The following is a 56,093-nucleotide window of genomic DNA, read 5'->3' as shown; positions in this document are numbered from 1 at the left end:
GGGGTCATATCCTCCAGCGGGTGGCCGGACAGGTAGAAGCCGACCGCCGCCAGTTCCTGGTCCAGCTTCTCGGGCCCGACCCAGGGCTCGCGGATCTTCAGCCGCGGCCGCCCGGCCCCGACCTGGTCGCCGCCGAACAGATTGACCTGGGACGAGGCCCGCTCGGCCGCCACGCTCTGGCAGTAGGCCATCAGCACATCGGCCTGGTCGAACAGCTGGCCACGGTTGGGATGGATGCTGTCAAAGGCCCCGGCCTTGGCCAGACCCTCCAGCGCCCGCTTGTTGACCGCCCGCGGATCGACCCGCTCGAGGAAGTCGAAGATGTCGGTGAACCGGCCGCCGGTCTCGCGCACCTCGACCACATGCTTCATCGCCTCGAGGCCGACGTTGCGGATGGCCCCCAGCGCATAGAGAACCGACCCGGCCCCCTCTTCATAGGCCACGTCGAAATCGGCCGAAGAGCGGTTTACGTCCGGAGCCAGGACCGGCACCTCGAATTTGCGCGCGTCCTGGTAGAAGACCGCCAGCTTGTCGGTGTTCGACAGGTCCAGGCTCATCGAGGCGGCGAAGAACTCGACCGGGTGGTTGGCCTTCAGCCAGCCGGTTTGGTAGCTGATCATCGCATAGGCGGCGGCGTGCGACTTGTTGAAGCCGTAGCCGGCGAATTTGGCCACCAGTTCGAAGATGAAGTCGGCCTGGGCCTCGTCGACCCCCTTCTCGGCCGCCCCCTTGAGGAAGCGGGCCTTCTGGAAGTCCATCTCCTCCTTCTTCTTCTTGCCCATGGCCCGACGCAGCAGGTCGGCCTCGCCGAGGCTGTAGCCGGCCAGGATCTGGGCGATCTGCATCACCTGTTCCTGGTAGATGATGACCCCGTAGGTCTCCTGCAGGATGCCCGCCAGCGACGGGTGCAGGGTGTCGACCTCGGCCCGGCCGAATTTGCGGTCGATATAGACGTCGATATTCTCCATCGGCCCGGGCCGGTAGAGGGAGATCAGGGCGGTGATCTCCTCGATCGCGCCACAGCGCATCTTGCGCAGCGTGTCGCGCATACCCTGGGATTCCAGCTGGAACACCCCGACCGTCTGACCCGAGGCCATCAGCTCATAGGTGCGCTCGTCGTCCAGCGGCAGCAGGTTGAAGTCGCGGTCGGCCCCGCGCCGATTCAGATAGCCCGAGGCCCGGTCCAGCACCGTCAGCGTCTTCAGGCCCAGGAAGTCAAACTTCACCAGACCGGCCGGTTCGACCCATTTCATGTTGAACTGGGTCGCCGGAATGTCCGAGCGCGGGTCCTGATACAGCGGCGTCAGCTCGACCAGCGGCCGGTCGCCGATGACGATGCCGGCGGCGTGGGTCGAGGCGTTGCGGTACAGCCCCTCCAGCTCCAGCGCCGTCTCCAGCAGGGTCGCCACCGCCTTGTCGTCGTCCCGCGCCTCGCGCAGGCGCGGCTCCAGCGCGATGGCCTGGGCCAGGGTCACCGGATTGGCCGGATTGGCCGGGATCATCTTGGCCAGACGATCGACCTGGCCCAGCGGCATCTGCAGCACCCGGCCGACATCGCGCAGCACAGCCCGCGCCTGCAGGGTACCGAAGGTGATGATCTGGGCCACCCGGTCGCGGCCATAGCGCTGCTGCACGTATTCGATGACCTCTTCCCGCCGCTCCTGGCAGAAGTCGATGTCGAAGTCGGGCATGGAGACCCGCTCGGGATTCAGGAAGCGCTCGAACAGCAGGCCGAAGCGCAGCGGATCCAGATCGGTGATGGTCAGCACCCAGGCGACCAGCGACCCGGCCCCGGAGCCCCGCCCCGGCCCGACCGGAATCCCGTGCGACTTGGCCCATTTGATGAAGTCGGACACGATCAGGAAATAGCCGGGGAAGCCCATCTGCTGGATGATGGACACCTCCCACTCCAGCCGGGTCCAGTAGTCCTCTTCCGGGAAGGCCGGGGTCACCGTCTTCAGTCGCGCCTTCAGCCCCTCACGGGCCTGATACGCCAGCTCATCGGCCTCGCTGCGGCCGTCGCCGGTGTCGAAACTGGGCAGGATCGGGGCCCGGGTCTGGACCATGAAGGCACAGCGGCGGGCGATATCGATGGTGTTGTCGCAGGCCTCGGGCAGGTCGGCGAACAGGGTGCGCATGTCCGGCGCGCCCTTGAACCAGTGCTGCCCCGTCACGCGCCGCCGGTCCTCCTGGCCGGTGAAGGCCCCGTCGGCGATACACATCAGGGCGTCATGCGACTTGGCCTGTTCGGCCCGGGCGTAATGGACGTCGTTGGTGGCGACCAGCGGCACCTCGGCCCGGTAAGCCCAGTCGACCAGACCGCGCTCGGCCGCCCCCTCGGTGGGCAGGCCGTGGCGCTGCAGTTCGACATAGAAGCGGTCGCCGAAGGCCGCCTGCATCTCGGCCAGGGCGGCCTCGGCCTCGGGCCCCTTGCCCTGGACGAACAGCGGATTGACCGGTCCGTCCGGCCCGCCTGACAGCAGGATCAGGCCTTCGGCCTTCTCCGCCACCATCGCCCATGGCACGCCCGGCTCGGGCAGTTCGGCCGACTCGAGAAACGCCGCCGAGGACAGGGCGCACAGGTTCAGCCAGCCCTGTTCGTTCTGACAGATCAGCACCACGGTCGGGGTCTTGGCCCAGCGGTCGCTGATCTTGCCACCGATACCCAGCACCGGCAGGGCGCAGGCGATCAGCGGCTGGACCCCGGCGTCGCGCGCCGCCTGGCTGAACTCCAGCGCCCCGAACAGATTGGCCCGGTCGGCCACGGCCACCGCGGGCATGCCGTGGTCGGCGGCCATCGTTCCGACCTTGTTGGCCTTGATCGCACCTTCCAGCAGCGAATAGGCCGACCGCACCCGCAGATGAACGAAGCCGTCAGCCCGCATCGGCCCCTCGACGGCGGCATCGCCATCGACAGCGGTGGCATCGGCGCGGTCAGGACTCATCACTTCGGCCAATTCAAACTCCACTCGTCCCGCCCGGCAGGCCCCTGCCCCGGGCCTGGCCCGGCAGCCGAATCGACTATGCAGGGATTCTGGCCGTCGCCCGCGCGCCCCCGATCAAATCGATCGCTTCGCGCCCGCCGAACCGGGCCTGGGACCGGTCAGGCGACCAGCAGGGCCGCGTGCCAGACCATCCAGACAAAGCCGCCACACGATGCAAGCGACAGCATATCCCGAACCCAACGCGCCATGACCTTATCCCCTGTTCTGGTGTGTTCCCTGTATGTTCTATGTTGCGGCTTTGTTCCCGTCAAGGACTCGACTAAATGTCCGCCCCGTCGCCGCAAATGCTGTATCCTGAAGAGCGACGCCACTCCCCCGCCCTTCCGGCGGGCGGCGTCCGGAGAGCGGCCATGGCCAAGGGTCAAGTCAAGAGCAACAAGGAAGTCCGCAAGCCCAAGGCCGAAAAGCCCAAGCCGGCCGTTGCCGCCGGGGCCTCGCCCTTCACCACCCCGCCCGGAAAGAAATAGGCCCTAACCGGCCGGGTCGCCCAGCCGCCCCTCGCATTCAGCCACGGCGGCCGTGTCCCCCGCCGCCTGGAACAGGTCCCGCGCCTGGTTCCAGCGCAGGGCCGCCTCACTGTCGTGACGCAGTTCGTCCAGCGCCCGCGCCGCCAGCCGCAGCACCCGGGCCAGGTCCAGGGCCGTCCAGCCGTCGTGGGCCCGGTACAGGGCCGCGGCCTGGTCCGCATGGGCCAGGGCGGCGTCGGGACGGCGCGCCCCCAGATCGATCTCGGCCAGATGCGCCAGGGCGCGGGCCTGTAGCAGATGCGCGCCGGCCTCGCGGCTCAGGGCGGACGCGCGGGCATAGGCGTTGCGCGCCTCCATGACCCGGCCGTCAGCCAGGGCCTGGTGCGCCGTATCCAGTTGGGCGTGGATGGCCTCGGTCATGGGCATGCCTCCGGTGGAGGCCCTTTCGGGGACGACGGTCCCTAGTAGGCGTGGCTCTCGGCCGGGCGCGCTTCCAGATGGCCGTCCTTCAGGGCGAAGACCCGGTCCATATGGCCGGCCAGCTCCATATTGTGGGTGGCGATCAGGGCTGCCACCCCGGTCTCGCGGACCATCTCGCGCAGGGCCTCGAACACCGCCTGGCTGGTGGCCGGATCCAGATTGCCGGTCGGCTCGTCGGCCAGCAGCAGGCGCGGCTTGTTGGCCAGGGCCCGGGCCAGGGCCACGCGCTGGCGTTCGCCGCCGGACAGTTGCCCCGGCTGATGGGTGGTCCGCTCGGCCAGACCCAGGGCCGCCAGGGCGACCTCCGCCCGGCTGCGCGCCTCGGCATTGGAATAGCCGGCAATCCGCATCGGCAGGGCGACGTTGTCGCGGGCGTCGAACTCGGCCAGCAGATGGTGGAACTGATAGACGAAGCCGATGCGCGACAGGCGCAGACGGGTGCGGGCCCCCTCGTCCAGATCGCCGACGTCCTCTCCGTCGATCCGGATATGGCCGGCGGTCGGCCGTTCCAGCAGGCCGGCCGCGTGCAGCAGGCTGGACTTGCCCGAACCCGACGGTCCGATCAGGCCGACAATCTCGCCGGGCATCACGTCCAGATTGACCCCCTTCAGCACCGTCAGCCCGCCGGCGGCGGTGTCATAGGTGCGGGTCACGTCGCGGATCGACAGGACGGGGGTCGCGTCGGCCTGGGGATAAGCCTGTGGATCGATCTGGGGGCTATTCAAAACGCAGGGCCTCCACAGGATCGAGCCTGGCCGCCTGCCAGGACGGCAGCAGCGAGGCGACACAGGACATGAACAGCGACCAGATCGCGACCCAGAAGACGTCGACCGGATCGACCAGGGCCGGGATCGCATCCAGCATATAGACCTCCTGGTTGAACAGCTGCACGCCCAGCAGGGCCTCGAGGAAATGCTGGATCGCGCCGATGTTCAGGCAGAAGACCAGACCGAGCACCAGACCGCTGATGGTGCCGGCGACGCCGATGGCCGCCCCGGCCACGAAGAAGACGCGCATCATCGCCGCCTGGCTGGCCCCGACCGTGCGCAGGATGGCGATGTCGCGCGTCTTGTTCTTCACCAGCATCACGATGCCCGAGATGATGTTCAGGGCGGCGATGGCCACGACCAGGCCCAGGATGATGCTCATGGCCACCCGCTCGACCTTCAGCGCGCCCCAGAAGGCGGCCAGACGGTCGCGCCAGTCGCTGACGATCGCGCCGGGACCGGCAGCCTGCCGGGCAGGTTCCAGATAGGCGGCGACATTGTCGGGATCGGCGACCTTCATCTCGATCACATCCCAGAGCCCCTCCTTGCCGAAGAACAGCTGGGCCTGTTCCAGCGGCATGAAGACGAACAGCCGGTCGAAATCGGCGGTACCCGAGCTGAACACGCCCCCGACCGTATAGGTCTTCTCCAGCCCGCCCAGATTGCCGAAGGCCGAGCCCGCGCCGTCCGGCGAATAGAGGGTGACCGGATCGCCGACACCGACGCCCAGGGAATCCGCCAGCGCCTTGCCGATCAGCACCCGGTCGCCGCCCCAGTCGCCCTGGCCGAATCCGGCCCGGGCCTCGGGCGTCAGGCTCTCATAGACATAGGCCATGGAATCCAGGTCTTCGGCGCGAAGGCCGCGCACCATGGCACCGGTCGTCTGGCCCGCCGCGCGCAGCAGGCTCTGCGACTCGGTCAGGGGGGTGACGCTGACCACGCCGGGGATGGCCTTCAGCCGGGCCACGGCCGCATCGCGTTCCGGCGAGACCAGCACCTGGCCCTGGACATACATATGGCCGTTGAACGACAGCATCCGGCTCAGCAGTTCACTGCGGAACCCGGCCATGATGCTCATCACGGTGATCAGGGCCAGCACCGCCAGGGTGATGGCGACGTAGCTGATGATGGCGATCAGGGCGATGCCGCCGTCCTTGCGCCGGGCCCGCAGATAGCGAAGCGCGAGACCGATCTCCCACGAGGAGAAGGGCCCGGCGGGCTTGGGCGGCCGCGCCGCCGGGATCGTATCCGTCATCGTCCGATCCGCTCCATGGCTTCGGCCAGCGGCAGGGTCTGTTTCTCACCGGTGGCGCGGCGCTTCAGCTCGACCACGCCCTCGGCCACGCCCTTGGGTCCGATGGTCAGCTGCCACGGGATGCCGATCAGGTCGGCCGTGGCGAACTTGCCGCCGGGGCGTTCGTCGGTGTCGTCGTACAGCACGTCGCGACCGGCGGCCTCCAGGGCAGCCACGGCCTCCTCGCAGGCGGCCGAGACGGCGGCGTCACTGACCCGCAGATTGATGACCACCACGTCGAACGGGGCCACGGCGTCGGGCCAGATGATGCCGCCGGCATCATGGCTGGCCTCGATGATGGCCCCCATCAGCCGCGACACGCCGACGCCATAGCTGCCCATATGGACCGGCCGGTCGACGCCGTCGGGCCCCTGGACAGAGGCCTTCATCGGGGCCGAATATTTGGTGCCGAAATAGAAGATGTGGCCGACCTCGATGCCGCGGGCGGTCAGACGGTCGGCCTCGGGCGTCTCACCCTCGAACCGGGCCGCGTCGTGCATTTCCTCGGTCGCGGCGTACAGGGCCGTGCGCTGGTCAACCGTCGCCTGCAGGTCGTCCCAGTCGACGTCGGGCCCGGGCACCGGCATCTCGACCAGTTTGCGGTCGCAGAAGACCTGGCTTTCGCCGGTCTCGGCCAGGACGATGAACTCATGGCTCAGGTCGCCGCCGATCGGGCCGGTGTCGGCGCGCATCGGCACCGCCTTCAGACCCAGGCGGGCGAAGGTGTTCAGATAGGCCACGAACATCCGGTTGTAGGCCTTGCGGGCCGAGGCTTCGTCGATGTCGAACGAATAGGCGTCCTTCATCAGGAATTCTCGGCCGCGCATCACGCCGAAGCGCGGGCGGCGCTCGTCGCGGAATTTCCACTGGATGTGAAACAGGTTCAGCGGCAGCGCCTTGTAGGATTTGACGTAGGCCCGGAAGATGTCGGTGACCATCTCCTCATTGGTGGGGCCGTACAGCAGCTCGCGCTCGTGCCGGTCGGTGATGCGCAGCATCTCCGGCCCGTAGGCGTCATAGCGGCCGCTTTCGCGCCACAGGTCCGCCAGCTGCAGCGTCGGCATCAGCAGTTCGACCGCCCCGGCCCGCTCCTGTTCCTCGCGCACGATCTGCTCGATCTTCTTCAGCACCCGCAGCCCCAGCGGCAGCCAGGCATAGATGCCGGCCGCCTCCTGCCGCACCAGACCCGCGCGCAGCATCAGTTGGTGCGAGATAATCTGCGCTTCGGACGGCGTGTCTTTCAGCGTGGGCAGGAAATAGCGCGACAGGCGCATGGGCAAATATCCGGCAAGAGGTCAGTCGACCTGTGCTTTAGCCGGGTCGGCGGGGCAAAAGCTAGGCGTGCCTCAGACTGTCGGCGGGGCCAGGTCCGGCAACGGCATCCAGCCGACCCAGATCATCACCATGATCCCGGCCCAGACGATCAGGGAAACCCAGGTCGTGGTCAGGAATTTGCGCTTCAGATTGGGCGTGTCGGGCGCGCCCCACTGGCCCCCGTCGGTCGGCGGGGCGTGGACTTCCTTCGACGTCCCCAGCGGCAGGATGGCGAACAGCACCACCCACCAGACCACCACATAGATGGCGAACATCGTCATCGGACCAATCGGCATGATCAGTGCGCCTCCTTCGGCGTTTCCATCAGTTCAACGAGCATACCACCCATGTCGCGCGGGTGGACGAAGATGATCGGGGTACCGTGGGCCCCGATGCGCGGCTCACCGGTGCCGAGAATGGTCGCCCCCCTGGCCCGCAGGGCGTCACGGGCGGCGAGGATGTCCTCGACCTCGAAACAGATGTGATGCTGGCCGCCGCGCGGGTTCTTGGCCAGGAAGCCATGGATCGGCGACTCCTCGCCCAGCGGCTCGATCAGTTCGATCTGGGCATTGGGCAGGTCGACGAAACAGACCCGGACCCCCTGGGACGGCAGGTCGAAGGGGGTGCCGATGGCCGTCACGCCCAGCATGTCGCGGTACAGGGCGATACTGTCCGCAATGGACGGGGTCGCGACCCCGACGTGGTTCAGCTTGCCGATCATCACCGGTCCTCAGGGATGGGGCCGGCCCACGCCGTAGCGGGCCGCCAGATAGGGCAGGATCGCCTCGTCCTGCAGGAAGCGATGGCCGGTGGCGGCGCTGGTCTCCGCCTCCGGCCAGTCGAACTCACCGTCCAGCACCAGCAGCGGACAGCTCTGGTGCGCCTCCCCCACCAGGGCGATGACCGGCGGGCGGGGACGCGGATGGTCCAGATAGCGGATCTCGAGATGATCACGCAGGGCCGGATAGAAGCCCAGCACCCCCTCGACGACCGAGCCGGCCGGGCAGAACCACGGCCCGCCCTGGTCATCGTGCCAGCCCGGATTGATCAGGAACAGCCGGTCGGTCACCCCGTGGTCTCCTACAGGCGCAGCACTATGGTCTCGACGATCGGTCGACGATCCCAGATCTGCTGGCTGGCCTTCTTCAATACGCGGGCGACAGCCTGTTCGACAGCGTCGTCATCGTCGCGGGCCTGGGGCTTGAGGCCGTTGACCACCTGTTCGACCCGTTCGGCCAGACCGTCGAGGGCGTCACCCAGCGGACGCTCGTCGCCACTGGGCAGGCCGATGGCCCGCATGTCGATGTCGCTGACGATCTTGCCACCGGAATCGAGGGCGAAGGACACGACCAGAATGCCGTTGGTCGAGGCGTGGCGGCGCTCGCGCAGGGCTTCGCCCTGTTCGGTCACCAGCATGCCGCCGTCGACGTACAGACGGCCGGACGGCACTTCATCGATGATCGCCGCCGGACCGGGGGCCAGGCGCACCATGTCGCCGTTGCGCGGCGTCACCTGCTCCTTGATTCCCAGATCGCGGGCCAGGTTGGCGTGTTCCATCAGGTGGCGACGCATGCCGTGGGTCGGCACCGAGATCTGCGGCCGGGCCCAGGCGTACATCTGCTTCAGCTCGTCACGGCACGGGTGACCCGAGACGTGGATGCCGGGATGGTCCTTCTCGGTGTAGAGGCGGACGCCCTTGTCGGCGAGCTTGTCCTGCAGGCGACCGATCGACAGTTCGTTGCCGGGGATCACCCGCGACGAGAAGATGCAGTGATCGCCACGCCCCAGCCGGATTACCGGATGGGTGCCCTCGGCGACGCGCGACAGGGCCGCGCGGCTTTCGCCCTGGCTGCCGGTGCAGAGATACAGGATCTCGTCCTCGGGCCAGACGCGGGCTTCCTCGTCGGTCAGGAAGGGCTTGATGTCGCTGAGCATACCGACGTGTTTGGCGGCGGCGGTGATGCGGTGCATCGACCGGCCCGCCAGCGAGACGCGACGACCCGATGCCTCGGCGGCGCGGATGACGCTGTCCATACGGGCGACGTTGGAGGCGAAACAGCCGACGGCGATCCGGCCCTTGAGGCCGCTGATGAGCTTGGTCATGGCCCGGGCGACGCCGCCCTCGGAGCCGGCCACGCCGTCAACGAAGACATTGGTCGAGTCACAGACCATGGCCAGGACGCCCTCGTCGCCCAGCGCCGAAATGGCCCCGCCGTCAGTGAGCTCGCCGACGACCGGTTCATCATCGATCTTCCAGTCGCCGGTGTGGAATACCGTGCCGAGCGGCGTCTTGATGGCCAGGCCGTTCGGCTCGGCGATCGAATGGGTCATGGTGATCATGGTCACCTGGAACGGGCCCAGGTCGACACTGCCGCCCAGCGGCACCTCGATCAGCTTGACCTGATCCAGAATGCCGGCCTCGCGCAGCTTGTCGCGGATCAGATAGGCGGTAAAGGGCGTCGCATACAGCGGGGCCTTCATCCTGGCCCAGAGCCAGCCCAGGGCCCCGATATGGTCCTCATGGGCGTGGGTCAGCACGATGCCGAGGATCTTCTCGCCCTCGAGGAAGGCGGGATCGGGCACGATGACATCGACGCCGGGCGTCGACAGGTCACCGAAGGTCACCCCCACGTCGACCACCATCCACTGGCGATTGGACTCCGGGCCGTAGCCGTAGAGATTGAGATTCATACCGATCTCGTTCGAGCCGCCGAGCGGCAGGAATACGAGTTCGTCGCTGGTTTGTTTTTTCATGTGTCCGTCAGATGGGTATTGCGGCGCCAGATTTCGAGTAGGCCGCGTATGGTCAGGTCCGGATCGAACCGGTCGATGCTGTCTGTGGCCCCCTCGAACAGCGAGGCGACCCCGCCGGTGCCGATGACGGTCATGGGTTTTTCCCACTCCGCCTTGATGCGCGTGACCAGGCCTTCGATCAGGGCGACATAGCCCCAGAAGACGCCGGACTGCATATTGGAGACCGTATCCTTGCCGATAACACGTTCCGGCCGCTGAATGGCGATCCGCGGCAACATGGCCGCCGCCTCATGCAGGGCCTGGAGCGAGAGATTGATGCCGGGAGCGATCAGGCCGCCCTCGAAGGCCCCGTCGGCGGCGACCACATCGAAGGTGGTGGCGGTACCGCTGTCGATGACGATCAGGTCGCCGGGATAGACCAGATGGGCCCCCAGGGCGTTGACCAGCCGGTCGGCCCCCGCCTCGCTGGGCTTGGTGATCCGCACCGGAATGCCGAGCTCGACATTCTCGCCGATCACCAGGGGTTCAACCGACAGATAGCGCCGCGACAGGTTGCGCAGGTTGAAGATCGACTGCGGCACGACGCTGGAGATGATGCAGCCGTCCAGCGCCTCCAGCTTCAGCCCGCGCATCGACAGCAGCTGGGTCAGCCAGACCGCGTATTCGTCGGCGGTGCGACTGGCCGCCGTGGCGGTGCGCCACTGGGCGATCCAGTCGTTGCCGTCGTGGACGGCGAAAAGGGTGTTGGTATTGCCCTGTTCGATCGCGAGCAGCATCAGACGGCCTCCCCGAAGAACACATCGCCCGCCGAGATCAGGCGCAGACTGCCGTCGGTCAGGCGCAGGCGCAGGGCCCCGTCGGGGTCCACGCCCTCGGCCCGGCCGCTGACGGTTTCATGGCCCAGTCGCGCGACGGCCGGTCCGTCCAGCCCCGCGGCCCGGGCGGTCCAGGCGTCGAGCACCGGCTGGAAGCCCAGGGTCTCCCAACGGTCCATCCAGACAGCGAAGGTCCCGGCCAGGGTGGCGGCGGCGACCTCGACGGTCGGCACGGCGGTGATCTCGCCGCGCAGGTGGTCGGCCAGGGCGGTGGCCGGGCGGTCGGTGCCGGACGGGGCGCGGGCCAGGTTGACGCCGATCCCGACGGCCAGCCACAGGCTGCCGTTGGCGTGGGCCCCGGACTCGATCAGGATTCCCGACACCTTGTCCCCGGCCAGCATCACGTCATTGGGCCATTTGATCGTGACCAGGGACGGCGGGGCGAAGACATCGATCAGGTCGGCGACGGCCAGGGCCGCGACAAAGGTCAGCTGGGCCGCCTCGGCCGGGGGCCGACGCAGCGTGGTCAGCAGGGTGGCCGACAGATTGCCGGTCCCATCCAGCCATTCACGCCCGCGGCGACCACGGCCGGCGCTCTGGCGACGGGCCACGATCCACAGCGGTCCGCTCTCGCCGGCCTCGGCCAGGCGGCGGGCCTCGGCGTTGGTGGAGTCGGTTTGCTCGAGCAGGCGGACGGGCGCGGGCGTCACCGCCCTACCCGGCTCCGAAGCCCGAGGCGGCGGCGCGGGTCAGCGGCTCCAGCCAGGTCAGGCCGACGATCACCAGCGGGAAGGCGAAGGCCGCGCAGGCCCAGCCGATCCACTGCGGTGCGACCGGGGCCTTGTCCGTCGGGGTCTCGTCCAGCGGCGCGTCAAACCACATCAGCTTGATGATGCGCAGATAGTAGAAGGCGGCCACGACCGAGGCGACCAGACCGACGGCGGCGGCCATCCAGTAGCCGGCACCGGCAGCGGCCCCGAACACATAGTATTTGGCCCAGAAGCCCGAGAATGGCGGCATGCCCAGCACCGACAGCGACAGCACCGTCAGGGCAATGGCCGTCAGCGGCCGGTCGCGCTTCAGCCCGGCCAGGTCGGCGATGCGCCGGATCGGCCTGCCGCCCTTCGACAGGCTGAGCAGGATGGCGAAGAAGCCCAGCTGGTCCACCACATACAGGGTCATGAACATCAGCATCGCCTGCAGACCCGCCTGGGTCCCGGCGGCGATGGCCAGCAGGGCATAGCCGATGTTGGCGATCGACGAATAGGCCAGCAGGCGCTGGATATCCTTCTGGGCCAGACCGCCGAAGGCCCCGACCGCGAAGCTGATCAGCGAGATCAGGATGATGACCTGGGCCCACTGGTCGTGCGCGCCGCCGAAGCCTTCCGACAGGGCCCGGGCGATCAGCACCATGGCGGCCATCTTGGGGGCGGTGGCGAACAGGGCCACGACCGGGGTCGGCGCGCCCTCATAGACGTCGGGCGTCCACATATGGAACGGCGCGGCCGAGACCTTGAAGGCCAGGCCGCAGATCAGGAAGACCAGGCCGAAGATCAGGCCGGTGCCGGCCTCGCCAGAGGCGGCGACGACGGCAATGTCCTCGAACCGCATCGAGCCGGTGAAGCCGTAGATCAGGCTGGAGCCATACAGCAGCAGACCCGAGGACAGGGCCCCGAGGACGAAATATTTCAGGCCCGCCTCGGACGCCTTCAGGTCGTCGCGATGGAAGGCGGCCAGCACATACAGGGCCAGCGAATGCAGCTCGATGCCGACATAGAGGGAGATCAGGTCGCCGGAGGACGCCATCATGCTCATCCCGACCGAGGCCAGCACGATCAGGACCGGATATTCGAAGCGCGCGATCCGCGTCCGCTCCATCCAGCCGGTGCCGAGGACGATGGCCACGGCACTGGACAGATAGATGACGATCTTGCCGTAGACGGCCAGCGGATCGGCGACATAGGCCCCGTTGAAGGCCGAGCCCAGCGGTCCCGTCGCGGCCACGGCCGAGGCGGCGACCAACAGGCCGACGGCGAGGAAGGAGACCAGCCGGGTCGATTTCTCGCCGGCGAAGGCCCCCAGCATCAGCAGCACGAGGCCCCCGATGGCGAGCGTCAGCTCCGGTGCGGTCAGATGGAGTGCAGGGATCAGATCAGGCATCAGGGTCTCACCCGCCGATCGCGGCGTGATAGGTGGTCGTCAGGGCCTCGACCGAGGCGGCGGTGTAGTCCAGCACGAGCCCCGGGTGGACCCCCAGCCAGATGGTGCCGACGATCAGCGGCACGAAAATCAGCAGCTCGCGACGATCGATGTCGGTGATGGCCTTGAGTGCCGGGTTGGTGATCTCGCCGAACATGACGTTGCGGTACAGGGTCAGGGCATAGACGGCCGACAGGATCACGCCCGAGGCGGCGATGAAGGCGGTCCAGGTCGAGGCCTGGTAGACGCCGGTCAGGGTCAGGATCTCGCCGATGAAGCCCGAGGTGCCCGGCAGGCCGACATTGGCCATGGTGAACATCAGGAAGATGGCGGCGAACCACGGCATCTTGCTGGTCAGGCCGCCGTAGAAGGCGATCTCGCGGGTGTGCATCCGGTCATAGACGACGCCGACGCAGAGGAAGAGCGCGCCCGAGATCAGGCCGTGGCTCAGCATCTGGAACACCGCGCCCTGCATGCCGATGGCATTGCCGGCGAAGATGCCCATGGTGACGAAGCCCATGTGGGCCACCGACGAATAGGCGATCAGCTTCTTCATGTCGGTCTGCCGGAAGGCGACCAGCGAGGTATAGACGATGGCGATGGCCGACAGGGCGAACACCAGCGGCGCGAACATCTGCGACGCCAGCGGGAACATCGGCACATTGAACAGGATGAAGCCGTACCCGCCCAGCTTCAGCAGGATGCCGGCCAGGATGACCGAGCCCGCCGTCGGGGCCTGGACGTGGGCGTCCGGCAGCCAGGTGTGCACCGGCCACATCGGCATCTTCACCGCGAAGCTGGCGAAGAAGGCCAGCCACAACAGCGGCTGGGCCGCCGGGCTGAAGGCGAAGGTCTTGAGTTCGGGGATGCTGGTGGTGCCGGCCGTATAGGCCATCCACAGCATGGCCAGCAGCATCAGGACGGATCCCAGCAGGGTGTAGAGGAAGAATTTGTAGGCGGCGTAGATCCGGTTGGTCCCGCCCCACACGCCGATGATGATGAACATCGGCACCAGGGTGCCTTCGAAAAAGATGTAGAACAGGAACAGGTCCAGCGCCGTGAACACGCCGACGACGAGGGTCTGCAGCACCAGGAAGGCGACCATATAGTCGACCACACGGTCGGTGATGGTCTTCCAGCTGGCCAGGATGCAGATCGGCATCAGGAAGGCGGTCAGCAGCACAAACAGGATCGAGATGCCGTCGACGCCCAGATGATACTGGGCCCCGGCGAACCAGACGTAACGTTCGATGAACTGGTAGCCGGCGTTGGCCGGGTCGAACTGCAGCACCAGAACGGTCGCGACCGCCAGGGTAGCCAGGGTCGTGCCGAGCGCGATCCAGCGCGCGGCCGAGTCGGCCCCGCCCTTCATGGCGAAACGGGCCAGCAGGATCAGCCCCGCCCCGATCAGGGGCAGGAAGGTGACGAGACTCAGGATGTGAGGAATTTCAGCGGGCACTTGGGCTCAGGCTCCCCACGTATAGATGGCGAAGGCGAGGAAGCCGGCGAGGCCGAGCAGCATCACGAACGCATAGAAATAGACGTAGCCGCTCTGGAACCGCGACAGGCCGCCGGCGAATTTACGGGACAGCCAGGCCATGCCGTTCGGTCCGCCGCCGTCGATGATCGTCACATCGCCGACCTTCCAGAACAGGTCGCCCAGGGCGCGCGCGCCCTTGACGAAGACGAAGTCGTACAGCTCGTCGAAATACCATTTGTTGTAGAGGAAGGCGTGAACCACCCCGCCCCGGTCGGCCATGCGGCGGGCCATGCCTTCGTTGCGGACATAGATCCACCAGGCGGCAAAGGTCCCGGTCAGCGTCAGCACCAGCGGCGACCATTTCACCCAGGTCGGCACGCCGTGACTGTCGTGCAGCACATGGTTGGCCGGGCCGGTGAAGACCGCGCCGTTCCAGAAATTGGCCGCGTGATCGCCGATGAAATACGGGGCGAAGACAAAGCCGGCGGCGACCGCCCCGACCGACAGCAGCAGCAGCGGCACCAGCATGACCCACGGGCTCTCGTGGGGCTGCAGCGGCCCGTGATGGCCATGGTCGTCGTGAGCGTGCGCGTCGTCGGCGATCGGCTCGGAATGGGTTTCCAGCTGGGCGTGCGAGGCATGGTCGTCATGTCCATGATCCGCGTGCGCCTCATCCTTCCACGCGGGCTTGTTGTGGAAGGTCATGAACACCAGACGCCATGAGTAATAGGCGGTCAGGCCGGCGGCGATGATGCCGACAAAGAAGGCGAACAGCCCCATGGCCGAATGGCCGCTCGAGAAGGAGGCGAAGGCGCTCTCGATGATCGAGTCCTTGGAATAGAAGCCGGCGAAGCCGCCGATGCCGGGGATGCCCAGACCGGTGATGGCGATGGTGCCGATGGTCATCACGCCATAGGTGACCGGCAGCAGCTTCCACAGCCCGCCCATCTTCCGCATGTCCTGCTCGTGGTGCATGCCGTTGATCACCGAGCCGGCCCCGAGGAACAGCAGGGCCTTGAAGAAGGCGTGGGTGAACAGGTGGAACATCGCGGCCTGGTAGGCCCCGACGCCGGCGGCGAAGAACATGTAGCCCAGTTGCGAACAGGTCGAATAGGCGATGACCCGTTTGATGTCGTTCTGGGCCAGGCCGACGGTCGCCGCGAACAGGGCCGTGATCGCGCCGGTGATGGCGATGACCGCGGCCGCGATCGGCGCATATTCATAGATCGGCGACAGCAGGCAGACCATGTAGACGCCGGCGGTGACCATGGTCGCCGCGTGGATCAGGGCCGAGACCGGGGTCGGGCCTTCCATCGCGTCCGGCAGCCAGGTGTGCAGGAAGAACTGGGCCGACTTGCCCATCGCGCCGATGAACAGCAGCAGACCAGCCAGATCGAGCGCCGACCAGGTGTAGCCGAGGAATTCCCAGCCGGTGCCGGCCTTGCCGGCGATCATCGGGAACAGTTCGGCGAACTGGATCGTGCCGAACATCCAGAACACGGTGACGATGCCCAGGGCGAAGCCGAAGTCGCCGACGCGGTTGACCACGAAGGCCTTGATGGCAGCGGCGCTGGCGGTGGCCTTCTTGTACCAGAAGCCGATCAGCAGATAGGAGGCCAGGCCCACCCCTTCCCAGCCGAAGAACAGCTGCATGAAGTCGGCGGCGGTCACCAGGGCCAGCATGGCGAAGGTGAACAGGGACAGATAGGCGAAGAACCGCGGCTTGTCGGGGTCTGCGGCCATATAGCCCCAGGAATACAGGTGCACGAGCGACGACACCGAGGTCACCACCACCAGCATCACCGCCGACAGGGCGTCGATGCGGATCGACCAGGCCGACTGGAAATCACCGACGTTGATGAAGGGAAACAGCTCGAGGGTGAAGGCTTCCAGCCCGCCCCAGGTGTGGGCCGAAAACACGGTCCAGGCCACGGCGCAGGAGAAGAACAGCAGCCCCGTGGTCACGGACTGGGACACAAGGTCGCCGAGACGGCGGCCGAAGAAGCCGACGATGGCCGCCCCCAGCAGGGGGGCGAAAACGCCGAGGGTGACGAGAAGCTGAAGGGTCACGGCCGGCTCAACCCTTCATCACGGAGGCGTCGTCCACGGCGATGTCGCCGCGGTTACGGAAGAAGGTCACCAGAATGGCCAGACCGACGGCGGCCTCGGCCGCGGCGACGGTCAGAACGAACATGGCCATGATCTGCCCGGAGATGTCGTGCAGATAGGCCGAAAAGGCGACGAAATTGATGTTCACGGCCAGCAGGATCAGCTCGACCGACATCAGGATGATGATCACGTTCTTGCGGTTCACGAAAATGCCGAAGACACCGATGGTGAACAGCATGGCCCCGACGGCCAGATAGTGCTGCAGGGTCACGTCCATCAGAGAAGCTCCTCGGGGGTCACGCCCGCGCCGGACTGGACGCTCTTGACCTCCATGGCGGTCTTGCGATCGCGCCCGACCTGGGTGTGGATGTCCTGGCGACGCACGCCCGGCTTGTGGCGCAGGGTCAGGACGATGGCCCCGATCATCGCGATCAGCAGCACGATCCCGGCAGCCTGGAAGAAATAGACATAGTCGGTGTAGAGCACCCGGCCGATGGCCTCGACATTGGACATTTCGGGGGTGGCCACGGCCGGCCCGGTCGAGTTCGCGGCGGCCCCGCCGTTCACGGTCACCAGGGCGATCATGATCATCTCGACCAGCAGCACCCCGGCCACGATCGCGGCCAGCGGCAGATAGCGGGCATAGCCCTCGCGCAGGCGGACGAAGTCGACGTCCAGCATCATCACGACGAACAGGAACAGCACCGCAACCGCGCCGACGTAGACCACGACCAGCAGCATCGCCAGGAACTCGGCCCCCAGCAGCACGAACAGGCCCGCCGACGAGAAGAAGGCGAGGATCAGCCACAGCACGGAGTGCACGGGGTTGCGCGCGGTGACGACCAGCAGGGCCGAGACCACGGCCACGGCCGCCATAATGTAGAACGCTATGCCTTGCAGCATGGGTGGGACCGAGCCCCCTTCACAGTCTTGAGCCGCGATCCCGTTCGGAATCGCGCGCTCCGTTTATCGGTATGGTGCGTCGAGTTCCAGATTCTTCGCGATCTGCCGTTCCCAGCGGTCGCCGTTCGCGAGCAGGCGCTCCTTGTCGTAGAGCAGCTCCTCGCGGGTTTCGGTGGTGAATTCGGAGTTCGGCCCCTCGACGATGGCGTCGACCGGGCAGGCCTCCTGACACAGGCCGCAATAGATGCATTTGACCATGTCGATGTCGTAGCGGGTCGTGCGGCGGCTGCCGTCCGAGCGCGGCTCGGACTCGATGGTGATGGCCTGGGCCGGGCAGATGGCTTCGCACAGCTTGCAGGCGATGCAGCGTTCCTCGCCGTTGGCGTAGCGGCGCAGCACATGCTCGCCCCGGAAGCGCGGCGACTGCGGATTGCGCTCGAACGGATAGTTCACCGTGGCCTTGGGCCGCGCCATATATTTCAGGGACAGGCCGACCGCACCGACGAGGTCCAGCAGCAGGGCCCCCTTTGCGGCCTGGGCAATACGCTTGAACATCAGGGTCGGTCTTTCGGCAGGCTGTTGCACAGCTGGTCGTGACGCGGGTCTTCGGGTCGGGTGATGGCGCACAGCCGGTCCCGTTCGGCGGTTTCGCGGGCGATGCGATCCTGGCGCTCCTGCCACTGCTGCGGCGTGACCGGCTCGGGATCATAGACCGCCATCGCGCAGGCGGCGGTGCCGAGGACCAGCGACACAAGCATCACGGTGCGGATCATGATCCCACCCCGAACACCCGCCAGGCGGAGACCACGACCACGGCCACGACCGAGGTCGGCAGGAAGATCTTCCAGCCCAGCCGCATCAGCTGGTCATAGCGGTACCGGGGCACGAAGGCCTTCACCAGGGCGATCATGAAGAACCAGAAGACGATCTTGGCGAAGAACACCAGGAACAGCAGGAAATTGACGAGGAAGGGCGGCCAGGCGGCGGTAAAATCGATCGGGAAGCCCGGGTTCCAGCCGCCGAAGAACAGCAGGCTGATCATCGCGCACATGAAGACGATGTTGGCGTATTCGCCGATCATGAACAGCAGATAGGGGGTCGAGGAATATTCGACCTGATAGCCGGCCACCAGTTCGGACTCGGCCTCGGGCAGGTCGAACGGCGGGCGGTTGGTCTCGGCCAGGGCCGAGATGAAGAAGATGATCGACATCGGGAACATGACGAAGATGGTCGGCCAGGTCGCCGCCCCGCCCCCGAAGGCGAACCAGTTCCAGATCCAGCCCTCCTGCTGGGTCACGATCGAACTCAGGTTCATCGTCCCGGCCAGCAGGATCACATTGATGATCACCAGGCCGATGGAGACCTCATAGGAGACCATCTGCGCGGCGGACCGCAGCGAGCCGAGGAAGGGGTATTTCGAGTTGGAGGCCCAGCCCCCCATGATGATGCCGTACACGCCCAGCGAACTGATCGCGAAGATGTAGAGGATGCCGACGTTCAGGTCCGAGATGACCCAGCCCGGGGCGAACGGAATGGCGGCCCAGGCGATGAAGGCCAGCACGAAACTGATCAGCGGGGCCAGCAGGAAGACCACCTTGTCGGCCCCGGCCGGGACGACGATTTCCTTCAGCACGAATTTGAAGAAGTCGGCGAACGACTGCAGCAGGCCGAACGGCCCGACCACATTCGGTCCCTTGCGCATCTGCACCGCCGCCCAGATCTTGCGGTCGGCCAGCAGCAGGAAGGCCAGCGAGATCAGGATGCCGACGGTGACCAGCAGGATGCCGCCCGCGGTGATCAGGGTCCAGCCGAGGGGGGTGGTCCAGAAGGTGTTTGCGGATTCCATCGGTTACTCTGCCGCCATCGCGGCCGGGGCGATCCGCAGGGCGGACAGCTCGGCCATGGTCGCGCTGGCGCGCGCGATCGGATTGTTGAGATAGGGGTCGGTGACGATCGAGCCGAAGGCCACGTCGCCCAGGTCGCCCTTCTGGCCCAGACCCGCGACATCGAACGCCGCCGACGGGGCCAGATAGTCGATACGGCCGAAGGTCGGATGATCGCGCATCAGCACGGTGCGCAGCTGGTCCAGGGTGTCGTACGGCAGGGTCTGGCCGACGCGCTCCGACAGGGCGCGCAGCACGGCCCAGTCTTCCTTGGCCTCACCCTTGGGGAAGACGACCCGTTCGGCCATCTGCACCCGGCCCTCGGTATTGACGTACAGGCCGCCCTTTTCCGTATAGGCCGCGCCCGGCATGACCACATCGGCCCCGTGCGCCCCCGCGTCACCGTGGCTGCCCAGATAGACCTTGAAGGCCTTGGACTTCGACGTGTCGATCTCGTCGGCCCCCAGCAGGAACAGCAGGTCCAGCGCGCCCTTGCCGGCCATCTGCGTCGCCGTCAGCCCGCCCTCGCCGGGCAGGAAACCCATGTCGAGGCCGCCGACCCGCGCCGCTGCGTGGTGCAGGACATTGAAGCCGTTCCAGCCGTCGGTGACGACGCCGGTCTTCTTGGCCAGCGCTCCCAGCGCATTGAGCACAGCCGCCCCGCCCTCGCCCGCCAGGGCCCCGCCACCGACGATGATCGCCGGCCGCTCGGCCTGGGTCAGCAGGTCCAGCGCCGCCTTGGGCAGTTTTGACAGGGTCTTCGATCCCGCGCCCAGCCAGTTGTAATCATAGGTCAGGTCGGCCTGTTCGCCGATCAGCATGATCTCGGTCTTGCCGGCGATCCAGCTCTTGCGCAGCCGGGTGTTCAGCAGCGGGGCCTCGGTACGGGGATTGACCCCGACCAGCAGCACGGCATCAGCGTTTTCGATCCCGGCCAGGCTTGAGTTGAACAGCCAGCCCTCGCGCGGACCGGTGCCCAGGGGCGATCCGTCCTGGCGGCAGTCGGTATTGGCCGAGCCCAGGGCGCGGAACAGGTCCAGCGCCGCCTTCATCGATTCCGCGTCCTGCAGGTCACCGGCGATGACGCCGATCTTGCCGGGTTTGGCGGCCTTCAGCCGGGTGGCGACGGTCGACAGGGCCTCGTCCCAGGTGGCGGCGCGCAGGCGGCCGTTCTCGCGCACGAAGGGCCGGTCCAGACGCTGACGCGTCAGGCCGTCGACGGCATAGCGGCTCTTGTCCGACAGCCATTCCTCGTTGATGCCCTCGTTCACCCGCGGCAGCACGCGCATGACCTCGGCCCCGCGCGAGTCGGCGCGGATGTTCGAGCCGAGGGCGTCCATCACGTCGATGGTCTCGGTCTTCTTCAGTTCCCACGGGCGGTAGTGATACTGCCACGGGCGGTGGGTCAGGGCTCCGACCGGGCACAGGTCATTGACGTTGCCCGACAGTTCCGAGGCGACCGACTTCTCGAGATAGGTGGTGATCTCGGCATCCTCGCCGCGGCTGATCATGCCGATGTCCGGCACGCCGGCGACCTCGGTGATGAAGCGGACGCAGCGGGTGCACTGGATGCAGCGGGTCATGAAGGTCTTGATGGTCGGACCCATCGCCTTCTCTTCGACCGCGCGCTTGTTCTCGGCATAGCGCGAGCCGTCGCGGCCATAGCCCATGGCCTGGTCCTGCAGGTCGCACTCGCCGCCCTGGTCACAGATCGGGCAGTCCAGCGGGTGGTTGATAAGCAGGAACTCCATCACCCCTTCGCGGGCCTTGCGGACCATCGGCGTGTCGGTGAAGATCTCCTGGCCCTCGGCGGCCGGCAGGGCACAGCTGGCCTGCGGCTTCGGCGGTCCGGGCTTCACCTCGACCAGGCACATGCGGCAGTTGCCGGCGATCGACAGCCGCTCGTGATAGCAGAAGCGTGGAATCTCCTCGCCCGCGCGCTCGGCGACCTGAAGCACGGTCATGCCGGCCTCGAACTCGACCTCTACGCCGTTGACCTTGGCTACGGGCATTATTCGCGGACTCCGCCAAAGGGCTGATCGACCAGATCGAGACGCTTCTCGATCCGTTCGACACGCTCATCAATTCTGTCCAGCCGGCGGTTCACGCCCGCCAGGCCTTCTTCAACATGGGTCGTGCGGACCTTCAGGCCGTGAAGGTCCTCGCCGATGCGGTCGACCTTGGTTTCGACCGCATTGACGCGTGTCTCGATCCGCCGAAGGATCTGCAGCACCAGATTGTCCGGTTCCTCGGCCATGCCGCCCTACTCCGCCGCGATCGCATGGCCGGCGAAATTCGCGCGGCGGCTGCGGTACTGGGAGATGCGATCCTCGATCTCGTGACGGAAGTGACGGATCAGCCCCTGGACCGGCCAGGCGGCCGCGTCGCCCAGGGCGCAGATGGTGTGGCCCTCGACCTGTTTGCTGACGTCCAGCAGCAGGTCGATCTCGGACGGATCGGCCTCGCCCACCGACATCCGCTCCAGCACGCGCCACATCCAGCCGGTGCCCTCGCGGCACGGGGTGCACTGGCCGCAGCTCTCATGCTTGTAGAAATAGCTGATGCGGGCGATCGCCTTCACCAGGTCGGTCGACTCGTCCATCACGATGACGGCGGCGGTGCCGAGGCCCGACTGCATCTCGCGCAGGGAATCGAAATCCATCAGCGCCGTCTCGGCCATGTCGCGGGTGATCATCGGCACCGACGACCCGCCCGGGATCACGGCCTTCAGATTGCCCCAGCCGCCGCGCACGCCGCCGCAATGTTCTTCCAGCAGCTGACGCAGCGGGATCGACATCGCCTCCTCGACATTGCACGGCCGGTTCACGTGGCCGCTGATCGACATGATCTTGGTGCCGGTGTTGTTGGCGCGGCCGAAGCCCGCGAACCATTCGGCTCCGCGACGCAGGATGGTGCCGACCACCGCGATCGACTCGACATTGTTGACCGTGGTCGGGCAGCCGTACAGGCCGGCCCCGGCCGGGAACGGCGGCTTCAGGCGCGGCTGACCCTTCTTGCCCTCCAGGCTCTCCAGCAGGGCGGTTTCCTCGCCGCAGATGTAAGCGCCCGCACCGTGGTGGATGTAGACGTCGAAATCCCAGCCATGGATGTTGTTCTGGCCGATCAGCTTCGCGTCATAGGCCTGCTTGACCGCGGCCTCCATACGCTCGCGTTCCAGCACATATTCGCCGCGCAGATAAATGTAACAGGCGTGGGCCTGCATCGCGAAGCTGGCGATCAGACACCCTTCGATCAGCAGGTGGGGATCATGGCGCATGATCTCCCGGTCCTTGCAGGTGCCGGGCTCGGACTCATCGGCATTGACCACCAGATAGTGAGGACGGTCCTTCACCTCCTTGGGCATGAAGGACCATTTCAGACCGGTCGGGAAGCCGGCGCCGCCGCGTCCGCGCAGGCCCGAATTCTTGACGTTGGTGATGACCCAGTCGCGCCCGAGGTCGAGCATGTCCTTCGTGGCGTTCCAGCAGCCGCGGTTCCTCGCCCCGTCCAGCGTCCAGTCATGGAAGCCGTACAGATTGGTGAAGATGCGGTCCTTGTCTTCGAGGAGTCCGACCATGGTTCAGTCCAGTTCCGCCATACGACGGCGATGATAACGGGTGCGCAGGAAGATGGCCGCGAGCATCAGCACCCAGCCGACTGCCAGCAGGCCGTAGCCGGCCATCTGAAGGGCGGGGCCGGCCGCGCCGGCCTGGCCGACGGACCAGACCATGATCGCGCCCAGCACGACACAGGCCAGGCCCGCGAAGCGTTGCTTGCGGCCGACGGCCCGCATCTCGGCCTTGTAGGCAGCGATGGCTTCGTCGGAGCTGAGGTCGGGACGGCTCATGCCGGCACCGGCTTGCTGTTGGGCAGGGCCTTGATCGGCCTGGCGGCCGAGCCGTCGTACAGTTTCGGATCGGTCAGGGTCAGGGCCGGGCCCTCGGGCTCCGAGCTGTGGCGACCGACGCGCGAGCCGGGTTTGGGTTTCTTGCCGGCGGCGAAATCGTCGATGATCTGGGCCAGGGTCTCGGGCGTCAGGTCTTCGAAATAGTAGTCGTTGATCATGGCCATCGGCGCATTGGCGCAGGCCCCCAGGCATTCGACCTCTTCCCAGGTGAAGCGGCCGTCGGCGCTGAGCACCTGTTTCGGACCGATCTTGTCCTTGCAGACCTTCATCAGGTCATTGGCCCCGCGCAGGGCGCACGGCGTGGTGCCGCACACCTGGATCAGGGCCGCCGAACCGACCGGCTCCAGCATGAACATCGTATAGAAGGTGACGACCTCAAGCACCCGGATATAGGGCATCTCCAGCAGCTCGGCGATCGCGCGCAGCGCCGGCTCGGGGCACCAGCCCTCCTGCTTCTGCACCAGCCAGAGGATCGGGATCACCGCCGACTGTTTGCGGTCAGCCGGGTATTTCTTGATCCACCAGTCGACCTTGGCCTTCGTCGCCTTCGAGAAGGCGAAGCTGGCGGGTTGAATCTTGGCGAGGCGACGAACGCTCATGCGACAGACTTTCTTTCGAACTCGCGTGCCTTGCGCGAGGGCTCGCGGAGCCAGCGGCGCACGGGCGCAATCGATCCAATAATCACCCAAGCCAGCGCCGACGCAGCCACTCCCCAGCCGGCCTGGGTCCAGATCGACACGCGACTGTCCAGATCAGCGGCGTCAGCGCGGGAGATTGCACTCCAAACGATCCAGAATGGCAGAAAGGTAATTGCATGCACCACAAGCATACGGAGATACCAGCCCGCCGCAGTTGCCTTGATTTTCGCGGTTCCAAAGGACTGCGCGCCTTCAAACCCGGCGAGGATCAGGATCACAATAACCGGTCCGATCAGGTCGACGAATGAGAACTGCATGGGCGGAGGCGTCACCGGTCCACCTCGCCGAACACGATATCCAGCGAGCCGAGGATGGCGGACACATCGGCCAGCATGTGGCCGCGGTTCATCCAGTCCATGGCCTGCAGGTGGCGGAAGCCCGGGGCCGAGATCTTGACCCGGTACGGCTTGTTGCTGCCGTCGCTGACCAGATAGATGCCGAACTCGCCCTTGGGGGCCTCGACCGAGGCATAGACCTCGCCCTCGGGCGTGCGGAAGCCCTCGGTGTACAGTTTGAAATGGTGGATCAGCGCCTCCATCGAGCGCTTCATCTCACCGCGTTTGGGCGGGACGATCTTGTTGTCCTCGACCATCACCGGCTCGCCGGGACGGTTGCGCAGTTCGTGGATGCACTGCTCCATGATCCGCACCGACTGCTTCATCTCCTCGATGCGGCACAGGTAGCGGTCCCAGCAGTCGCCGTTCTTGCCGACGACGATATCGAACTCCAGATCGGCATAGCATTCGTAAGGCTGCGACTTGCGCAGGTCCCAGGCGATGTCCGAGCCGCGCAGCATCACGCCGGTGAAGCCCCAGTCCAGCGCCTGCTGTTTCGACACCACGCCGATGTCGACGTTGCGCTGTTTGAAGATGCGGTTCTCGGTGACCAGGGACTCGATGTCCTTCAGCGCCGCCGGGAATTCATGGCACCAGCGCCCGATGTCGTCGATCAGGGCCATCGGCAGGTCCTGGTGGACGCCACCAGGACGGAAATAGTTGGCGTGCAGACGCGCGCCCGAGGCGCGCTCGTAGAACACCATCAGCTTCTCGCGTTCCTCGAACCCCCACAGCGGCGGGGTCAGGGCCCCGACGTCCATGGCCTGGGTCGTCACGTTCAGCAGGTGCGACAGGATGCGGCCGATTTCCGAATACAGCACGCGGATCAGCTGGGCCCGGTACGGCACCTCGATGCCCAGCAGCCGCTCGATGGCCAGGCAGAAGGCGTGCTCCTGGTTCATCGGCGCGACATAGTCGAGGCGGTCCAGATAGGGCACGTTCTGCAGATAGGTGCGGGCCTCCATCAGCTTCTCGGTGCCGCGATGCAGCAGGCCGATGTGCGGATCGACGCGTTCGACCACCTCGCCGTCCAGCTCCAGCACCAGACGCAGCACACCGTGCGCGGCCGGGTGTTGCGGGCCGAAATTGATCGTGAATTTGCGGTCGTCCAGCGCCCGCGCCGCGGCCGTCCGGCCGTCCTCGGTCGTGTCGAACACGTCGGTCGCCAGCTCGGACCCGAGGGCCGGCTTCTTGGCAGGGGTGTGGCCGTCAGCCATCAGACAGTTCCTCGTCCAGAGACTTGGGCCGTCGGGCCAGGGCGACGACCCAGCCCAGCACCAGCGTCAACAAACCCATGCTCGACACGGCCGCCGTCGAGAGCTGCCAGTCGCCGGTCAGCACCGCGATGGCCAGCGGCGTCGACAGCAATATGGCCGAAGCCCCCAGCAGGGCGCTCTGCAACTCGCCCGCCGACAGCCGCCGGATACCGGCCCCGACCGCCAGACAGACGACGGCGATCATGATCGAAATGCCCAGGGCCTGGGTCTGCTCGGCCGGAATCACCGGCGCGCGCGTGAACCAGCCGGTCATCCGCGCGCCCAGGGTGAACAGAAAGGCGGTCGAGAAGGTCACCAGAAAGAAGGAAGAGGCCGAGCGAAACGCTGCCTTGTTCATGGTCGATCATCCCGCCTTCTCGTCGCCGGGCAGGACCGGGGCCGGATAGTCGGCCCCCTCCCACGGCGACAGGAAATCAAAGTTCCGGAACTCTTGAGTCAGTTTGACGGGCTCATACACAACCCGCTTCTGTTCCTCGTCGTAACGCACTTCGACATACCCGGTCATCGGGAAGTCCTTGCGGAGCGGATGCCCCTGGAAGCCATAGTCGGTCAGCAGCCGGCGCATGTCCGGATGACCCGAGAACAGCACCCCATACATGTCGAACGCCTCGCGCTCGAACCAGCCGGCCGACGGATAGACGGCGATGACACTGGGCACGGGGGCCTGTTCGTCGGTCGCCACCTTGACCCGCACCCGCACGTTCCGGGTCATCGACAGCAGATGATAGACGATCTCGAACCGCTCGACCCGGTCCGGATAGTCGGCCCCACACACGTCCAGCAGCTGCTGGAAGCCGAAGCGGTCGCGCAGCGCGGTCAGCACCTCGACGATCCGGTCACGGTGGGCGACCAGGTTCAGCTCACCGAAGGCCACCTGGGCGTCGACGCCCAGCTCGCCGACCATCTCGGCCCCCAGCGGGGTCAGGACGGCCTCACGAACCGCGATATTGGCTTCGGTGCTCATCGGTCGATGGTCCCCGTGCGACGGATCTTCTTCTGCAGCTGCAGCAGGCCGTAAAGCAGGGCCTCCGCCGTCGGCGGACAGCCGGGAACATAGACGTCTACAGGTACAATACGGTCGCAACCACGAACTACACTGTAACTATAGTGGTAATATCCGCCACCGTTGGCGCAACTGCCCATCGAAAGCACGTAACGCGGATCCGGCATCTGATCGTAGACTTTGCGAAGCGCCGGAGCCATCTTGTTGGTCAGGGTCCCGGCCACGATCATCAGGTCGGACTGGCGCGGGCTGGCGCGCGGGGCCATGCCGAACCGCTCCATGTCGAAGCGCGGCATCGACGCCTGCATCATCTCCACGGCGCAGCAGGCCAGGCCGAAGGTCATCCACATCAGGCTGCCGGTCCGGGCCCAGGTGATCACGTCGTCCAGCGAGGTGGTCAGGAAGCCCTGCTCGCCCAGTTGGGTGTTGACCTGCTCGAAGAATTTGTCGTGCAGCTTGGGGTCATAGCCCTCGACCGTGGCGCGCGCGCCCTGGCCGAAGCCCATCGGGGACGCGCCCTGGTTGCCGACCCCGATCAGCGGCGTGGTGTTGGTCACTATTCCCATTCCAGCGCCCCCTTCTTCCATTCGTAGATGAAGCCGACCGTCAGCACACCCAGGAAGACCATCATCGACCAGAAGGCGAACACCATGCCGCCCTTGGACAGGTCGAACATCGACACGGCCCAGGGGAACAGGAAGGCGACTTCCAGATCGAAGATGATGAACAGGATCGACACCAGATAGAACCGCACGTCGAATTTCATCCGTGCATCGTCAAAGGCGTTGAAGCCGCATTCATAGGCGGACAGCTTTTCGGAGTCGGGATTGCTGGGCGCAAGCACCCAGGCCGCCAGCATGAAGCCGAGGCCCAGCGCCGTCGCTATCCCGAGAAAGATAACGATCGGCAGATATTCCAGAAGAAATGCGTTCATTCGAGAAGACCTCGGCCGCCAGGGAGGCAGCGGATTCGGCGCTTTCTAGCCCCAACCCCGCCGGGGTTCAAACCCATGACGACAAAGGATTTTGTTGAGAATGGTTCGCAGGGCGCTGTGACCTGGATGTCAGGCCCCGACAGGCTGGAAAAATCGCTGACAGCGCGCTTGACAGTGCAAGTCCCACCCGCCTAAACGACGCCCCTCGCCGCGACGCAACCAGCGCCGCGCCGGGAATACGCGGGTGTAGCTCAGTTGGTTAGAGTGCCGGCCTGTCACGCCGGAGGTCGCGGGTTCGAGTCCCGTCACTCGCGCCATTCCCTCTCGATTGTTCGAGGGAATGGCGCGCCCCGCCCCTGACCCGGTCGACACCCCTCCCCCTCATCTCTGCATCGTCACAGCGGCATCGCTGAACCTGTCGGCGATTTCATTCGCCCGCCCCAATCGCGCCTTATTCTGCTACATATGTAACAGGCTACAAATGTAGCGGAGGCCCCGATGATCGAATCCCTGCCCAGACGCGAACGCGAGGTGTTCGAGATTCTGTGTCAGCTCGAGGAGGGCACAGCCGGGGCTGTTCGCAACGCCATGTCCGGCTCCCCCAGCGATTCGGCGGTCCGCACATTGCTGTCACGACTGAAGGCCAAGGGACTGATCGCCCACCGCACCGATAACCAGGCCTATGTCTATGCGCCTGTGCTCCGGCCCGAGGCCGTGGCTGACGGAGCCCTGCGCCGTCTGGTCAACACCTTCTTCAACGGCTCCCCCGCCAGCGCCGCCACCGCCCTGCTGGGCCTGGCCTCGCAGCTGGACCCGGAAGAACTGGCGGCCCTGCGCCGGGCCATCGACGACGCCGGGGAGCGGCAGTCATGATCGCCCTGCTCATCAGCCTCGCGCTCAAGTCCGGCCTCGTCGCCGGGGCCGGCCTGCTGCTGGCCGAACTGTTTGCCGGACGCCCGGCGGCCGAGCGGGCCGATCTGCTCCGCGCCACCGTCGGCCTGATGCTGGCCCTGCCGGTCATCGCCCTGGCCGGACCCGACCTGGCCCTGGCCGTCCTGCCCGCCGTGGCCGCCGCGCCGGTCCCGACGGTGGACCCGGTCGCCTGGGCCGGCGAGGTGGGGCCGGTCGCCGGGGTTTCGGTCAGCGGCTCGGTCGGGGCTCCGCCGGCCTGGGCCCTGCTGGCGATTGCCTGGACCCTGGGGGCCACCCTCGTGCTGGGCCGCTTCCTGGCCGGGGTCTGGACCCTGTCGCGCTGGAGCCGCAGCGGCCGCCCGGTCGTCGACGGTGCCTGGACCGCCGCCCTGGAGCGTCAGTGGGACGGCCGGGCCCGGCGCCCGCGCCTGCTGGCCGCTTCGCGGGTCGACGGACCGCTCAGCTGGGGCCTGCCGCCCGGGACCGTCCTGATCCATCCCGACAGCCTGGCCCGTTCGGCCGACGCCGATGCGGTCCTGGCCCATGAGATCGCCCATATCCGCCGCCTCGACTGGCCCTTCCTGGCCCTGTCACGCCTGGCCCTGGCCCTGTTCTGGTTCAATCCGCTGATGTGGCGGCTGCACGCCGCCCTGATCGACCGGTCCGAAGAGGCCGCCGATGCCCTGGCCATCGTTCGCGTCGATCCCCGCCAGTACGCCCACACCCTGGTCAATCTGGCCGCCCGAACCACCCCCGTGGCCGCGACCGGCATGACCGGTCCCGCCCGCTCGCTCAGTCAAAGGATCAACGCCATCATGACTTCTCCGCGCAAACCCCACGCCCGCTCGCTGGCCATGACCCTGGCGGTCGGCGGCATGGTCGCGGTCGCTACCCCCCTGGCCGCCCTGGAACTGGCGGCCCGCACAGCGGACGTCAGCCCGGCCGAAGTCGCCGCGTCGGCGGCCGTGGCCCAGCCAGCGCCCGTCGCGCCCGTCGCCACGGTCGCTACGGTCGCCACGGTCGGATCGGTGGCACCGGTCGCCCCGGCCGACAACGCCAGCTTCAGCTATTCCCGTGACGGCTACACGGCCTCCCTGGTCTCGCAGGCCGATGGCAGCACCAGCCGCCAGACCTACACCTACAGCTACTCCGGCGACGGCCCGCCCCCCCTGCCCCCCGTGCCCCCCGCACCGCCGGCACCGCCTGCCCCCCCGGCACCTCCCCCGGCACCTCACGCTCCCCCGGCCCCGCCCGCGCCGCCCGCGCCGCCAGCACCGCCGCGGCTGGTCAGCCATCGGGCACCGGTCGACGCCGTGACCCGGGTCCGCGCGGTTCAGGATCAGGCCCGTGTCGCCCAGGACCGCGCCCGCGCTGAGGCCGACCGCGTCGCCGCCCTGCGCGACCGGGAACAGACCCGCGCCGACGCCCGCGCCGCTGTCGCCGACACCCAGGCCGCCCGGGACGATGCCCGCCGGGCCATGGCCGACGCCCGTATCCAGATGCGCTCGGGGGCCGATGAGATGGAGCGCGGTGCCGCGACCATGCGGGAAGAGGCACGCAAGCTGCAGAATGCCGCCTATCGCGCCGAGCGGATCGCCGAAGCCCGCGCCCAGGGGCGCACTTTGACCGATGCCGAACTCCAGGCCCTGTCGCCCCGACTGGAATCCCAGGCTGATGCGCTCGCCGTCGGGGCCCGACAGCTTCGCCAGCGCGGTGAGGCCACGTCAGCCCTCTAGGGTGTCCTGGCTTCAGCGCCGCTACCCTCCTCCGGGCACGCCCGGAGGAGGGTAGCGCGGGCCTGTTCGCTGTGATCCGGCAGAGATTGGCTCGTCCCGGCGGGTCCTGTCCTCAGCAGGGCGGGTTGGCGGCCCCGTAGTGACCGGTCACCGCATGGGCCCCGGTCGGCGTCAGGGTCAGGACCGTCAGCCGGTCGTATTCGCACTCGTCCATCGCCGCCGCTTCAGTCGCGCCCAGGGCCCGGGCGATGTCGGGCACCGTATTGCTGTGCCCGACCACCAGCACCACCGCCTCGGGCGACAACTGGCGGACCTGACCGACCAGTCGGGCTACATGGGCCGCGGCCCCACCCTCCAGCGACACGGCGACCACCTCGGGATGGGCGGCGGCGGCACTGGGCGCGGCGGTCAGGGCCGTGCGTTGCAGGGGGCTGACGAACACATGGGTCACGCCCGCCCCGGCCAGGGTCTCGGCCAGGGCGGCGGCCCGGGCCTCACCCAGATCGGACAGCACCGGGTCGGCGCTCTGTTCGGCCTTTTCGGCGTGACGAACGACAATCACGGTCTGGGCCACCGCAGGGGCGGCCAGCATCGCGGTCATGGCCGCCGCGAGCAGCAGTCTCTTCATCGGGATCATCCTCTTGCTGCCCGAACCGTGGCCCGGTCGGGGCCGGGTGTCCAGCGGGCCTAGGGCGTGACCTGCGCCTCGGCCGCCGTCACGAAGGCGGCCTCGCCACTGACGTCGGCATAGACGGTGCAGAGGTCCTCGAACACGCGGTTCCAGGCGAAGCGTTCGACGGTCCGGGCCCGGGCCGCCTGGCCAATGGCCTCGATATCGCGCCGGAACAGGGCCTCGACCGCCTCGGCGTAATGACCGGGGTCGGCGCTCTGCGCCAGCTGTCCGACGGTGTCGTCCACGGTCTCGGCCACGCCGCCGGCATTGACCCCGACCACCGGCCGGCCGCAGGCCATGGCCTCCAGCACGATCAGGCCGAACGGCTCCTTGTCATTGGCGTGCACGAAGGCGTCGCAGCTGGCGATAATCTTGGCCACCACCCTGGGGTTGGCCTCATACGGCAGGGAGATGACCCGATCCTCGGCCGGCATCCCGGCCCCGGCCCCGACCAGCACCAGATGATAGGGCGCGCCCAGTTTCTGCACGGCCTCGATCAGCACGCCGATGTTCTTCTCGCGCGCCGGTCGCCCGGCGAAGCACAACAGCCGCGCCGAGTCCGGCAGGTCCAGCTTCTTCAGCAGCCAGTCGCGATCGCGCCGGTCCGGGTGGAAGGTCTCGATCTCGACCCCCAGCGGCCGGATGACGATGTCACGCACCCCGGCCTCTTCCAGACGGCGGGCGATGAACCGGCTGGGCGAGACCACCCGGTCGAATTGCGAAAACAGCTGGGCCCATCGTTTCTCGACCGGCTTCTTGGCCCATTCGCCGAAATGCAGGGCCGCCAGCCCGGCCGGGTCGGAGTGGCAGAAGCCGACCACCGGACAGCCGGCCCTCTGGCCCGCCTCCAGCGCCCCCTGCCCCGGCGTATAGGGATCCCCGGCCTCGATCACCGACGGCTCCAGCGCCGCCACCCAGGCCCCCCAGCGCCGCACCGAGGACGGCCAGCGATAGCCGTCGCCGAACGGCAGCTTGGTCGCGTGCAGCTTGATGACGTCGTCGTCCCCGGCCTCGTGCCGGGGGCCCGGGACGACCAGGCTGTGGGCCACGCCCGGCCGATGACTTGCCAGCCAGGCCTTCTTGGACAGCAGATAGCGTTTCACCCCGCCCGAGCGCGGCGCATACAGCATGGTGGTGTCGACCAGCCGGGGCCGGGCGTCCGCCGTCGACGCCCGCAGCCGGCGCAGGGTCTCCGAGACCTCCTCGTCCAGTCCGGGAATCAGGCGGAGCTCGCTCTCCTCGACCTTGACCCCGACCATGCTGAGCAATTCGCTCTCGGTCGGGGGCCGGCTGCCCGTGCGAATGGAGCGCTGCTGGATGCGACGAACGCGGCGGACGGTAGCCAGTCGGGACTTCACCATGGTGCCGCCCTAGCCTTGGAACCGGCCGAGCTCAAGTGTCCTCAGCCGGCGGAGGAAGATCGGTCACCTTGATGCCCCGCCGCGACAGGGCTTCACGCAGCAGGGTCTCGACCTGGGCATTGACCGAACGCAGCTCGGCGGCGGCCAATCGCTCGACCGCCGCCATCACCCCGGGGGTGGCCCGCATCAGAAACGGCTTCCGGGCCCGGGCCATCTCAGCTGTACAGGGTCCCCGCGTTGACGACCGGCTGGGCGTCGCGATCGGCACACAGCACGACCAGCAGATTCGAGACCATCGCCGCCTTGCGGTCCTCGTCCAGATCCACCACGCCGCGCTCGCCCAGATCAGTCAGGGCGTTCTCGACCATGCCGACCGCACCGCGGACGATCAGGCGTCGCGCGGCCAGAACCGCCTCGGCCTGCTGGCGACGCAGCATGGCCCCGGCGATTTCCGGCGCATAGGCCAGATGGGCCAGCCGCGCCTCGTCGATGGCCACCCCGGCGACCCGGACCCGGCCGACCAGTTCGTCCCGCAACCGGGCCGCCACATCCTCGGCGTCGGCCCGCAGGGTCATTTCCGGAGCCGCGTCCTCGTCGCCATGGTCATAGGCATAGTGGGAGGCGATATCGCGCAGGGCGGTGTCGACCTGGATGTTGACGAAGGCCTGGTAGTCCTCGACGTCGAACAGGGCCTGGGCCGAATCCTCGACGCGCCAGACCACATTGGCGGCGATCTCGATCGGGCTGCCGCGCTTGTCGTTCACCTTCAGCTTGTCGCTGGTCAGGTTGCGAACCCGCACCGAGACCTTCTTGCGGGTGTACCAGGGCAGGACCCAGCGCAGGCCGGTGGTGCGATCGGTCCCGCGATAGGCCCCGAACAGCATGATCGCCATCGCCTCATTGGGCTGCAGCGAATACAGGCCCGTCAGCAACAGCAGACCCGCCATCGACACGGCCACGCCGCCCAGGACGGCGGGCTTGTCACCGAGGTTCATGCCGATGATCACCGGCCCCGCGACAATGATCGCCAGCCCGACCAGCAGCATGGATATCCCGGCCATGACCGCCGCCGGCCGTTCGACCGATTTGAAATGTTCGTTGCCCATTAAACCCTCCTGTTTCGACAAAAGTGATATCACTTTGATCGCAGCTTTGGCAAGATGAATACGCAGGGCCCGATCATCGAAACTGCCTTAGGCCTTGCATTCGCCTCAAATTCGCGAAACTTGGGACATGCTTGCGCAGTCCCTGTTAGAGGTGACCTGCGTCCTTGCGCGTCTGTCCACCAGGGGTTTTTTTCGAATGCGTAAACTGCTTGCGACCGCAGTGGCGATCGCCCCCCTGATGGTAGCGGCCGGTGCCCACGCCGAAATCGTGATTTCGACGACCCGGACGACGCCGATCCTGACGTCCAATGCCACAGGCAGCGGGGCCGATTCCATCCGCATCGCCAGCGGCGGCGCGATGAACGTCCTGACGGGCAATATCGTCACCCTCGATTCCAGCCACAGCATCACGCTTGATTCGGGCGGCAGCATCGGCGGGGGCAGCACAGCCAACGGTACGACCGGCATCCTGGCCAACGGCGGCAATACCGGATCGATTACGATCAGCGGCACCGTCACTGTCGGTGACGACATCACCACCTATCCTGACACCGACGGCGACGGCGACACCGACGGCCCCTGGGCCAACGGCAGCGACCGCTACGGTATCCGCGTGGTCGGTGCCTCGCCCCTGACGGGCAACATCCTTCTGAACAATGCCAGCGCCCTGCTGGTCGACGGCGTCAATGCGGTCGGCATCTCGATCGAATCCGGCCTGACCGGCCGGCTGACGACCCTCGGCGGCATCCGCATGGCGGGTGACAACGCCATCGCCGTCCGCTCGACCTCGACGATCACCGGCGATGTGATGCTCAGCGGCACCATGGCTACCTTCGGGGCCAATACCTCGGCGGTCGTGCTCGAGGGCGACGTCGCGGGCCGGGTCAGCATCCAGGGCGACCTGATGTCCAGCGGCTATCGCTACACCACCCGGCCGCCCGCCACCTTCCTGGAGCATCTCGACCCCGAGGACCTGCTGCAGAACAATTCGCCGGTCATCATCGCCGGCAACGTCAGCGGCGGCGTGGTCCTCGACCGTCCACCGCTCGATGCCGACGCCAACAATGCCGATGAAGACGGCGACGGCGTGCCGGACGCGACCGAAACGACCGGCTTTGTCACCAGCTTCGGCGCGGCTCCGGCGGTCCGGGTCGGTTCGACGACCCGCGCCATCACCCTCGGCGTGGTCGGGACCGGCGATTCGGCCTTCGGCTTCATCAACCGCGGCACCGTCACCGGCCAGGGCATCTACGATAACGTCCAGGGCAATGGCCTGGTCATTGGCGGCACCGGCAATACGGTCACCGTCGACGGTGGCGTTCGCAACGAGGGCACGATCTCGGGCCTGTCGTTCCAGGCCAATGCCACGGCCCTGCGCCTCGCCGACGGCACGATCACGCCGCGGATCAGCAACACCGGCAGCATCTCGGTCGGCGGCTCCTCCGATGTGGCCAGCCAGGTTACAGCGGTGCAGATTGACGCCGGGGCCTCGGTGTCCAGCCTGTCGAACGACGCCGTGATCCTTGCGACGGCGATCGGTTCAACCGTGAACACGACCGCCATCCGCGACTTCAGCGGCACGCTGAATGCGATTTCCAACACCCGTCTGATCCAGGCGACCCTGACACCCAATGCCGCCGGAGACCCGACGACCGGGACTGCCACGGCCATCGACGTCAGCGCCAACACCACCGGTGTGACCCTGATCCAGACCGGGGCTGTCGGTGCCGGCACCTCGGCGGACCTCGACACCGACAACGACGGCGTTCCCGATCTCTACGAACCCGCCATCACCGGCGCGATCCGGCTCGGCACGGGCAATGACGTGGTCGATATCCGCAACGGTGCCGTCCAGGGCGACATCGCCTTCGGGACCGGGGCCGACCAGCTGCTGATCAGCGGCGGTGCCGTCGTGCGCGGGGCCCTGTCGGACGCGGACGGCCTGCTGGACATCACCGTCAGCGACGGCACCCTGGCCGCCGGCCAGCTGACTCCGCTGAACATCACCAATCTGAATGTCGGTGCCGACGGCAATCTGCTGGTCACCCTCGACCCGGTGAACGGCACCAATTCCGGCTTCGTGGTCTCGGGCACGGCGACCCTGGCCGACGGCGCGGGTCTGGGGGTGCAGTTCAACTCCCTGATCAACACGCCCGAACGCTTCACCATCATCCAGGCGGGGACGCTGAACTACGGAGCCATCGACCTGTCGTCGGTGACCGATAATTCGCCCTTCCTGTTCGTCATCGACGCCGGGGCCGACGTCCCGGCCGGTGAGGTCTATGTCGACGCCCGTCGCCGCACCGCCGCCGAAGCCGGTCTGGGCACCGTCGAGGGCGCGATGTACGACGCCTTCTACAACGCCCTCGGCACCGACACGACGCTGCGCAACGCCTTCCTGGCCCAGACGCAGCAGCCGGGCTTCATCAACCTGTACGAACAGGTCCTGCCCGACCATTCCGGCGGCCCCCTGCTGTCCCTGGCCAGCGGCGTCGACGCCGTGACCCGGGCCCTGACGGGGCGCAACGCCTCGGCCGCCCCCGGCGAGGTCAGCGCCTGGGTGCAGGAAATCAATTTCTACGCCGACAAGGACAAGACCGACACCTACGGCTTCCGTTCGGAAGGCTTCGGCGTCGCCGGCGGCGTCGAGCGCGGCAGTGGCCTGGGGGCGGTCGGCGTCTCGCTGGCCTTCACCTCGTCAGATCTCAAGGATCCCGAGGCCGAGGCCGAGGAAATCCTGTCCGCCAGCCTGGTGGAACTGGGCCTCTACTGGCGCGCCCAGGGCCAGAACTGGACGACCTGGGCCCGTGCGGCGGCCGGTTATGCCACCTTCGACGCGACCCGCCAGTTCGTCGGCGGCGGTCTGAACCTGCGCAACGAATCCACCTGGAACGGCTTCACCCTGGCCGCGGCCGGCGGGGCCTCCTACGAGCGCAGCTTCGGTCGCTTCAGCCTGCGCCCCGAAGTCTACGCCGAATATTTCTCGCTCAGCGAGGATGCCCGCAGCGAGACCGGCGGCGGCAATGGCTTCGACCTGAACATCGACGCGCGCGACGGTCATATGTTCTCCACCGTGGCTGCCCTCAACATCGGCATGGGCATGGGCGAGGACAGCTGGCTGCGTCCCGAGGTCCGGGTCGGCTGGCGTCAGAACATCTCGGTCGATCCGGGCGAAACCGTCGGCCGTTTCGCCGGTGGCGGCCCCGATTTCCGCCTGACCCCCGATTCCATCGAGGGCGGCGGTCCAATCGTCGGCTTCCGCCTGAACGTCGGCAACGACCTGGGCATGCTGTCGATCACCGCCGATGCGGAAATGATTGAGAACTACGTGCGTTACATGCTGCTGCTGCGCGCCAGCTTCCGCTTCTAGGTCCCCCTCCGGGCCCGAAACACGAAAGGCCGCCGGATCGCTCCGGCGGCCTTTTTCGCGGGGTGATGCGCTGTGGTAGGCGGCGACGGGTTCGAACCGCCGACCCTCTCGGTGTAAACGAGATGCTCTGACCAGCTGAGCTAGCCGCCCGTCCAGCAACGCCCGTCTGTCATGCCCGTCCGGGCCCGGCCGTTCAAGACGCTTTTCGACAGGAGGCCGATCCGGGGCAGAAACGAAAAACGCGGCCCGGGTTGCCCCGGACCGCGTCCCTGTCGATCGATGTCCGCCGGATCAGTGGCTGACAGCCGTGCCTCCGCTGGACAGGGGGGCGGTGGGCATCGGCAGCGGATCGGCCACCTCGTCCCACTCGGTCGGCGTCAGGGTGCCGGTCAGGGCCCATTTCAACGCCTCGTCCGCGGTCGAGATCGGAATGATCTCCAGACCCGACTTCACATTGTCGGGCACCTCGGCCAGGTCCTTCTCGTTCTCCTGCGGGATCAGCACCGTCTTGACCCCCGAGCGCAGGGCCGCCAGCAGCTTCTCCTTCAGCCCGCCGATGGCGGTGACCCGGCCGCGCAGGGTGATCTCGCCGGTCATGGCGATATCCTTGCGGATCGGCACCCCGGTCAGGACCGAGACCATGGCCACGGTCATGGCCACACCGGCCGAGGGACCGTCCTTGGGCGTCGCGCCATCGGGCACGTGCACATGGATGTCGGTCTTCTCGAACACCGGCGGCTTGACCCCGAAGGTCAGGGCCCGGGCCCGCACATAGGAGGCGGCGGCGGAGATCGACTCCTTCATCACCTCCTTGAGGTTCCCCGTCACGGTCATCCGGCCGCGCCCCGGCATCTTGATCGCCTCAATGGTCAGGATGTCGCCACCGAACTCGGTCCAGGCCAGACCGGTGACGATGCCGACCTGATCCTCCTCGTCCATCTCGCCATAGCGGTATTTCTTGACCCCGGCGTATTCGGCCAGCTTGGCCTCGTCGACCGTGATGGTGGTCGCCTTGGTCTTGGCCATCTCGCGCACGGCCTTGCGCGCCAGACTGCCCAGGGCCCGCTCCAGCGACCGCACCCCGGCTTCCCGGGTGTAGTAGCGGATCAGGGTGCGGATGGCGTCGTCCGGCACCACCAGCTCCCCGGCGCTCAGGCCGTGGTCGGTCAGCAGTTTCGGCAGCACGTGGCGCTTGGCGATCTCGACCTTCTCGTCCTCGGTGTAGCCACTGACCCGGATGATCTCCATCCGGTCCATCAGGGGCTGGGGCATGTTCAGGCTGTTGGCCGTGGTCACGAACATGACGTTGGACAGGTCGTAATCGACCTCCAGATAGTGGTCGCCGAAATTGGCGTTCTGGGCCGGGTCCAGCACCTCGAGCAGGGCCGAGGACGGATCCCCGCGCCAGTCCGAACCCAGCTTGTCGATCTCGTCCAGCAGGATGAAGGCGTTGGTGGTCTTGGCCTTCTTCATCGACTGGATGATCTTGCCGGGCATCGAGCCGATATAGGTCCGGCGGTGACCGCGGATCTCGGCCTCATCGCGCATGCCGCCCAGCGACATCCGCACATATTCGCGGCCGGTCGCCTTGGCGATCGACTTGGCCAGCGAGGTCTTGCCGACGCCCGGAGGGCCGACGAGGCACAGGATCGGGCCCTTCAGCGCGCCGGTGCGCGCCTGGACGGCCAGATATTCGATGATCCGTTCCTTGACCTTCTCGAGGCCGTAGTGGTCCTCCTCGAGGATGTCCTCGGCCTTCTGCAGGTCGATCGGCTTGGCCTTGGCCTTGCCCCACGGGATCGACAGCAGCCAGTCGAGGTAGTTCCGTACCACCGTCGACTCCGCCGACATCGGGCTCATGTTGCGCAGCTTCTTGACCTCGGCGTCGGCCTTGATCCGCGCCTCCTTGGACAGCCGGGTACGGCGGATGCGCTTCTCCAGCTCCATGATTTCGTCGCGCTGGTCGTCGGTCTCGCCCAGCTCGCGCTGGATCGCCTTCATCTGCTCGTTCAGATAATATTCGCGCTGGGTCTTCTCCATCTGGCGCTTGACGCGCGAGCGGATCTTCTTCTCGACCTGCAGGACGCTGATCTCGCCCTCCATCAGGCCATAGACCCGCTCCAGACGCTTGGGCACGTCCGTGGTTTCCAGCAGCGCCTGCTTGTCGGCGATCTTGATCGACAGATGGGCGGCGACCGAGTCGGCCAGCTTGGACGGCTCGACGATCTGCGGAATCGAACTCAGGGCCTCGGGCGGGACCTTCTTGTTCAGCTTCACATAGTTTTCGAACTGCTCGACCACGGCGCGCAGCAAGGCTTCCGACTGGGACGGATCACCGGCCTCCTCGGGAATCTCGACGGCCTCGGCCTCGAAGAATTCGGTGCGGTCGGTGAATTTCACCAGGCGCGCGCGGCTCTTGCCCTCAACCAATACCTTGACGGTACCGTCCGGCAATTTGAGCAGCTGCAGCACGGTGGCCAGCACGCCGACCGGATAGATGGCGTCCGACGCCGGATCGTCGTCGACGGAATTCTTCTGGGTGGCGAGCAGGATCTGCTTGTCGCCCGCCATGATCTCGTCCAGCGCCCGCACGGATTTCTCGCGCCCGACGAACAGCGGCACGACCATATGCGGGAAGACGACAATGTCCCGAAGCGGCAGGACGGGCAGGGTTTTGGTCTCGGTCATGATGCATACTTTCCCGGGCCATTGGTGATCTCCGGCCCGTCACCCAGCGGCCCCCGGCGCTATGCCGGACCCCGTCAGGGCGACCCGTCGATTCCGACGGCGTTCGTTAGAGTATGTGGGTCGCGGGCGGCCCGGTTCAAGCATAACCACAAATCGCCGCCCTGCCCGCCCGGCTTCATCCCCAGACAACCGTACCTGCCGGGCACGAAAAAGGCCCCGGACGCGACGCCCGGGGCCTGATTGTCGGTGTCAGGAGGACGGGGGCGGTCAGGCCGCCCCGTCAGCCTTCTTCTTCTCGGCATAGATCAGCAGCGGCTGGGCATTGCCCTCGATCACCTCGGCATTGACCACGACCTCCTCGACCCCCTCGAAGGTCGGCAGCTCGAACATGGTCTCCAGCAGGATGCCTTCCAGGATCGAGCGCAGGCCGCGCGCGCCGGTCTTGCGGGTGATAGCCTTCTTGGCGACGGCGTTGAGCGCGTCGTCGGTGAAGGACAGCTCGACATTCTCCATCTCGAACAGACGCTTGTACTGCTTGACCAGGGCGTTCTTCGGCTCGGTCAGGATCATCACCAGGGCTTCCTCGTCGAGGTCCTCCAGCGTGGCCAGGACCGGCAGACGGCCGATGAATTCCGGGATCAGGCCGAACCGCATCAGATCGTCGGGCTCGACGCCCTTGAGGATGTCGCCGGTGCGACGCTCGTCGACGTCCTTGACCTTGGCCCCGAAGCCGATCGAGGCCCCGGCACCGCGCGCGGCGATCACCTTCTCAAGGCCGGCGAAGGCCCCGCCGACGATGAACAGGATGTTGGCGGTGTCGACCTGCAGGAACTCCTGCTGCGGGTGTTTGCGGCCGCCCTGGGGGGGCACGGAGGCGACGGTGCCTTCCATGATCTTCAGCAGGGCCTGCTGCACGCCCTCTCCCGAGACGTCACGGGTGATCGACGGATTGTCCGACTTGCGCGAAATCTTGTCGATTTCATCGATGTAGACGATGCCGCGCTGGGCCCGCTCGACATTGTAGTCAGAGGCCTGGAGCAGCTTCAGGATGATGTTCTCGACGTCCTCACCCACATAACCGGCCTCGGTCAGGGTGGTGGCGTCCGCCATGGTGAAGGGCACGTCGATGATGCGGGCCAGGGTCTGGGCCAGCAGCGTCTTGCCGGAACCGGTCGGCCCGATCAGCATGATGTTCGACTTGGCCAGTTCAACATCGTTGTTCTTGGCCGCGTGGTTCAGCCGCTTGTAGTGGTTGTGAACGGCGACGCTCAGAACCTTCTTGGCGTGCTTCTGCCCGATCACATAGTCGTCAAGGACGTCCCGGATCTCCTTCGGAGTCGGTACGCCGTCCTTGGTCGTCTTGAAGGCAATCTTGTGCTCTTCGCGGATGATATCCATGCACAGTTCGACGCATTCATCACAGATGAACACCGTCGGACCGGCGATAAGCTTGCGCACTTCGTGCTGGCTCTTCCCGCAGAACGAGCAGTACAGAGTGCTTTTAGCGTCGCCGCTGGCTGCTTTGGTCATAGACCCATCTCACTCCGACGAACGGCCGCGACATGCAGCCGAGCGCGTATCCAACGCGTTGATTCCTGAACTCTAGGCGCGAAGGTCTTCAAAAATTGACAATCACCCATCATTGCCGCGGCCACAAGCCCACCGCGTGCCGGCAGGGCAGGAAGGACGGACCATGTTCACAGTCGACGGGGATCACGGCGAATGCGTGACATGGGCACCGGAGCGGTGATTCGCCAGACCCTTGAGGCCGCGCCGGCCCCGGGCGTGCCGATTGTCGCCTTCGATTTTGACGGCACACTGACCATCCGCGACAGTTTCACCGCCTTTCTGCGCTGGCGCGCCGGCCCGGCCCGCTGGGCCCTGGGCCTCGCCAAACTGACGCCGGCGGTGGTGACCTATGCCCATGACCGCGACCGCGGACGGATCAAGGCAGCCTCGGTACGGGAATTCCTCGGCGGCGTGGACCGCGCCACGCTCGAGGCCGAGGCCGAACGGTTCGCCGAATTCATCTGGCCCCGCTTCATCCGTCCCGATGCCCTCGCCTGCTGGCAGGACTGGGGCCGCCGGGGCGCACATCGCGTGATCGTGACCGCCTCGCCCGGGATCACCGTCGCCCCGTTTGCGCGTCGCCTCGGGGCCGAGGCCCTGCTGGGGACCCATATGGCCTTCGATGCCGACGACCGGGTCACCGGTGCCTTCACCGGGCCCAACTGCCGGGGTGAGGAGAAGGTGCGCCGCCTGCGCGCCGCCTATGGCGACGATCTGAAGCTGGCCGCTGCCTATGGGGACACCAGTGGCGACACAGAAATGCTGGCCTTTGCCGCCGAGGCGGGCTTCCGGGTGTTCACAGGCCACCCCTGACGCCGACCGGCACTAGCGGCCGTCGGCATCCACGTCGAAGACAACCGGCTTGCCGCGTGAGGTCGGATTCCAGCCGGCCTCGATGGCAGCGGTCACGGAATTGCGCACGGCCTCGATATTGACGCGCTGCTTCTCCAGGTCCGGACGGCCGTTCGGGCGCATCGGCATCGGAAACTGGACGATGGCCTCGCGCTTGAAGTCCTTCAGCCGCAGGGCGATGGCCATGCCGTCCCAGGAGCCATTGGCCTGGGGCTGGGGCTGCCGTCGCACCTCCCAGTCATAGGTGTCGCCGTCGATCTCGACGACGCCGCGGGTGTCACGTCCGTACTGCATCCGCAGCCCATAGCACGATCCCGCCCCGGATCGCCGCATCCTGACGGCACAAAAAAGAAGGGCGCGCCGTCGCCGGCACGCCCTCCCTGATATCCAGTGATCCTGGCCGGATCAGACGGTCTTGATGCCGTCGCTGTCGGCTTCCTCACGCTTTTCATAAACGTGGTCGATGATGCCCCAGTCCTTGGCCTGTTTGGCATCCATGAAATGGTCGCGGTCGAGGGTCTTCTCGACCTCCTCATAGGTCCGGCCCGTGTGATGGACGTAGATCTCGTTGAGCCGCTTCTTGGTTTCGACGATGTCCTCGGCGTGGCGCACGATGTCCGAGGCCTGGCCGCGGAAGCCGCCCGAGGGCTGGTGAACCATGACGCGGGCGTTCGGCAGGGCGATCCGCTGGCCCGCCTCACCGGCGGTCAGGATCAGCGAGCCGGCCGAGGCGGCCATGCCCATGCACACGGTGGAAACCGGGCTCTTGATGTATTGCATGGTGTCATAGATCGCGAGCGCCGAGGTCACCTGACCCCCGGGGCTGTTGATGTACATGCTGATTTCCTTCTTCGGGTTTTCCGATTCCAGGAACAGCAGCTGGGCGCAGATCAGCGAGGCCATCGTGTCCTCGAACGGACCCGTCAGGAAGATGATCCGCTCGCGCAGCAGGCGCGAAAAGATGTCGAACGAGCGTTCGCCGCGGCTGGATTGCTCCACCACCATCGGCACGAGGTTGCTCTGGATGTAGTCGATCGGATCGCGCATTCGGTGGCCTTCTCGGAGATGCTGCCCTTGGCCGGGCGTCTGGCGCGACTCACCGGCCGCTGCCCTGTTGAACAGGATATCGCGTTGCCAAGTCGTTGACGCAAGGCATCAGCGGAAAAAGCAAATCCCCGCTCCGGAGACCGGAACGGGGATCGCTGTCGTCAGACTGCGTCGGAGACGGCCTATTCCTCGTCGTCTTCCTTAAGAAGCTCTTCCTTGGTGATCGGCGTGTCCTTGACCTTGGCCTTGTCGAAGATCAGGTCGCAGACCTTCTCCTCATAGATCGGCGCGCGCATCGAGGCGGCGGCGTTCTGGTTCTGGCGGTAGAATTCCAGCACCTGCTGCTCCTGGCCCGGATAGTTGCGGGCCTCGGCCATGATGGCGTTGTTCAGTTCCTGGTCGGTGACGCCGACGTCGTTGGCGCGGCCGATTTCGGCGAGCACCAGACCCAGGCGCACGCGGCGCTCGGCGATCTTGCGATACTCGTCCTTGAGCTTCTTCTCGGACTTCTTGGCGTCTTCCGGCGGCAGGTTGCCGGCTTCCTTGTCAGCCTCGACCTGTTTCCAGATGCCCTCGAACTCGGCCTCGACCATTTTCGGCGGCAGGTCGAAGCTGTGGGCCTTGTCCAGGGCGTCCAGCAGGGCGCGCTTCAGCTTGAAGCGGGCGGCCTGCTTGTACTGGGCGTTCAGGTTGTCGCGCATCAGCTCCTTGAGCTTGTCCAGCGACTCCAGACCGATACGCTTGGCGAACTCCTCGTCGACCTTGGCTTCGGCCTCGGCCTTGATGGCCTTGACGGTGACGTCAAAGGTCACGGCCTTACCGGCCAGATGCTTGGCCTGGTAGTCCTCGGGGAAGGTCACGTTCAGGACCTTCTCCTCGCCGACCTTGGCCCCCTTGAGCTGCTCTTCGAAGCCCGGGATGAAGCGGTTGGAGCCGATGACCAGCTGGGCGTCCTCGGCGGCACCGCCCTCGAAGGGCTCGCCGTCCAGCTTGCCCAGGAAATCGATGGTGACCTCGTCGCCGTCGGCGGCCTTCACGGTCTTGCCCTTCTTGTCCTCATAGGATTTGGCCTGGCCGGCCAGTTCCTTCAGGGCTTCGTCGAGGTCGGCATCCGTGGCCTCATAGACCGGACGCGACAGCTTCAGCGTGGTCGGATCGACCGGCGTGAATTCGGGCATGATCTCCAGCGCCATCTCGAAGACGAGGTCTTCCAGACCGGCCAGGACCTTGTCCATGTCCGAGGTCAGCTTCATGTCGGCCGGGGCTGCGGGGCGCACCTTGGCATCCTCGAGGGCCTTCTGGCTCGACTCGTTCAGGGCGGTGTTGATGATGTCGCCCATCATGTCGCGACCGAAGGTCTTGCGCACATGCGACGCCGGCACCTTGCCCGGACGGAAGCCCTTCAGCTTCATCTGGGGAGCGACCTCCTTGAGCTTGGCGTCAAGCTTGGCGTTCAGCTCGGAGACGGGGATGGTCACCGCGATGACGCGGCTGAGGCCTTCGTTCGACTTTTCGACGACTTGCATGGACAGAATCTGACGCTCTGGGGCAGCGCCGGAGTGTCTGGCGCGCACGGGGATTGAATAAAGCAGAAAGGCCGCCCCGGTGGGAGCGGCGCTCGAAGCCCGCCCTTATGTCGAGAAGGGCCGAAAAGGTCAACGCAGCGGACGGTTTCGCCGACCGCCCGCCTCGCCTATGTGATGGACATGAACCAGTCCGCCTCCCCCATCGGTGTCTTCGTCACCCCGGTGACCCCGCTGCAGCAGAACTGCACCACCGTCTGGTGCGTGAAAACCGGCAAGGCCGCGGTCATCGATCCCGGGGCCGAAATCGACCGGATTCTGGCAGAAATCACCCGGCGCGGCCTGACTCTCGACGCCATCTGGATCACCCACGGCCATCTCGACCACGCCGGTGGCGCGGCCGAGATGAAGGAAAAGTCCGGCGTCGACATCATCGGCCCCCACCCGGACGACCAGTTCTGGATCGACGGCATCCCGGAACAGGGCCGCACCTACGGCCTGCCGACCGCCCGCAGCTTCAAGCCCGACCGCTGGCTCGGCCAGGGCGATCGCCTGACCCTGGGTGAGACCGCGTGGGAGGTGCTGCACTGCCCCGGCCACACCCCCGGCCATGTGGTGTTTTTCAACCGGGCCGCGCGTTTCGCCCAGGTCGGCGACGTTCTGTTCCGCGGCTCGATCGGCCGGACCGACTTTCCCCGCGGCAACCACGCCGACCTGCTGAACGCCATCACCACCCGGCTGTGGCCGCTCGGCGATGACGTCACCTTCGTGCCGGGGCACGGGTCCCACTCGACCTTCGGGGCCGAGCGACGCGACAATCCTTATGTCTCCGATGCCGCGATGAGTCGGGCTCCGATCGCCCGCCCGGCCAGCGGTCCGTCCTGACCTCCGGGGTGCCGATCCGCCGACCCGGCTGAACGCACACGGGTCGCGAACGTTGATGGGGTGAAAGGATACCTCATGACCGATCCCGCCCCCGCCTGGCCCGATACGCCCGCCCCTGAAATCCTGCCGCCCGGCACCCCGGGGCCGGATATCGACCCCGGCGGCGCGCCCGACGACCTGCCCGATTTCGACCCCGGCCCCGCCAATGATCCGGGCGTCGAGATTCCCCCATTTCCCACCGGGGGCGGGTGATTCCAGCCGACGGCCGTTGATCAGCCTGCGGCCCGATTGGTCGCACGCCGGAACCTCCGGCCGACCCCCGGGTTCAGAAGGCGACCGTCACTGTCTTCTTGAAAGGATCGCACCATGGCCGAAGGTCAACCCACCCGGGCTTCCGGTGTTTCGCGACGGGGGTTCGCCTCAATGGACCCCGAGCGTCAGCGTGAAATTGCCCGCAAGGGCGGGGCCAGCGTCCCCAGCGAAAAGCGCAGCTTCTCCCAGGACCGCAGCCTCGCCGCCCAGGCCGGCCGCAAGGGCGGCGAAGCCTCGCACGGGACCCGCAAGGACCCCGCAGCCGACGAGTAGGAACGGACCCGGCGCAGGACGCGCCGGGTCTCAGCCCTGCAGAAGGGCCAGGGCGACCGAGGGCGCGGGCCCCGACCGGAAGCGCGCCATCGTCCAGCCCGCCGTCTCAACCATACGCTGTAGCGACTGTTCGGTGAATTTCCGCGAGCTTTCCGTATGGACCGTCTCACCGGCAGCGAAGGCGATGCGCCGGTCCCCGAGCCGGACCGCCATGTCGCGCGTCGCCTCCAGATGCATTTCCATCCGGGAATCGCCCGCATTCCAGAGCGCACGGTGCTGGAAGGCGTCCAGATCGAAATCGGCGTCCAGTTCGCGATTGGCCCGGGCCAGCAGGTTCAGGTTAAAGGCCGCCGTCACCCCCTGGCTGTCGTCATAGGCGGCGATCAGGGTGGCCGGTTCCTTGACCAGATCGACACCGAGAATGAACAGGGCGTCCTCGCCCAGCAGGGTCCGCGCCGCCTTGAGGAAGGCCACGGCCTCGGCCGGTTCCAGATTGCCGATGGTCGACCCGGGGAAGAAGCCGATTCGCCGCCCCGGCCCGGCCCCGGCCGGCAGGGTGTCCAGATCCAGGAAGTCACTGACCAGCGGAGCCACGGTCAGCTGCGGATAGGAGGCCGCAATTCGCGCCGCGGCCTCACCCAGGGCCTCGGGGCTGATGTCGATCGGCACATAGGCGGCCAGGTCCCGACCGGCATCCAGCAGGATACGGGTCTTCTCGCTGGCCCCCGAGCCGAACTCGACCAGAACCGATCCGGGTCCGAACTCGGCGGCCCACTCCGGGGCGACCTCGCGCAGCAGGGTCGCCTCCTGCCGCGTCGGATAGTATTCGGGCAGTCGGGTAATGTCCTCGAACAGGCGCGAACCCTCGGCGTCATAGAACCATTTCGGCGAGACGGCCTTCTGTGGCTGGCTCAGGCCCGCAACCAGCGCCGCACGAAATCCGCCGTCCTCGTCGGTGTCCGTGGTCGCCGTCCCGGGTTCGATGTCCCGTGCCAGTCGAAGTCCCATGAAGGCCCACCTTTGTTGCGGATAGAAGAAGTTGCGATAGCTGACCCGGGCGTGACCGGGCGGCGTGGCGAAGGATCCGCCCCGCAACACCATCTGGTTGGCCATGAATTTACCGTTGTACTCGGACGCGGTGCCTTCGGTCGGCCTGAAGCCGGGATATGGGGCGTAGGCGCTGGATGTCCACTGCCACACCTCAGCGGACAGGCCGGTGAAGGCCGCACCGGCCGTGGTCGCCGCATGTTCCCACTCGGCCTCGGTCGGCAGCCGGGCCCCGGCCCAGCGGGCATAGGCGTCGGCCTCATAGAAGCTGATGTGGCGCACCGCGCCCTGCGGATCGACCCCGTGCCGCCCCGCCAGCCCCAGGACGGTCCAGCCTGCCTCCTCCCGCCGCCAGTACAGCGGGGCGTCCCAGCCCTCGGCCTGGACCGTGGCCCAGCCGTCGGCCAGCCACAGGTCGGGGCGGGTGTAGCCACCGTCGGCGATGAAGTGCATCCACTCGCCGTTGGTCACCAGATCATGATCCAGTTCATACGGCTGCGACCAGACCGGATGGGCCGGGCGCTCGTTGTCGAAGGCGAAGCCCCCGGCCCCGGCCCCGATCTCGATCCGTCCGCCGGCGAACCGCGTCCGTCCGCCCCGCGCGGGCTCGGGCGCGCCTGTCCGCGGCTCGACCGCATAGGCGGCCGGGTCCAGCGGCGAGCGCGACATCAGGTGCAGCAGGTCCATCAGGAACAGCTCCTGATGCTGCTGCTCGTGATGCAGGCCCAGGGTCAGCAGATAGCGTTGCGCCGCGTCCAGTCCCCCGGCGTTCAGCCGGGCGACCATCCGCCGGTCGATCTCGCTGCGATAGTCCAGCACCGCCGCCAGGGACGGCCGGGTCATCAGACCGCGCTCACCGCGCCCGACCCGGGTCCCCAGCGCCTCGTAATAGGAGTTGAACAGGGTCTGGAACCGGGGGTCGACCGGTTCATAGTCCGGCCGGGACGCCAGGATCATGGCCTCGAAGAACCAGCTGGTATGGGCCAGATGCCATTTGCCCGGACTGCAGTCCGGCATGGACTGGGCCTGAAGATCTTCCGGCGCAAGTCCCGCAGCCAGGGCCGGCATGGCCGATCGCACCCGGCGATAGGCAGCGATATCGCGCGCTTCGGTCGTGTCGATCCGGGCCGGTGCATTCATTCGCGATGACGTCCGCTGTTGCCTGTCGTCACCGTTGACGCTCCCGTTCCACCCAATGCCCCTGCCGGGCCCGGGTTCCTCATCAGGCGCGCAAGCCTAGCCGCAGAACCGCGCGGGATCACCCCGTTTCGGTCCGCCGCGACCTTCGGTCCTCAGTCCAGACCCGCGATGGCGTCCAGAATTTCGTCGACGGCCTCGATCCGGGTCGCCCAGGAACAGACGAACCGCACCGAGCCGTCATCGAACCGGTAGCAGGCCCAGCCGAGGGCATTCAGACGGGCGTGGGCGGCCTCGGGCATGCGCACGAACACCGCATTGGCCTCGACCGGATGGGCCAGGGTGAAGGGCGAGCGGGTGGCGATCCCGGCCGCCAGCCGCCGGGCCATCAGATTGGCGTGGGCCGCCCCGTCCTCCCAGGCCCTGCTCTCGAGCAGTCCGAGGAAGGGTGCCGCCAGGAAGCGCGCCTTGGACGCCGTCTGGCCGGCCTGTTTCAGCCGGTTGTCGATCCGGCGCGCCAGCGACTTGTCGAAGATCACCAGGGCCTCGGCGCAATTGGCCCCGGCCTTGGCCCCGCCGAACACCAGCACATCGACGCCCAGCCGCGCGATCTGCGTCAGGTCGAACCCCGCCGCCGCCGCATTGGCCAGCCGGGCCCCGTCCATATGGACGCCATAGCCCTTCAGCTTCACCGGCTCGATCAGATGGCGCAGCTCCTCCTCGGTATAGACGGTGCCGTATTCGGTGGACTGGGTCACGGACAGGGCCGCCGGCGGCTGGCGGTGGCCGACCTCGGGCTCGGCCAGGGCCGCCTTCAGGGCGACCGGCTCGATCTTGCCGGAAAAGCCCGGCAGGCCGATCAGGCCGACGCCCTGGCCGAAGAAACCGGGGGCCCCGGTCTCGTCGGTACAGATATGGGCGGCATGATGGGCCAGTACCGCCTCATGCGGAAAGGCCAGCATCGACAGGGCGATGGCATTGGCCGCCGTACCGCTGAACACGAACCGCACCTCGGCATCGGCGTCCAGCCTCTGGCGGATCTGGTCGGCGGCGCGCGCCGTGACGTCATCCGCCCCGTAGGCGCGGGCGAACCCGTCATTGGCGGCGACGATCGCGTCGAGCGCCGCCGGGGCCATGCCGGCTGTATTGTCAGACCCGAAATCGTAGCGCATCCGTCAGTCTCCCTGGGTTTCGTCGGTCGGCACGGCAACCACGCGGGCGAAGGAAACCCCCTTGGCGGGGACCTCGACCTGATGCGGGAAGGGAATCTCGATCCCCGCCGCGTCCAGCGCCTCCTTGCCGGCCTGCATCAGGTCGGCCTGGGTCTGCCACCAGTCGCCCGACCTGACCCAGGCCTGCAGGGTTACCTGCACGGCACTGTCCAGCAGGCCGGTGACCCCGGTCCACGGCGCGGGATCCGCCAGAACCTTCTCGTGGGCCCCGGCCATGGTCGCCAGCACCTGCCGCGTCTGACTCAGGTCCTCGCCGTAGCCGACGGTAAAATTGATCTCGATGCGCCGGGTCGTCTGGCCGGACAGGTTCAGGATCACATCACCCAGCACCTTGCCGTTGGGCACGACGATCTTGTGATTATTGGCATTGGCCAGCTGGGTCGTGAACAGGTCGAGGCGCTGCACCGTCCCGCTCGCCCCGCCGATGTCGATCACATCGCCGACCTTGTAGGGCCGCAGGATCAGCAGGACCACGCCGGCGGCCACATTCGACAGGGTGCCCTGCAGGGCCAGGCCCACGGCCAGCGAGGCGGCACCCAGCACGGCGATGATCGAGGTGGTCTGCACCCCCAGCCGCTGCAGCACGGCGATCAGGCCGATCACATAGACGATCACCCGCACCACCTGGGCCGCGAAGGCCAGGACGGTCTGGTCGTCCTGGAAGCCGCGCACCCGCGACAGGGCGCGCCGGGTCACCTTCGACGCCCAGCGCGACACGAACACCGTGGCGATCAGGATCAGCAGGGCGATGGTCAGGTTGATGGCCAGGCTGCCGGCCATGTCGGTCAGCTTGACCAGCATGGCGGCATCGACCGTGATCGCCTTCTGCCCGGCGGCCACGGCGTCATTCAGGGAGGTATCGAGCTTGATCATGCTCCGGGTCTAACGCCCTGCGCCCGGATGTGAACCCCGCGCCCCGCAATTCATTGTAGACTGCGGACCGGGCTCCGCCCCGCCCACGGCCCACGGGAGCAGTGCGTGCAGAAATCCTCGCTCAAGGTCGGCGTCGACGTCCCCTGGGTCACCAGCTGGACCGGCGAAGCGCTGCTCGGTGTCCGCCCCTGCCCCAGCGTCGGCGGGGCCCTGGCCATCGCCCAGCAGGACAATCCCGGTGTCGGCAAGCCGCTCTATTCGCAGAATCACGCGGTCCGTCAGCGCCTGACCGTCAGCCGCATGCTGTGTCCGATGTGCGGCCAGCCGACCCCGGTCGACGATCGCTGGACCCAGGTCGCCCACCCGGTCAGCGCCGGGACGCTGCGGGGCGGTCGCCATATCGAGGGGCTTCCGGCCTCGGTCGCCGATGATCAGGTCCTGGTCGACGCCGGGGCGATCGCCCCGCTGCACAGGGCCTGCGTCGACCGGTCCCTGAAATACTGCCCGCACCTGAAGGCCGACCCCAATATTGACGTTCGCCGCTTCACCGACCGCTGGATGGTCCTGCCCTTGCTGGTCCGGGCCGAGGCCCCGCCGCAGATGTTCCTGGCCCGGGCCGCACCGGCGCGGGCGGTGGCGGTCATCGGCTTCCTGCAACTGGTCGGCCTGACCGACGATCATGATCCGTTGTGGCAGGACCGCCCCCTGACAGGCGGAGCGGTCTCAGCTTCGCAGGCCTAGGGGCCCGAGCGGTTGCCCGGATGGTTCAGGCTGCGGCCACGTTTTCGCCTTCAGCGTCAAGGGCGCGCAAGCCTTCGCGACCCGTTCCGACACGGTTCATCACCCGCGCCAGGGCGGTGAAGTCGATCGGCTTGTTCAGATAGGCGTCGGCACCGGCCTCGAGACCCGCTTCATGGTCCTCGTTCCGCGCCGAGGCGGACAGGACCACGATCGGGGTATCGGCATTCGGCCCGACACTGTCGCGGATCGCCCGTGTCGCCGTCAGCCCGTCCATGACCGGCATATTGACGTCCATGATGATCAGGTCAAACGCCTGGCTCTGGGCCATGTCCACGGCGATCTGGCCGTTTTCAGCCGTGGCCGAAACGTGACCCGCCGACCCCATCCAGGCTTCCAGGATCATGCGATTGACCGGATGGTCCTCGACCACCAGGACCGTCAGGTGACGCCCGTCACTGACCTCGGCCTCGATGGCCACGGCCGGTGCCTGGCGCGCCCATTCGACGACCTCGGCCTCAACGCTGAAGGTAAAGGTCGAGCCCTGGCCATAGGTCGAGGTCACGGCGATATCGCCGCCCATGATATTGGCCATGCGACGCGAGATGGTCAGACCCAGACCCGTGCCACCGAAGCGGCGGGTCGAGGAGCCGTCCACCTGGGTGAAGGGCTGGAACAGACGTTCGATGTCTTCGGGGGCGATGCCGGACCCGCTGTCCTTCACCTCGAAATCGAAGCGAACCCGCTTGTCCGACAGACGTTCGCCGCGGACGGTATAGGTGACCTCGCCGGTGTCGGTGAATTTCACCGCGTTCGCCAGCAGGTTCTGGATGACCTGGCAGACCCGCAACGGATCACCCTTGACGGTCGCCGGCAGCTCGCCCTCGTTCATCAGGTTGAATGTCAGCCCCTTGGCCTCGGCCTGGGCCTGGAACGGTCCGACGACGCGCTTGTGCAGATCCTCGACGACGACGTCGACGACCTCGAAAGTCATCTTGCCGGCCTCGATCTTGGTCATGTCGAGAATGTCGTTCAGCAGCGACAGCAGGTTGTCGCCCGAGTTGCGGATGATCGACAGATATTCGCGCTGCGTCTCTTCCAGTCGCGTGGCGCTCAGCAGCTGGGCCGCGCCGAGGACACCGTTCATCGGCGTGCGCAGCTCGTGGGAAATGACCCCCAGGAAGTTGGACTTGGCCTCACTGGCGGCATTGGCCCGGTCACGGGCCGTCTCCAGCTCCTCGATGAGATGGGCCTGATGCTCCTGGAAGGCGCGGATCCGCTCTTCCCGCAGCATCGTCATCATCACCAGAACGAACAGGCCGGCGGCGGTGAACGGCACGACGCCGAGGAAGGACCAGAACACCGGCGTGCCCCACAGGCTCACCAGAATTATAAGAGCCGCGACGCCATAGGGCGACGAAATCACCAGCGCCTGACGCGGCGAGCTTCGAAGCTGCGAGAAGACCAGAACATAGCCGCAGACCAGCAGGGTCATGGCCAGGGCGCGGCCGAACGGCGCGTCCGAGAACCAGGCCAGCAGCGGCGCAACGGCCCAGACGGCGGTGGTGACGGTGGCCACGGCCGGGAACACCAGGCCCCAGCCGCTGCCCACACGATCACTGATGCGTTTTTCGACGGCACCGCGCAGCGTGCCGGCCGCCAGGGTGCTGACCAGCCAGATCGCCGCCGGGGTCATGCCGATGGTGCCCAGCAGGCCCAGGGCCCAGCTGAAGATAATCAGATAGCGGAGATACTGGGTCTGCAGGATGGCCCGCAGGGCCTGAGCGGCCTCGCCGGGGCGCTGATCACCGGCAAGACCCTTATCTATCGCATCGGATTCAACCATTTACCGCCCCACGGATCACAACCCGATTAGACGCTAGGGCTAACCCGCTAAGATGGAGTGAACATTCGCCCCTTCATGAAACGGCAGTTTCCGGGAAATCAGACCCGGGCTTCTGCGGGGGTCAGGGTCCGGATCGACAGGGCATGGATCGGTCCGGCCAATTCGGCGCGCAGGGCTTCGGTCACGGCCCGCTGCCGCGCCAGCCGTCCCAGGCCCTCGAAGCTGGCCGAGACCACGGTCAGGTTGAAGTGGCTCTCGCCCCCCGGAGTCGCGTCCATGCCGCCATCGTGGTGGTGACCGGCATGGCGGCCGCTGTCGTCCTCGATCTCCAGACGCTCCGGATTCAGGGCCGATGTCAGTTTTTCGCGGATAATTGTCGCGATTGGGCCTTCCGGCATCGGTAGTTCCTTGATGATGACCAATTCCCCCCTACACTTGCGGGCATGAGTGCTGATTTTCAATATACGCCCCGATTCAAGGATATGCGGATCAAGCCGCAACGCGCCGAGGAAGAGGCCGCGGAGAAGGACGTCCTGCACCTGAAGCCGGGCGAGAAGGCCTGCGACTGGCCGGACTGCAGCAAGCCCGCCACGGCCCGCGCGCCCAAGTCGCGTGAAAGGCTGAACGACTTCTATGACTTCTGTCAGTCCCATGCGGGGACCTATAACAAGAACTGGAATTTCTACGCCGGCATGAGCGAGGGCCAGGTCCGCGCCGCCCAGGAAAATGAGGCCATGACCGGTGGCCGCCCGACCTGGGACATGAAGGCCAGCAAGAATTCGCGCGAGGCCGCCGGCAACGCCGCCAAGCTGGGCAAGGCCCACACGGGCCCGTCCGGGTCGTGGAGCAACAGCTTCGGCCTGTTCGACCGCCGCACCCAGGAACAGGTCAATCCCGCTGACGACCACCGCGTCGGCAAGCTGGAACGCGCCGCCATGTCCGACCTCGGCCTCGAGCCGGGTGCCGAGAAATCGGATATCAAGGCCCGCTACCACGAGATGCTGAAGCGGTTTCACCCCGACACCAACGGCGGCGACCGCGGGGCCGAGGCCAAGCTGCAGAGCGTGATCCGCGCCTGGAAGATTCTCAAGAAGGCCGGCCTGGCCTGATCGGCGGGCGGCCGGTCAGCGAATTCCGCGGCCACAGCGCTGGACCCCGCCCCTGCGGTTTCATAAGTGTCTGTCCATGACCTCTCCCCTCGACGCCACGCCCGATCCCCTGCTGACGCTGGAACCGCACCGCAAGGTGACGGTGCGCGAGGCCTTCGGGGTCGATTCCGACATGATCGTGCCGATGTTCGAGGCGCGCGACAGCCATGTGCCCGAGGTCGACGCGGCCTATCGCTTCGACCCGCAGACGACCCTGGCCATCTGCGCCGGCTTCGCCTTCGACCGGCGCGTGATGGTCCAGGGCTATCACGGCACCGGCAAGTCGACCCATATCGAACAGGTCGCCGCCCGGCTGAACTGGCCGATGGTGCGGGTCAATCTGGACGCCCACGTCAGCCGCATCGACCTGGTCGGCAAGGACGCCATCGTCCTCAAGGACGGCAAACAGATCACCGAATTCCGCGAGGGCATGCTGCCCTGGGCCATCCAGCGCCCGGTTGCCCTGGTGTTCGACGAATATGACGCCGGCCGCCCCGATGTGATGTTCGTGATCCAGCGGGTGCTGGAGGCCCAGGGCCGACTGACCCTGCTGGACCAGAACCGCGTCATCCGCCCGAACCGGTGGTTCCGCCTGTTCGCCACCACCAACACCATCGGTCTCGGCGACACCTCCGGCCTGTACCACGGCACCCAGCAGATCAATCAGGGCCAGATGGACCGCTGGAACATCGTCACCACCCTCAACTACCTCGACCATGACGTCGAGGGCGAGATCGTCGCCGCCAAGGTGCCGGAATGGGCCGACGCCGAGGGCCGACGCCGCATCGCCGCCATGGTCCGCGTCGCCGACATGACCCGCAACGCCTTCATGAACGGCGACATCTCCACCGTCATGAGCCCCCGCACCGTCATCACCTGGGCCCAGAACGCCATCATCTTCAACGGCGACGTCGCCCTGGCCTTCCGCCTGACCTTCCTGAACAAATGCGACGAGCTGGAACGCCCGACCATCGCGGAATTCTACCAGCGGGCGTTCGGCGAGGATCTCCCCGAGGCGGCGACACGGGTGAAGGTGGGGTAGGCAATACGCTTCCCTCTCCCGGCGGGAGAGGGCTTGAGCGCACGACGGCCTCGCCGTCGTCCTGGCGCGAAAGGGTGAGGGGCTACCGTGCGACCCGGGTGACACCGTAAGCCCTCTCCCCAACCCCTCTCCCGCCGGGAGAGGGGCTATCCCCCCGCCACAAACCCCGCCGCATAGGCCCGCACCGCCTCCGGCCAGCCCGCCGTCGCCGTCGCCAACCCGTCCGCATCCCCCGCGAACAAGGCCCGCGTGGCCGCCTCATACCCCGGCAGATCCCCGGCCACGGCGGTCATGAAGCGATAGGCGGCCTCGCGTCCCCGCCGCACCCGGTCGGGCCCCTCACTCGCGCGCGCCGCCGCCTCGACCAGCTTCCTCAACGCCACCGAGGCCCCGCCCGGCTGGGTCGCCAGCCAGTCCCAGTGGCGCGGCAGCAGGGTCACCTCGCGCGCCGTCACCCCCAGTTTCGGCCGCCCCGGCCCACGTTTCTCCGGCTCGGCGGCCGCCGGGGCCAGTCGCGCCCGCACCGCCTCCAGGTCGCCGCGCAGGTCGAACTCCAGCGGCCGGGCGTCGGCGTCATTGAACATCAGCACCGCCGCCTCCCCCGCCTCGCTCGCCGCCTTGACCGCCGCCACCACGTCGCGGGGTGCGCCCCGCCCGATCAGACGATGGCCGGCAAAGGCGGTGCAGATGATGTCAGGAGCCTGGGTCATGCGCCGGATTTACCCGGATGAAACCGGCGCGTCAATATTACCCGGATGAAATTTGGGCCACCCCTTCCTTACTGTCGTCATCCGCCGGCGCGAAGCGACCGGGGGACCCGGCGGCGCGGTCGCGCAGCGATCGCGAAACCTGTCCCCCGCACCCTGCCAGACCGTTTCGCACCGCCCCCCCCCCCTGCTGTCGTCATTCTCCGGCAAGCCGCTTGCGGCGCAGACCGGAGAACCCAGCGGCGCGCGAGCGTAGCGAGGGCGAAAATGCCCGCAGCGACCGTGCCTGAACAGATCGCGCTCCGCGCGCCGCTGGGTCCCCCGGTCTCGGCTGCGCCTCGCCGAAGGATGACGACGGCGGGGAATGCGAGGTGTTCGCCAACAATCCCCCT

At 67.0% G+C, this 56,093-nt stretch carries 56 protein-coding genes and 2 tRNA genes (1 of these 58 running past the window's edge); 12 read left to right on the top strand and 46 right to left on the bottom strand.

What is annotated here, in order from left to right; all coding sequences use genetic code 11:
- On the bottom strand, positions 1-2,885 hold the 5' portion of the coding sequence (gene dnaE / locus PSV00_RS04425) for a DNA polymerase III subunit alpha (protein ID WP_300445514.1). 559 nt of this gene lie to the left of the window's left edge; 2,885 of the gene's 3,444 nt are visible here — the first part of the coding sequence; its start codon is at positions 2,883-2,885; its stop codon lies off the left edge, out of view.
- Positions 2,886-3,355: 470 nt separating this feature from the next.
- On the opposite strand from dnaE, the gene PSV00_RS04420 reads away from it, so the two are divergent.
- Positions 3,356-3,472, top strand: a complete 117-nt coding sequence (locus PSV00_RS04420; protein WP_300445272.1) for a hypothetical protein — start codon at positions 3,356-3,358, stop codon at positions 3,470-3,472.
- A gap of 3 nt (positions 3,473-3,475) precedes the next feature.
- On the opposite strand, the gene PSV00_RS04415 is transcribed toward PSV00_RS04420, so the two are convergent.
- From PSV00_RS04415 to PSV00_RS04275, 29 genes are all read right to left on the bottom strand, one after another.
- Entirely contained in the window at positions 3,476-3,892 is a 417-nt protein-coding gene (locus PSV00_RS04415; protein WP_300445270.1) for a hypothetical protein, read from the bottom strand.
- A gap of 41 nt (positions 3,893-3,933) precedes the next feature.
- On the bottom strand, positions 3,934-4,677 hold the full coding sequence (locus tag PSV00_RS04410; RefSeq protein WP_300445269.1) for an ABC transporter ATP-binding protein: 744 nt from the start codon (positions 4,675-4,677) through the stop codon (positions 3,934-3,936).
- Positions 4,670-5,974, bottom strand: a complete 1,305-nt coding sequence (locus tag PSV00_RS04405; protein ID WP_300445267.1) for a lipoprotein-releasing ABC transporter permease subunit — start codon at positions 5,972-5,974, stop codon at positions 4,670-4,672. The genes PSV00_RS04410 and PSV00_RS04405 overlap by 8 nt, the downstream gene beginning before the upstream one ends.
- Positions 5,971-7,287 carry a proline--tRNA ligase gene (gene proS / locus PSV00_RS04400; RefSeq protein WP_300445265.1) on the bottom strand — a complete coding sequence of 439 codons (1,317 nt, stop codon included), beginning with the start codon at positions 7,285-7,287 and terminating at the stop codon, positions 5,971-5,973. Before proS ends, PSV00_RS04405 begins: the two co-directional genes overlap by 4 nt.
- Before the next feature lie 72 nt (positions 7,288-7,359).
- Positions 7,360-7,623: a DUF1467 family protein gene (locus PSV00_RS04395; RefSeq protein ID WP_300445263.1), complete on the bottom strand. Its 264-nt coding sequence runs from the start codon at positions 7,621-7,623 to the stop codon at positions 7,360-7,362.
- Positions 7,624-7,625: 2 nt separating this feature from the next.
- Positions 7,626-8,048 carry a methylmalonyl-CoA epimerase gene (mce, locus tag PSV00_RS04390; protein WP_300445261.1) on the bottom strand — a complete coding sequence of 141 codons (423 nt, stop codon included), beginning with the start codon at positions 8,046-8,048 and terminating at the stop codon, positions 7,626-7,628.
- 9 nt (positions 8,049-8,057) lie between these two features.
- Positions 8,058-8,396: a DUF3088 family protein gene (locus PSV00_RS04385; protein ID WP_300445259.1), complete on the bottom strand. Its 339-nt coding sequence runs from the start codon at positions 8,394-8,396 to the stop codon at positions 8,058-8,060.
- Between the two features lie 11 nt (positions 8,397-8,407).
- On the bottom strand, positions 8,408-10,081 hold the full coding sequence (locus PSV00_RS04380; protein WP_300445258.1) for a ribonuclease J: 1,674 nt from the start codon (positions 10,079-10,081) through the stop codon (positions 8,408-8,410).
- On the bottom strand, positions 10,078-10,860 hold the full coding sequence (locus PSV00_RS04375) for a type III pantothenate kinase (protein ID WP_300445513.1): 783 nt from the start codon (positions 10,858-10,860) through the stop codon (positions 10,078-10,080). Before PSV00_RS04375 ends, PSV00_RS04380 begins: the two co-directional genes overlap by 4 nt.
- On the bottom strand, positions 10,857-11,606 hold the full coding sequence (locus PSV00_RS04370) for a biotin--[acetyl-CoA-carboxylase] ligase (protein WP_300445256.1): 750 nt from the start codon (positions 11,604-11,606) through the stop codon (positions 10,857-10,859). The genes PSV00_RS04375 and PSV00_RS04370 overlap by 4 nt, the downstream gene beginning before the upstream one ends.
- Positions 11,607-11,610: 4 nt before the next feature.
- Positions 11,611-13,056 carry an NADH-quinone oxidoreductase subunit NuoN gene (nuoN, locus tag PSV00_RS04365; RefSeq protein WP_300445254.1) on the bottom strand — a complete coding sequence of 482 codons (1,446 nt, stop codon included), beginning with the start codon at positions 13,054-13,056 and terminating at the stop codon, positions 11,611-11,613.
- 7 nt (positions 13,057-13,063) lie between these two features.
- A complete protein-coding gene (locus PSV00_RS04360; RefSeq protein ID WP_300445512.1) occupies positions 13,064-14,542 on the bottom strand; it encodes an NADH-quinone oxidoreductase subunit M in 1,479 nt (492 codons plus the stop codon).
- Between the two features lie 18 nt (positions 14,543-14,560).
- On the bottom strand, positions 14,561-16,645 hold the full coding sequence (gene nuoL, locus PSV00_RS04355) for an NADH-quinone oxidoreductase subunit L (protein ID WP_300445253.1): 2,085 nt from the start codon (positions 16,643-16,645) through the stop codon (positions 14,561-14,563).
- Positions 16,646-16,652: 7 nt separating this feature from the next.
- Positions 16,653-16,961, bottom strand: coding sequence for an NADH-quinone oxidoreductase subunit NuoK (gene nuoK / locus PSV00_RS04350; protein ID WP_300445251.1), 309 nt, complete (start codon positions 16,959-16,961; stop codon positions 16,653-16,655).
- Entirely contained in the window at positions 16,961-17,587 is a 627-nt protein-coding gene (locus tag PSV00_RS04345; protein WP_300445250.1) for an NADH-quinone oxidoreductase subunit J, read from the bottom strand. Before PSV00_RS04345 ends, nuoK begins: the two co-directional genes overlap by 1 nt.
- A gap of 63 nt (positions 17,588-17,650) precedes the next feature.
- Positions 17,651-18,142: an NADH-quinone oxidoreductase subunit NuoI gene (gene nuoI / locus PSV00_RS04340; protein WP_300445248.1), complete on the bottom strand. Its 492-nt coding sequence runs from the start codon at positions 18,140-18,142 to the stop codon at positions 17,651-17,653.
- Positions 18,142-18,360, bottom strand: coding sequence for a hypothetical protein (locus PSV00_RS04335; RefSeq protein WP_300445246.1), 219 nt, complete (start codon positions 18,358-18,360; stop codon positions 18,142-18,144). Before PSV00_RS04335 ends, nuoI begins: the two co-directional genes overlap by 1 nt.
- A complete protein-coding gene (gene nuoH / locus PSV00_RS04330; protein ID WP_300445245.1) occupies positions 18,357-19,433 on the bottom strand; it encodes an NADH-quinone oxidoreductase subunit NuoH in 1,077 nt (358 codons plus the stop codon). Before nuoH ends, PSV00_RS04335 begins: the two co-directional genes overlap by 4 nt.
- 3 nt (positions 19,434-19,436) lie before the next feature.
- Positions 19,437-21,482 (bottom strand): NADH-quinone oxidoreductase subunit NuoG, encoded by a 2,046-nt coding sequence (gene nuoG, locus PSV00_RS04325; protein ID WP_300445243.1) that lies wholly within the window; start codon positions 21,480-21,482, stop codon positions 19,437-19,439.
- Positions 21,482-21,727, bottom strand: coding sequence for a hypothetical protein (locus PSV00_RS04320; RefSeq protein WP_300445241.1), 246 nt, complete (start codon positions 21,725-21,727; stop codon positions 21,482-21,484). The genes nuoG and PSV00_RS04320 overlap by 1 nt, the downstream gene beginning before the upstream one ends.
- Positions 21,728-21,733: 6 nt before the next feature.
- A complete protein-coding gene (gene nuoF, locus PSV00_RS04315; RefSeq protein WP_300445239.1) occupies positions 21,734-23,047 on the bottom strand; it encodes an NADH-quinone oxidoreductase subunit NuoF in 1,314 nt (437 codons plus the stop codon).
- 3 nt (positions 23,048-23,050) lie between these two features.
- The gene (locus PSV00_RS04310) at positions 23,051-23,317 is read right to left on the bottom strand and encodes a hypothetical protein (RefSeq protein ID WP_300445237.1); all 267 of its coding nucleotides are present in this window, start codon (positions 23,315-23,317) and stop codon (positions 23,051-23,053) included.
- The gene (gene nuoE / locus PSV00_RS04305) at positions 23,314-23,976 is read right to left on the bottom strand and encodes an NADH-quinone oxidoreductase subunit NuoE (RefSeq protein ID WP_300445236.1); all 663 of its coding nucleotides are present in this window, start codon (positions 23,974-23,976) and stop codon (positions 23,314-23,316) included. Before nuoE ends, PSV00_RS04310 begins: the two co-directional genes overlap by 4 nt.
- Positions 23,973-24,332, bottom strand: coding sequence for a hypothetical protein (locus PSV00_RS04300; protein WP_300445234.1), 360 nt, complete (start codon positions 24,330-24,332; stop codon positions 23,973-23,975). Before PSV00_RS04300 ends, nuoE begins: the two co-directional genes overlap by 4 nt.
- 11 nt (positions 24,333-24,343) lie before the next feature.
- Entirely contained in the window at positions 24,344-25,627 is a 1,284-nt protein-coding gene (locus tag PSV00_RS04295) for an NADH-quinone oxidoreductase subunit D (protein ID WP_300445232.1), read from the bottom strand.
- On the bottom strand, positions 25,620-26,024 hold the full coding sequence (locus PSV00_RS04290) for a hypothetical protein (RefSeq protein WP_300445230.1): 405 nt from the start codon (positions 26,022-26,024) through the stop codon (positions 25,620-25,622). Before PSV00_RS04290 ends, PSV00_RS04295 begins: the two co-directional genes overlap by 8 nt.
- 6 nt (positions 26,025-26,030) lie before the next feature.
- Positions 26,031-26,591 carry an NADH-quinone oxidoreductase subunit C gene (locus PSV00_RS04285; protein WP_300445511.1) on the bottom strand — a complete coding sequence of 187 codons (561 nt, stop codon included), beginning with the start codon at positions 26,589-26,591 and terminating at the stop codon, positions 26,031-26,033.
- Between the two features lie 56 nt (positions 26,592-26,647).
- On the bottom strand, positions 26,648-27,277 hold the full coding sequence (locus PSV00_RS04280) for an NADH-quinone oxidoreductase subunit B family protein (protein ID WP_300445229.1): 630 nt from the start codon (positions 27,275-27,277) through the stop codon (positions 26,648-26,650).
- Complete coding sequence (locus tag PSV00_RS04275; RefSeq protein WP_300445227.1) at positions 27,247-27,624, bottom strand: NADH-quinone oxidoreductase subunit A; 378 nt, start codon at positions 27,622-27,624, stop codon at positions 27,247-27,249. Before PSV00_RS04275 ends, PSV00_RS04280 begins: the two co-directional genes overlap by 31 nt.
- 240 nt (positions 27,625-27,864) lie before the next feature.
- Here PSV00_RS04275 and PSV00_RS04270 point away from each other — a divergent pair.
- From PSV00_RS04270 to PSV00_RS04260, 3 genes are all read left to right on the top strand, one after another.
- Positions 27,865-27,941, top strand: a tRNA-Asp gene (locus tag PSV00_RS04270).
- 181 nt (positions 27,942-28,122) lie between these two features.
- Positions 28,123-28,497 carry a BlaI/MecI/CopY family transcriptional regulator gene (locus PSV00_RS04265; RefSeq protein WP_300445225.1) on the top strand — a complete coding sequence of 125 codons (375 nt, stop codon included), beginning with the start codon at positions 28,123-28,125 and terminating at the stop codon, positions 28,495-28,497.
- A complete protein-coding gene (locus tag PSV00_RS04260) occupies positions 28,494-30,272 on the top strand; it encodes a M56 family metallopeptidase (RefSeq protein WP_300445223.1) in 1,779 nt (592 codons plus the stop codon). Before PSV00_RS04265 ends, PSV00_RS04260 begins: the two co-directional genes overlap by 4 nt.
- Before the next feature lie 112 nt (positions 30,273-30,384).
- Here PSV00_RS04260 and PSV00_RS04255 read toward each other — a convergent pair whose 3' ends face one another.
- From PSV00_RS04255 to PSV00_RS04240, 4 genes are read right to left on the bottom strand one after another with little or no spacing between them, the layout of a single operon-like run.
- Positions 30,385-30,900 (bottom strand): phosphoglycerate mutase family protein, encoded by a 516-nt coding sequence (locus PSV00_RS04255; protein ID WP_300445221.1) that lies wholly within the window; start codon positions 30,898-30,900, stop codon positions 30,385-30,387.
- 59 nt (positions 30,901-30,959) lie between these two features.
- Complete coding sequence (locus tag PSV00_RS04250) at positions 30,960-32,306, bottom strand: glycosyltransferase (RefSeq protein WP_300445219.1); 1,347 nt, start codon at positions 32,304-32,306, stop codon at positions 30,960-30,962.
- 31 nt (positions 32,307-32,337) lie between these two features.
- The gene (locus PSV00_RS04245) at positions 32,338-32,493 is read right to left on the bottom strand and encodes a hypothetical protein (protein ID WP_300445218.1); all 156 of its coding nucleotides are present in this window, start codon (positions 32,491-32,493) and stop codon (positions 32,338-32,340) included.
- 28 nt (positions 32,494-32,521) lie between these two features.
- Positions 32,522-33,412, bottom strand: coding sequence for an SPFH domain-containing protein (locus PSV00_RS04240; protein WP_300445216.1), 891 nt, complete (start codon positions 33,410-33,412; stop codon positions 32,522-32,524).
- 196 nt (positions 33,413-33,608) lie between these two features.
- Between PSV00_RS04240 and PSV00_RS04235 the strand changes: the two genes are divergently transcribed.
- Positions 33,609-36,782 carry an autotransporter domain-containing protein gene (locus PSV00_RS04235; RefSeq protein ID WP_300445214.1) on the top strand — a complete coding sequence of 1,058 codons (3,174 nt, stop codon included), beginning with the start codon at positions 33,609-33,611 and terminating at the stop codon, positions 36,780-36,782.
- A gap of 73 nt (positions 36,783-36,855) precedes the next feature.
- On the opposite strand, the gene PSV00_RS04230 is transcribed toward PSV00_RS04235, so the two are convergent.
- From PSV00_RS04230 to clpX, 3 genes are all read right to left on the bottom strand, one after another.
- Positions 36,856-36,932: transfer RNA gene (locus PSV00_RS04230), tRNA-Val, on the bottom strand.
- 141 nt (positions 36,933-37,073) lie between these two features.
- Positions 37,074-39,470, bottom strand: a complete 2,397-nt coding sequence (lon, locus tag PSV00_RS04225; RefSeq protein ID WP_300445213.1) for an endopeptidase La — start codon at positions 39,468-39,470, stop codon at positions 37,074-37,076.
- 267 nt (positions 39,471-39,737) lie between these two features.
- A complete protein-coding gene (gene clpX, locus PSV00_RS04220) occupies positions 39,738-41,000 on the bottom strand; it encodes an ATP-dependent Clp protease ATP-binding subunit ClpX (RefSeq protein ID WP_300445212.1) in 1,263 nt (420 codons plus the stop codon).
- 192 nt (positions 41,001-41,192) lie between these two features.
- On the opposite strand from clpX, the gene PSV00_RS04215 reads away from it, so the two are divergent.
- Positions 41,193-41,852, top strand: a complete 660-nt coding sequence (locus PSV00_RS04215; RefSeq protein WP_366944633.1) for an HAD-IB family hydrolase — start codon at positions 41,193-41,195, stop codon at positions 41,850-41,852.
- Between the two features lie 12 nt (positions 41,853-41,864).
- Here PSV00_RS04215 and PSV00_RS04210 read toward each other — a convergent pair whose 3' ends face one another.
- The 3 genes from PSV00_RS04210 to tig form a co-directional block, all read right to left on the bottom strand.
- Positions 41,865-42,185 carry a hypothetical protein gene (locus PSV00_RS04210; protein WP_300445211.1) on the bottom strand — a complete coding sequence of 107 codons (321 nt, stop codon included), beginning with the start codon at positions 42,183-42,185 and terminating at the stop codon, positions 41,865-41,867.
- Between the two features lie 111 nt (positions 42,186-42,296).
- The gene (locus PSV00_RS04205) at positions 42,297-42,938 is read right to left on the bottom strand and encodes an ATP-dependent Clp protease proteolytic subunit (RefSeq protein ID WP_300445209.1); all 642 of its coding nucleotides are present in this window, start codon (positions 42,936-42,938) and stop codon (positions 42,297-42,299) included.
- Positions 42,939-43,120: 182 nt separating this feature from the next.
- On the bottom strand, positions 43,121-44,464 hold the full coding sequence (tig, locus tag PSV00_RS04200) for a trigger factor (protein WP_300445207.1): 1,344 nt from the start codon (positions 44,462-44,464) through the stop codon (positions 43,121-43,123).
- A 180-nt stretch (positions 44,465-44,644) separates the two neighbouring features.
- Between tig and PSV00_RS04195 the strand changes: the two genes are divergently transcribed.
- From PSV00_RS04195 to PSV00_RS04185, 3 genes are all read left to right on the top strand, one after another.
- Positions 44,645-45,346 carry an MBL fold metallo-hydrolase gene (locus tag PSV00_RS04195; RefSeq protein ID WP_300445206.1) on the top strand — a complete coding sequence of 234 codons (702 nt, stop codon included), beginning with the start codon at positions 44,645-44,647 and terminating at the stop codon, positions 45,344-45,346.
- A 75-nt stretch (positions 45,347-45,421) separates the two neighbouring features.
- Positions 45,422-45,598 (top strand): hypothetical protein, encoded by a 177-nt coding sequence (locus PSV00_RS04190; protein WP_300445204.1) that lies wholly within the window; start codon positions 45,422-45,424, stop codon positions 45,596-45,598.
- A gap of 114 nt (positions 45,599-45,712) precedes the next feature.
- Positions 45,713-45,931, top strand: coding sequence for a general stress protein (locus tag PSV00_RS04185; RefSeq protein ID WP_300445202.1), 219 nt, complete (start codon positions 45,713-45,715; stop codon positions 45,929-45,931).
- Positions 45,932-45,961: 30 nt separating this feature from the next.
- On the opposite strand, the gene egtB is transcribed toward PSV00_RS04185, so the two are convergent.
- From egtB to PSV00_RS04170, 3 genes are all read right to left on the bottom strand, one after another.
- Positions 45,962-48,118 carry an ergothioneine biosynthesis protein EgtB gene (egtB, locus tag PSV00_RS04180; protein WP_300445200.1) on the bottom strand — a complete coding sequence of 719 codons (2,157 nt, stop codon included), beginning with the start codon at positions 48,116-48,118 and terminating at the stop codon, positions 45,962-45,964.
- A gap of 152 nt (positions 48,119-48,270) precedes the next feature.
- Positions 48,271-49,287 (bottom strand): low specificity L-threonine aldolase, encoded by a 1,017-nt coding sequence (locus tag PSV00_RS04175; protein WP_300445198.1) that lies wholly within the window; start codon positions 49,285-49,287, stop codon positions 48,271-48,273.
- Positions 49,288-49,290: 3 nt separating this feature from the next.
- Complete coding sequence (locus PSV00_RS04170) at positions 49,291-50,220, bottom strand: mechanosensitive ion channel family protein (RefSeq protein WP_300445196.1); 930 nt, start codon at positions 50,218-50,220, stop codon at positions 49,291-49,293.
- A gap of 105 nt (positions 50,221-50,325) precedes the next feature.
- Between PSV00_RS04170 and PSV00_RS04165 the strand changes: the two genes are divergently transcribed.
- Positions 50,326-50,961 carry a hypothetical protein gene (locus tag PSV00_RS04165; RefSeq protein ID WP_300445194.1) on the top strand — a complete coding sequence of 212 codons (636 nt, stop codon included), beginning with the start codon at positions 50,326-50,328 and terminating at the stop codon, positions 50,959-50,961.
- 25 nt (positions 50,962-50,986) lie between these two features.
- On the opposite strand, the gene PSV00_RS04160 is transcribed toward PSV00_RS04165, so the two are convergent.
- Together PSV00_RS04160 and PSV00_RS04155 are read right to left on the bottom strand one after the other, a co-directional pair.
- Positions 50,987-52,804: an ATP-binding protein gene (locus PSV00_RS04160; RefSeq protein ID WP_300445192.1), complete on the bottom strand. Its 1,818-nt coding sequence runs from the start codon at positions 52,802-52,804 to the stop codon at positions 50,987-50,989.
- 98 nt (positions 52,805-52,902) lie between these two features.
- A complete protein-coding gene (locus PSV00_RS04155) occupies positions 52,903-53,202 on the bottom strand; it encodes a BolA family protein (protein ID WP_300445191.1) in 300 nt (99 codons plus the stop codon).
- A gap of 45 nt (positions 53,203-53,247) precedes the next feature.
- Here PSV00_RS04155 and PSV00_RS04150 point away from each other — a divergent pair, with 45 nt between their 5' ends.
- Positions 53,248-53,913, top strand: coding sequence for a J domain-containing protein (locus tag PSV00_RS04150; RefSeq protein WP_300445190.1), 666 nt, complete (start codon positions 53,248-53,250; stop codon positions 53,911-53,913).
- Positions 53,914-53,989: 76 nt separating this feature from the next.
- Positions 53,990-54,994, top strand: a complete 1,005-nt coding sequence (gene cobS / locus PSV00_RS04145) for a cobaltochelatase subunit CobS (protein ID WP_300445188.1) — start codon at positions 53,990-53,992, stop codon at positions 54,992-54,994.
- 146 nt (positions 54,995-55,140) lie between these two features.
- Here cobS and PSV00_RS04140 read toward each other — a convergent pair whose 3' ends face one another.
- On the bottom strand, positions 55,141-55,704 hold the full coding sequence (locus PSV00_RS04140; RefSeq protein ID WP_300445186.1) for a DUF2239 family protein: 564 nt from the start codon (positions 55,702-55,704) through the stop codon (positions 55,141-55,143).
- Positions 55,705-56,093: the final 389 nt, after the last annotated feature.

It is taken from the genome of Brevundimonas sp., assembly GCF_029945885.1.
Classification (GTDB): domain Bacteria; phylum Pseudomonadota; class Alphaproteobacteria; order Caulobacterales; family Caulobacteraceae; genus Brevundimonas.
The sequence above is the reverse complement of the archived record's forward strand: the minus strand, read 5'-3'. Positions and strand labels throughout refer to the sequence as shown.

Bases quoted from the DNA above. Each gene is read 5' to 3' on its own strand.
- PSV00_RS04420 (WP_300445272.1), top strand. From the start codon at position 3,356: ATGGCCAAGGGTCAAGTCAAGAGCAACAAGGAAGTCCGCAAGCCCAAG.
- PSV00_RS04415 (WP_300445270.1), bottom strand. From the start codon at position 3,892: ATGACCGAGGCCATCCACGCCCAACTGGATACGGCGCACCAGGCCCTG.
- PSV00_RS04405 (WP_300445267.1), bottom strand. From the start codon at position 5,974: ATGACGGATACGATCCCGGCGGCGCGGCCGCCCAAGCCCGCCGGGCCC.
- proS (WP_300445265.1), bottom strand. From the start codon at position 7,287: ATGCGCCTGTCGCGCTATTTCCTGCCCACGCTGAAAGACACGCCGTCC.
- PSV00_RS04395 (WP_300445263.1), bottom strand. From the start codon at position 7,623: ATGCCGATTGGTCCGATGACGATGTTCGCCATCTATGTGGTGGTCTGG.
- mce (WP_300445261.1), bottom strand. From the start codon at position 8,048: ATGATCGGCAAGCTGAACCACGTCGGGGTCGCGACCCCGTCCATTGCG.
- PSV00_RS04380 (WP_300445258.1), bottom strand. From the start codon at position 10,081: ATGAAAAAACAAACCAGCGACGAACTCGTATTCCTGCCGCTCGGCGGC.
- nuoN (WP_300445254.1), bottom strand. From the start codon at position 13,056: ATGCCTGATCTGATCCCTGCACTCCATCTGACCGCACCGGAGCTGACG.
- nuoK (WP_300445251.1), bottom strand. From the start codon at position 16,961: ATGGACGTGACCCTGCAGCACTATCTGGCCGTCGGGGCCATGCTGTTC.
- PSV00_RS04345 (WP_300445250.1), bottom strand. From the start codon at position 17,587: ATGCTGCAAGGCATAGCGTTCTACATTATGGCGGCCGTGGCCGTGGTC.
- nuoI (WP_300445248.1), bottom strand. From the start codon at position 18,142: ATGTTCAAGCGTATTGCCCAGGCCGCAAAGGGGGCCCTGCTGCTGGAC.
- PSV00_RS04335 (WP_300445246.1), bottom strand. From the start codon at position 18,360: ATGATCCGCACCGTGATGCTTGTGTCGCTGGTCCTCGGCACCGCCGCC.
- nuoH (WP_300445245.1), bottom strand. From the start codon at position 19,433: ATGGAATCCGCAAACACCTTCTGGACCACCCCCCTCGGCTGGACCCTG.
- nuoG (WP_300445243.1), bottom strand. From the start codon at position 21,482: ATGCCCGTAGCCAAGGTCAACGGCGTAGAGGTCGAGTTCGAGGCCGGC.
- PSV00_RS04320 (WP_300445241.1), bottom strand. From the start codon at position 21,727: ATGGCCGAGGAACCGGACAATCTGGTGCTGCAGATCCTTCGGCGGATC.
- nuoF (WP_300445239.1), bottom strand. From the start codon at position 23,047: ATGGTCGGACTCCTCGAAGACAAGGACCGCATCTTCACCAATCTGTAC.
- PSV00_RS04310 (WP_300445237.1), bottom strand. From the start codon at position 23,317: ATGAGCCGTCCCGACCTCAGCTCCGACGAAGCCATCGCTGCCTACAAG.
- nuoE (WP_300445236.1), bottom strand. From the start codon at position 23,976: ATGAGCGTTCGTCGCCTCGCCAAGATTCAACCCGCCAGCTTCGCCTTC.
- PSV00_RS04300 (WP_300445234.1), bottom strand. From the start codon at position 24,332: ATGCAGTTCTCATTCGTCGACCTGATCGGACCGGTTATTGTGATCCTG.
- PSV00_RS04295 (WP_300445232.1), bottom strand. From the start codon at position 25,627: ATGGCTGACGGCCACACCCCTGCCAAGAAGCCGGCCCTCGGGTCCGAG.
- PSV00_RS04290 (WP_300445230.1), bottom strand. From the start codon at position 26,024: ATGAACAAGGCAGCGTTTCGCTCGGCCTCTTCCTTCTTTCTGGTGACC.
- PSV00_RS04285 (WP_300445511.1), bottom strand. From the start codon at position 26,591: ATGGTCGGCGAGCTGGGCGTCGACGCCCAGGTGGCCTTCGGTGAGCTG.
- PSV00_RS04280 (WP_300445229.1), bottom strand. From the start codon at position 27,277: ATGGAAGAAGGGGGCGCTGGAATGGGAATAGTGACCAACACCACGCCG.
- PSV00_RS04275 (WP_300445227.1), bottom strand. From the start codon at position 27,624: ATGAACGCATTTCTTCTGGAATATCTGCCGATCGTTATCTTTCTCGGG.
- PSV00_RS04265 (WP_300445225.1), top strand. From the start codon at position 28,123: ATGATCGAATCCCTGCCCAGACGCGAACGCGAGGTGTTCGAGATTCTG.
- PSV00_RS04260 (WP_300445223.1), top strand. From the start codon at position 28,494: ATGATCGCCCTGCTCATCAGCCTCGCGCTCAAGTCCGGCCTCGTCGCC.
- PSV00_RS04255 (WP_300445221.1), bottom strand. From the start codon at position 30,900: ATGAAGAGACTGCTGCTCGCGGCGGCCATGACCGCGATGCTGGCCGCC.
- PSV00_RS04250 (WP_300445219.1), bottom strand. From the start codon at position 32,306: ATGGTGAAGTCCCGACTGGCTACCGTCCGCCGCGTTCGTCGCATCCAG.
- PSV00_RS04245 (WP_300445218.1), bottom strand. From the start codon at position 32,493: ATGCGGGCCACCCCCGGGGTGATGGCGGCGGTCGAGCGATTGGCCGCC.
- PSV00_RS04240 (WP_300445216.1), bottom strand. From the start codon at position 33,412: ATGGGCAACGAACATTTCAAATCGGTCGAACGGCCGGCGGCGGTCATG.
- PSV00_RS04235 (WP_300445214.1), top strand. From the start codon at position 33,609: ATGCGTAAACTGCTTGCGACCGCAGTGGCGATCGCCCCCCTGATGGTA.
- lon (WP_300445213.1), bottom strand. From the start codon at position 39,470: ATGACCGAGACCAAAACCCTGCCCGTCCTGCCGCTTCGGGACATTGTC.
- clpX (WP_300445212.1), bottom strand. From the start codon at position 41,000: ATGACCAAAGCAGCCAGCGGCGACGCTAAAAGCACTCTGTACTGCTCG.
- PSV00_RS04215 (WP_366944633.1), top strand. From the start codon at position 41,193: ATGCGTGACATGGGCACCGGAGCGGTGATTCGCCAGACCCTTGAGGCC.
- PSV00_RS04210 (WP_300445211.1), bottom strand. From the start codon at position 42,185: ATGCAGTACGGACGTGACACCCGCGGCGTCGTCGAGATCGACGGCGAC.
- PSV00_RS04205 (WP_300445209.1), bottom strand. From the start codon at position 42,938: ATGCGCGATCCGATCGACTACATCCAGAGCAACCTCGTGCCGATGGTG.
- tig (WP_300445207.1), bottom strand. From the start codon at position 44,464: ATGCAAGTCGTCGAAAAGTCGAACGAAGGCCTCAGCCGCGTCATCGCG.
- PSV00_RS04195 (WP_300445206.1), top strand. From the start codon at position 44,645: ATGAACCAGTCCGCCTCCCCCATCGGTGTCTTCGTCACCCCGGTGACC.
- PSV00_RS04190 (WP_300445204.1), top strand. From the start codon at position 45,422: ATGACCGATCCCGCCCCCGCCTGGCCCGATACGCCCGCCCCTGAAATC.
- PSV00_RS04185 (WP_300445202.1), top strand. From the start codon at position 45,713: ATGGCCGAAGGTCAACCCACCCGGGCTTCCGGTGTTTCGCGACGGGGG.
- egtB (WP_300445200.1), bottom strand. From the start codon at position 48,118: ATGAATGCACCGGCCCGGATCGACACGACCGAAGCGCGCGATATCGCT.
- PSV00_RS04175 (WP_300445198.1), bottom strand. From the start codon at position 49,287: ATGCGCTACGATTTCGGGTCTGACAATACAGCCGGCATGGCCCCGGCG.
- PSV00_RS04170 (WP_300445196.1), bottom strand. From the start codon at position 50,220: ATGATCAAGCTCGATACCTCCCTGAATGACGCCGTGGCCGCCGGGCAG.
- PSV00_RS04160 (WP_300445192.1), bottom strand. From the start codon at position 52,804: ATGGTTGAATCCGATGCGATAGATAAGGGTCTTGCCGGTGATCAGCGC.
- PSV00_RS04155 (WP_300445191.1), bottom strand. From the start codon at position 53,202: ATGCCGGAAGGCCCAATCGCGACAATTATCCGCGAAAAACTGACATCG.
- PSV00_RS04150 (WP_300445190.1), top strand. From the start codon at position 53,248: ATGAGTGCTGATTTTCAATATACGCCCCGATTCAAGGATATGCGGATC.
- cobS (WP_300445188.1), top strand. From the start codon at position 53,990: ATGACCTCTCCCCTCGACGCCACGCCCGATCCCCTGCTGACGCTGGAA.
- PSV00_RS04140 (WP_300445186.1), bottom strand. From the start codon at position 55,704: ATGACCCAGGCTCCTGACATCATCTGCACCGCCTTTGCCGGCCATCGT.